A 52,198-nucleotide genomic window follows, 5' to 3' on the forward strand; every position below is an offset into this window, starting at 1 on the left:
TTGTCTTCCTGTTCCGCGACGACGGGAGCTTCCTCGTGGGCGAGACGGTCAAGGTTACCGACCCCTTCGAGCTGAAGAAGCTCGACGTGGAAAGACCGGTTCAGAGGCCAATCCTCTCGATTCCGCCGAGGCTGGCAAGGATAATGGTGAACCTCACCGAGGTAAGAAAGGGCCTCTTCCTCGACCCCTTCTGCGGCATCGGGACGGTCCTTCAGGAGTTCGTCCTCCAGGGGTTGCCCGCTTACGGGAGCGACCGCGACCCAGAGAGAGTGAGGGAAGCGAGGCGGAACATCGAGTGGCTCAGAAAAGAGTTCAGGCTCAGGAACTCGGCGAGGATAGAGGTATGCGACGCGAGGAAGCTGAAGCGCTGTTTCCGCGAGCGCTTTGACGCGATAGTTACCGAACCCTACCTCGGGAAGCCCTTAAAGAGGAACCCTGGCAGGGGCGAGGCTATAAAGCTTGCCAACGAGCTGGACAGGCTGTACTTTTCAGTCTTCGATAGCTTTAGCGATGTGCTCAAGAGGAACGGGAGGGTCGTCTTCGTCTTCCCTGCATACAGACTGAGGGACGGGAGCATCTACCGGAAGGAGCGGAAGTGGCTCGGAAAACTGGGCTTCGAGGTTCTATCGAGGCACCTCGACTACGAAGAAAGGCACCGCTTAGTTAGGGACATCCACGTAATAAGAAAAAGGAGTTAAGAGAGCTCCTCGACGGGGAGCCTCATCCTGCTCGAAGCCAGCAGGAGGAGTATTCCGAGCAGAGCCATGCCGAGGTAGATTATCATGCCCGTCGTGACGCTGTGCACGAGGACGAACATGACGTTCGGGGCTACCGCGTTGGCGGAGTTCGAGATGAGTCCCAGGGCGAAGCTGGCCTCGGGGTAGATTTCCTTCGGGTAGGCCGCTGGAGCCGTCGTCCAGAAGGCAGGACCCGTTCCCTGGACGATTCCGGTTATCGCTATTCCAAGGAGTGCCAGCGTGTAGTCGTTTGCGCTTATGGCTTTCCAGACGAGGAAGAGTCCCACGAAGGTTACCGCGTAGGAGAGCGTCATGACGCTGACGATGGCCTTGAACAGACCGCGGTTGCTGGTGTTCTTAACCGAGAGGCGGTAGCCGAGGTAGCCCATGATTATTGACCAGAGACCCATCGAGACCTCAAGGGTCATAACGAGGTTTGCCACCTGGGAGTCGCTGAACTCCACGTTGTGGAGCGTGAAGGAGCCGAGGGTGAAGATAATCCACAGGGCCGGGAAGAAGGTGAAACCGAAGACCCAGGTGAAGGGCATCTTCCAGACGTTGACCCCCGAGGAGTGCTTCTCCTTGGGAATCTCGAAGTCCTCGACGAAGAGCCACCAGATTGCGAGCATGACGTACATGAGTACGGCCGAGATTAGGAAGGCTTCCCTGACCGATGACCAGCTCGCGTCGCTTCCACCAGCCCACTTGGCGAGATTTATGCCGTAGATTCCACCCCAGAAGATTCCGGACAGGATTACACCCTTGGCGAAGGGCCTCTCGGCCACGAAGAGTCTTCCAATCTGGTTGCTGAAGACCGCTATGAGAGCGACGATAAAGCCCTGGAAGAAGCGGAGCGCTACCACACCCCACCAGCTGGGCATGAAGGGAATCAGGAACTGCGGAATCGCGGCGAAGCTGACGATTAAAGCCACACTCCTCTTGAAGGAGCCCTTGAAGAGGCTCGTTCCGCCGAGGAGGAACGCGACGAAGAGGCCGACGACGTAAGCGGTCTGCTGGTAGCCCATCATTGCCTCGGTGATGCCGTAGTGCGTCAAAACCGCGTTCTTGAACTTCTCGAGCATGTGCATCGTTCCAAAGCCCGAAGCAACGAGAAGTGTGTTAATCAATACCGTTGACCACCTCTTGTCCATGACAACCACCCCTAGAGCTTTCCAAGCAGCATCAGGACGCCGAAGACTATGAAGAGCACCCCGGCGCCTTTGTGTATCAGTTCCATCGGGAGGACGTCCCCGATGGCATCCCCCAGCAGGGCACCGATGAAATTAACGGCCGCGAGCCCGAGGATTGCACCGAGAAAAGCAGTTTTCCAGCCGTACTTGGATGCGAAGGCTATCGTCGTCAGCTGTGTCTTATCCCCGAGCTCGGCCAAAAAGATGGCAACGAAGACGGCGATGAGATTTTCCATCGAACCACCTCACAGCTTGGAGAGGGCCTCCTTCATTCTCTCCATAGCTTCGATGAGCTTGTCCTTCTCGGTCGCGTAGCTTATCCTGACCCATCCCTCGCCCTGCTTTCCGAACGCCGTTCCCGGAATGACCACGACGCGCGCGTTGTCGAGGAGCCAGTCCGCGAAGTCCTCGCTCGTCATATCGAGCTCGGGGTCAATCTTGACCCATATGTAGAACGCTCCCTTGGGCTTGAAGGGCTGCAGGTGGGGCATGTCGTTGAGGTACTTGAGGACGAGCTTCCTCCTCTCGTCGTAGACCTGCCTCATCCTCTCAACGGCTTCCCAGCTCCTCTTGTCGCGGAGTGCAGTTATGCCCGCAATCTGGACGAAGGACGTAACGTTACCGACGACGTAGGCGTGGAGCTTAATCATATCCCTGATGACCTGCTTAGGGGCTATGGCGAATCCGAGGCGCCAGCCGGTCATGGCGAAGGTCTTCGAGAAGGAGTTCGCGAGAATCGTGTTGTCCGGAGCGTACTTAATCATCGGGTAGTGCTTTGCCCCCTCGTAGAGAAAGTGCTCATAGGGCTCGTCGCTGAGGATGTAGATGTTGTAATCCTGGGCTATGTCGGCTATGGCCTTGACGACGGACTTCTTCATAACGGCTCCGGTCGGGTTGTTGGGGTAGTTGATGACAATCATCCTCGTCCTCTTCGTTATCGCCTCGACGAGTTCATCAGGGTTGAGGCGGAACTTGTGCTCCTCGCGGAGGGGAATCCTGATGATTCCGGCCTCGGCTATCTTGGCGTCCTCCACGTAGCAAACGAAGGCAGGGTCCGGGATGATAACGTCATCGCCCTGCTCAAGGATGCTCTGAAAGGCGAGGTAGGTAGCCTCGTAAGCGCCAGCGGTGACGAGGATGTTGTCAATATCAACATCAACCTTGTAGAAGTCCTTGTAGTACTCCGCTATGGCCTCCCTAAACTCGGGAATACCCGCGTTGGGCGTGTAGTGAGTGTAGCCCTCGTCGAGGGCCCTCTTCGCGGCGTCCTTAATCACCTCGGGCGTGTCGAAATCGGGCTCGCCGATTCCGAGGGAGATAACGTTTTCCATCTTCGAGGCCTTCTCGAAGAGCTCCCTAATCTTCGAGCGCTGGATTATGTTTATCCTTCCGGCGAGGAAGTATTTTCTCTTCTTGTAGCGCATTCCTCATCCCCCCGGGCACTGCGGGGGTGTGAAAGGGGCGGTATATAAATCTATCCTTAACTGAACGTTGAAAAAAGGCCGGTTTTACCTACAAAACTTCGACGAGAGCCGATTTTTCAAAAAAAGTTTTCGCGATTTCATCGGGACAGTCATCGAGGGGGAGCTCCTCCAGCCCCAGTTCCTCAAGAATCCTCCTCGCGTCATCCTCACTCCCAAAGACCACCAGGAAGTTCTCACCCGGCTTTGCACCTACCTGTTTGATTGCGTCCTTAATCTGGAGCGTTCCGGCGAGGCGGAGGAGCAGTTCTCCACCAAGGGTCTTCGCGTGGTTGGTTCCCCGCTCAAATGCCCTCAGAGCGAGTATCGATGCGAAGGCAACGGCCTTCCAACAGCCAGTATTGACCAGCTGAACGTTTCCCCCAAGGTAAGGGATGACCTCCTCAACGTTTCGAACCGAGACCCTCGCAATGAAGACCCCATCCGTTACGCGAATCACTTCTGAACCACCGTCTTTTCGTTTAGACCACTACCTTAAAAGGGTTTTTCAAAAAACTTTTGAAAAAGATAATATAAGAATATTAACACAGAAGCACAAAGTATTTAACTAATTAATCACTACCTATCCCAGCGGCTCAATGGACGTGGTGGTGCAGGAATGAGCAGGATGAGAATCATAAGTGTCCAACTTCCGCAGGGCCTCATAAACGCTATGGACCAGCTTGTTAAGAAGGGTGTCTATCCCAACAGAAGTGAAATCATCCGAGAGGCCATTCGCGAGCTTCTAAAAAAGGAACTGTACCGCCTTGAGACCGAAAACCGCTCAACGCCTGACTACATTATAAAATAAGCCGCTTGAATAAGGCCTAAAATAAGGAATAAAATCAGCTCACACTCAACGCTGGGGGTTGGGGCGATGGTGTTTAAACTGCTTGAGCAGGCGGGAATAAAGATAGACCTCGACGACGAGCCAAAGAAGCCAAGGATGGAAGAGAGCCTCATGGAGGATGACGACGACCTGATAAAGATTGTTATAGTTGGTGTTGGTGGCTCCGGCAACAACACCATAACGCGCCTGTACGAGCTCGGCGTCCAGGGGGCGGAGCTCATAGCGATGAACACCGACGCGCAGGCGCTGAAGCACGCGAAGGCCCATAAAAAACTCCTCCTCGGTAAGGAGATAACGCAGGGTAAGGGCTCCGGCGGAGACCCCGAGATAGGCTACCGCGCGGCCGAGGCGAGCGCCCACGAGATTGCCGAGACCATCGGCGACGCCGACCTCGTCTTCATAACCGCCGGAATGGGCAACGGAACCGGAACCGGTGCGGCACCTGTTGTGGCGAGGGTCATTAAGGAGCGCGCCAGGCACAACGGTAGGTTTAGGGAGCCCCTTGTCGTGAGCGTTGTAACGTTCCCGTTCAAGAACGAGGGCAAGCTGAGGATTGAGAAGGCCAAGGCGGGAATAAAGGCGCTCCTCTACTACTCGGACACCGTTGTAATAATCGAGAACGACAAGCTCCTCCAGCTCGTTCCGAAGCTCCCAATAAACGCGGCCTTCCGCTTCGCCGACGAGATAATAGCCAGGATGGTCAAGGGCATAACCGAGACGATTAAGCTCCCGTCGATGGTAAACATCGACTTCGCGGACGTTTACAGCGTCATGAAGAACGGTGGAGCGGCTTTGATTGGAATAGGCGAGAGCGATTCGAGCAACAGGGCCGTTGATGCCGTCAAGAACGCCCTCCAGAACAAGCTCCTCGACGTCGAGTACGGAAGCGGTGAGAAGGCACTCGTCCACTTCACTGTCGGCCCGGACGTCAGCCTTGGCGAGATTAACGAGGCAATGAACATCGTCTACGAGAAGCTCGGCGAGAAGAGCGAAATCAAGTGGGGAGCAAGGATTGACGAGGACATGGGCAAGATGGTCAGGGCCATGGTGATAATGACCGGCGTCAAGAGCCCACACATTCTTGGAGGCGAAACGGCACTCCAGCTCGCACCAAAGGAGTCCCTCCTGCCCGCAAAGCCCAAGAAGACCTTTGAGTCCTTTGAGGACAAGCTCTACAAGACCATAGCCAGGAGGGAGGAACCGAAGGGCGGGCTTCCACCCTACGTGAGCAGGGTCCTTGACGACTTCGAGGACCTTTCCTGACTCTTTTAACTCATTCGGGTGAAAACCATGGCAGTGGTAATCAGCGTTGCCAATCAGAAGGGGGGAGTCGGGAAGACAACCCTGACGATGAACCTCGGCTACGCACTGGCCGATATGGGAAAACGCGTCCTGCTCGTTGATGTTGACCCGCAGTTCAACCTGACCTTTGGTTTAATCGGAATGAGGGTTCTCGACTACGCCGAAAGGCACGTCGGAACGCTGATGACGAGGGAGAGCGAAATTGATGAGAGCCTGATAAGCGTCCGGGAGAACCTCGACCTCATTCCGAGCCACCTAAACCTCTCGGCCAAGGAAATCGAGATAATCAACGCCTACAACCGCGAGAGGAGGCTTGAGAAGGCCCTACTACCGGTTCTGCCGGACTACGACTACGTTCTAATAGACAACCCGCCGAGCATGGGAATCTTCCTCGTCAACTCGCTCACCGCTTCCGACTACGTGCTCATCCCGCTCGAGCTCAGCTACTTCGGTGTCATAGGAATGCAGCTCATGTTCAACCTCATGAGGATGATTCGCGAGGAGACCAACGAGAATCTCAAACTGCTCGGACTGGTTCCCAACAAGTTCACCAAGCAGACCAAGGTTCCGAAGCTCCGCCTCAAGGAGCTCAAGGAGACCTACCCGGACGCACCGATACTCACGACGATTCCAAAGGCAATAGCCCTTGAGAAGGCCCAGAGTGAAGGTAAGAGCATATTCGAGTTCGACGGCAAGAGTCGCGCCGCGAAGGCCTTCCTAAAGCTCGCGAAAGAGGTGGTTGAGATTGCCGAGGGATAAAATTCCAAAGCTCTTTGACGGCTCGATAGACGAGCTCACGAAGCCGACGAAGCCGAAGCCCAAGAAGGAGCGCAACCTGAAGAAGGAGAAGATGCAGAAGACCCTTTACGTCAGCAGGGACATGAACATGAAGCTCATCCAGCTCTACGCCGAGGAAGGGAGGAGGCAGAGCGCCATCGTTGAAGATGCTGTCAACCTCTACTACTACCTCCGCCTTGCCCTTGGGGAGAAGAAGTTCGAGGAGCTTTTAAGCGCCGTGAAGAGGGAGGACCCCGAGTTCCTTCGTGATTACATCTCAAAACTGAGACCCTGAACTCAGGGCCCCACCCCGGGTGAGGTTAAATCAGGGCAAATAAAATAAGCCCTCAAATCATTCGCAGAACTCCTCGACTATTCTCCTTATTATCTTGCTCGTCTTCGCCCGGTCGCTCTTGTAGAGGTAGGGAACTCGTATTACCTCAGCGTTTATGCCGTGCTTCCTCAGCTCCTCCTTGAGCTTCTCGCAGTTGAAGTTCTGGTCCGGGCCGATTGCTATAACGTCCGGGTCTATGCGCTTCACGAGCTCGAAGTCTATCCCGCCGGGCGAGCCGATGTAAACCTCGTCCACGTATTTTATCGCCCTCAGCAGTTCAGCCCTGTCCTCGGCCGGGTTTATCGGGTTCCTCCGCTTGTTTCTCCTGACGGTCTCGTCGTGGGCTACTATGACTATAAGCTCATCGCCCAGCTCTTTCGCCTGCTTCAAAAAGTGTATATGACCGACGTGGAGGATATCAAAGACTCCACCGGCTAAAACGCGGATTCTCCGGCCTTTAGATTCCCCCATCTCATCCCACCGTGACGTTCCAGATTTTATCCTTGGCGTGGTGGATGTTCTTCACTGCCTTCCCCTTGGGCTTCTCCTTCATCGCCTTACCGCTCATGAGGGCTATGCCTATCGCGAGTGGCCTTCCGTACTGCTCTTCAACCACGAAGACGAAGTCGCCTTCCCGGATGTTCTCATCGGCGTCAACTATGCCCGCGGCCATGACATCGGCGCCGTTGATGATGTATGGAACCGCCCCTTCGTCAACGACAACGCGCCTCGGCCACTTCCTCAAGTCCTCCTCGTTGGACAGCTCGTAGAGCGCTATGACAAGCGGGAAAATCAGGCCCTTTCTCCGTATGAAGAAGGGCTTTCCGTTGACGAGGAGGATTTCGGTGGTCTTGTCGAACTCGGCGACCTCAACGCGGTCCTTCTTGCTCAGCATCTTCTCGGCTATCTCCTCGCCGAAAATCTCGGCCATCTCGCGGATTATGGCCTTTACCTCCTTCTTGCTGAGGGGATGCTTGACCTTCAGCTCCACGCTCTCACCTCCTCGTAAATCTGTCTCGCGCTCTCCCTCGGGTTATCGCTCGCGTAAATCGAACGGCCCACGATGATGTAGTCGGCACCGGCCTTTAAAACCTCGCCCGCCTTTCCACCCTGCGCCCCGACTCCGGGGGTTAGGATTTTGATTCCCGGCTTGAGCTTTGAACGGATGTAGGCTACCCTCTCTGGCCTCGTGGCCGGAGCTATGACCCCAAAGGGCTCGAGCCGGTTGGCGAGCTCTATTAACCTATCCGTCACGGGCTGTATGAACTCCCTCGCCCCCGGATGGCTCATCTCGACGACGATTATCGTCTTCCCGAGCTCCATAACCGCCTCAACGCTGTCGCTCCCGACGAAGCCGTGCGCTATGATGTAATCCGCCCCCGCTTCGAAAACCTTCCCCGCTATCAGCCGGTTGGTGTTGGGAATGTCCGCGAGCTTGAGGTCGGCTATGACCGGAAGACCGGTCTCCTCCTTGAGTTCGGGGATTATGTCCAGCCCGGAACCGATGATGAGGGGCCAGTTCACCTTAATCGCCCAGAGGTAGTCCGCCGTTTCGCGGGCTATCTCAAGGGCCCTCTCGCGCTCGTAGACGTCAAGGGCAAGGATAAGCCTGCTCTCGGCCATCGACTCACCTCACGAGGGACTTTATCTCATCGGGAACGTCCTTGAGGAAAACCGCCACGTGATAGGCGCTCTTCATGGCGTCGGCCGGGTTCTCGGCCCAGGTAACGACGACCATGTCTCCATCATCAGGCCCAAGAACGGAGAGCTTCTCCGCCAGCTCAGGCATGGTCTCCCGCAGGGGCCTGCCGTCCTCCGGAAAAACTACCTCCCCGTTTTTAACGACGAGAATCATCGCACCCTTGGCGAAGAACCTTATTGCCTCATCGCGAAGCTCGATGCTCTTGAACTCAGGAGGTTTCCTGACGATTAGGGCGTAGGCCGGAAAGCCCTCAACCCTTCCAACCGCGTGAACCTCCGAAAAGGCCCAGGAAAGCCTCTCAACGAGCTCTCTGCCTTTCTCACTGAGGGCGTGGCCCCTCTGGGAGGACTCTATGAGCTCCATCCTTGAGAGCTTTCTCAAAAGCGTTCTAACGCTCCCCTCTCCGATGCCAAGGAGCTCTGAAATCGTCTTTCTTCCGACGGGATTCTTCATCAGGAACAGAACCGCAACCGCGTCTTCAATCGTGAACTCAGGATACGCTCCCCTCTTCCAGCTCATTCTCACCCACCGAGAAAAGTAGGAAAAGGGAGTTAAAAGCTTGCCGTCAGAGCCACTTGGGCTGGAGTCCGGCCCACATGCGCATCTTCTCGTGGGCAATGATGCGCGGGATGTTGTGCATCTCCTTCGGTCCCGGGTTCTTCATGTAGAAGGCGTTGACCTCGTAAACCGTTCCGAAGGCCTTCTTCTCGACGGCAATCTTTCCAAGCCTGACGAGGTCGACGAGCAGACCTGCCAGAGCCGGGCTGTCGTTTATCCTTCCAGTTATGACGAGCTCGTCGTGGGCGCCGTTGAAGCTGACGTACTCGATGTGCATGGCGATGAACTTCTTGTCGCCGAGGGGTTCGAGGAAGCCGGTCGGCTTGATGTAGTGCGGGGCGTCGTAGCCGAGGAGGTCTTTGACGATGGAGCTCTTGGTGAACTCCTTGCTCTTGTTGCGCTCCTTGTCGGTGAGAGCCAGGAAGTCCTGGTTTCCGCCGATGTTGAACTGAGCTATATCGAGGACGTAGCGGTTCCTCTGGGCGAGGTGCGCGAGGACGTCAGCCGTCAGCGGGGTGGCGCCGGTGGCTCCGTCGTCGCCGAAGATAACGAGGTTGCTCTCCTTCGCGAGCTCGACGAAGGCCGGGTCGTTGGCTATAAGCGTTGGAATCGCGTTGACGAAGGCCGCACCGCCGACCTCCTTGGCGTACTTGGCGGCCGCGTAGGCGTAGACCTGGGTAGCTGTGAGCCTGTCCTTCCTGTCCTCGGCGATGGCCTTCTCAAGCTCCTCCTTCTTCTCGAAGGGAACGAAGGCCTCGGTGGTGCAGACGTTGACGAAAACCTCTGCCTTGAGCTCCTTCCACTCGTTGACGAGGTGCTCGACAGCCTCGCTGAGGGTCATCTCGTCGTCGAGACCGGTAGCCTCGAGCGGGAGGTTCCTGAGGCTTCCGAGGTGTATTCCCTTTCTGACGGTGATGCCCTTGAGGCTCTCCGGGGCCTCCGGGTCGTAGGCCTTGACGACCTCGTGGAGGTCCTTGCCGACCTTGGCCTTGTCAACGTCGTAGGAACCGACGATTTCGATATCCTTAATCTTAATCGGGAGCTCGTCCGCCAGCGGGACGCCGTAGGGCTCGAGCTTTCCGGCCTTTACCTTCTCAAGACCGCTCGCGAATATGCTTGCAACGTAACCCTGGCCGAGTATAACAACCCTGACCATTTCACCCACCTCCTTTTCGTTGTTCTCAAATATTTTACAGTGGTTAAATAGTTTTTGGTCGCGAAACCTTTCTGGATATGAGCTGACCTCCTCCCCGCTCTGGAGGGTTAATCCCTCACTAATGACGGGGAGGTTTGAGGGGTTTCATTCAAACCCACTAAAAAGTGGGTCTTCGACCCCTCTGGCCGGGTCTTCGGCCAGTTACCCCTCCTCTGAGCGTACAAACCGCTCAGATTCGGGGTTATGGTCGTCACAACCTTCCTCAAAATGTTGAAAGCTCCAACTAAATCCGCGTTAAAGATAAGCCCCGTCACGGGACACTTAAACAATCCTCTAACAAAGCGAGCCCCCTCGTGGGGCTTCCCGCAAACGGGGCAAAGCTTAGAAGTGAAAGCCTCATTCACAACTTCAACAGAGATACCATACTCTTCAGCAACTTCTGTCAAGCGTTTAATGACGTAATTAAACCGCCAAACATGAGAAAGGATAAAATTCTGCCTTTTGCCCTTATCAGAATTCCGAGCTATTCCCTTTGGATAGCCGACGACAATTCTCTTAACTCCCGACTCGTAGAGCTTCTTAACCGTTTGTCTTACCGCCGTGTTAATGTAGTGCTTTGCTTGAAGTTTGGCCTTTTCGTGCATTCTCTTGAGTTTTCTACTCGTTTTGGCTCCACTCTTGTTGAGTTTCGACTGATACTCAGCAATCTTCTTCCGCCAGTAGAAGTCAATGCTCTTCAAAGGCCTTCCATTCACGAGGAAGCTTTCCCCGTTTTCCACATAAACGGCCATGAGATTGTTCACTCCCAAGTCAATTCCTGCAGAGAGGTTTCCTCTTGGAGTTCTTGGGAGTTTAATCCACTCCCCACTCTCAAGTTTTTCCTCGACTGCGAGGCTTACGTGAGCATACCATCTCCGCTTTACGGGGTCGTAGATGATTTCTAAGCGACCCTGCTTCCCCTTCAGGTGTATTCTACCCTTGAACTGGATTTCGAGACGTTTGAACTTTCCAAGACCCTTTAGAATGAGCTTATTCCCTTCAATCCTGTATTGGTCGTTTCTGAGAACGATTAATGGTTTCCTCCTCCCGTTTTCTTTGAGGTAGTTTGGTGGTTTGGGCTTAAGCCAGTTGGGAAGTTCTCCGTTCCGCTTCTTCCGGAGGAGTGAGAAGAAGCTTCTCCAAGCCTCGGCGTTTTTGCGGCATATTTGTTGAACGGTTGCAGAGCCGATTTCCCGCTTAAACTCATCATAAACGGTTTTCTCAGTCTTGTTAAAGTCCACGATTTGCTCTTTGAAGAATTGTTGTCGTCTAAGATAGTTTACTTGGTTCCAGACTTTAGCTTCAGTGTCCGCTAACTGGTGGAGGGTTTTCGCCTGCTCTTTTGAGGGCTGGAGTTTAAGCGTTACAGTTCTCTTCATTCTAAAGTGTAGTATGAATTTTAGGCTTTAAAAGAGTGTCGCTTTCTCGCTTAAAGACTGTTGGGTTGTTTACTGCATCCCCGCCCTAAAGGACGAGGCATTCAAAAGAATAAAGTAAACCGTCGCCCCGACGCGGAGGTTCGTCAGGACTGCGAGGAGCGCGAAGAGCGCCCTAACTGCGAGGCCCGAAGGAACGAGCAGGAACAGCATCGTCAGGAAGACCCTCTCGTCTCTCTTCCCGGGGAGCTTTCTGAGGGCGGGAACTTCCCGATATGCGTCCCTGCAGAAGGCCCCCTTAAAGCGCTCGGTCGAGTAGCTCACCATGACCGAACCGAGCAGAGCTAAGAGCGCGACCAGATACCAGAGGGGCTCTTTCAAAGCTGAGTAAGCAAGGAGCGCGAGGAAAGAGCCGTCAACGTAGCGGTCGAGGATTGAATCCACGTAGCCACCGAGCCTGCTCGTCCTCAGCTGGGCCCTTGCGAGCTCGCCGTCAACGCCGTCGAGGATTGAGCTCAGCTGGTAGAGGATTCCAGCTAAAGGCAGGCTGACGAGCGTTAGGAAGGCCGAGAGCACGCCGAGGGCGAAGGTGACGACCGTCATCTGGTTTGGAGTGACCTTCTCAACGAGGAGATAGCTGATTCTCGTCGAGATTTTCCTGTTGAGGTGTCGGCTGATGAACCCGTCGCCGGTCCCCTTGACGGCCGTGAAGATGAGCATCTTTCGGGCCCTCTTGAGCTCCTCCGGCGTGTCCACGTCGGTCCAGCCGAAGCCGTCAACGAAGGTAACCGGAAGCCCAGCGCGCTCGACAACCTCGCTGAGGGAGTAGTCGCCGTTCCTCTCGTTTTCAAGCTCCTCCGTTACTTTGAAAATCCCTTCATCGAGGACGAGGAAGCCCGTATCCACGGCATCCCATTCTTTAAGGCCCTTCCCGATTCGCTCGACCCTGCCGTCCTTCACCTTAACCTTCGTCGCCTCGTCAACGTCAATCCACCCCGGCCTTCGGTCCGCTATGAGACCGTTTCCCTTTATGGCCTCCGCAACGAAGGCCTCGCTGTAGACGTGGTCGCTCATGACGAGGACGAACCGCTCGGAGAGGTGGCCCTTGGCGAGGTGGAGTGAGTGACCGTTGCCCTTCTCGGGCTCGGGGTTTATCACGAGCTCGGCGTTGAAGCCGTTCCTCTCAACGAACTCGCGGTAAAGGGGCGCGTACCGCTCGTTGGTGACGATTAGGAAGCGCTCAACGCCGTTCCTCTGGAGGAGGTGCATCGTTCGGTACAGAATCTCCCTTCCGGCAACCCTAACGAGGCCCTTTGGCCTTCCGCCCATCCTCGTCCCAAGGCCTGCCGCGAGAATCACTGCCGTTTTTGGAGTCATCGGCATCACCTTTTTAAGGCCCTCAAAGAGGCCCCATCAAGAGAACCAAGATTAAATTAACCGCAGGTAATTTAAAGCTTTCGGTGATGGAAATGCGCGTGGCGGTCCTTTACTCGGGGGGCAAGGACTCGAACTACGCTCTCTACTGGGCGCTGGAGCAGGGGTTTGAAGTCAAGTACCTCGTCTCGATGGTGAGCGAGAGGGAAGACAGCTACATGTACCACGTGCCGAACATTCACCTCACGGAACTGCAGGCGAGAGCCATTGGGATTCCGCTCGTCAAGGGGTTCACCAGCGGGGAGAAAGAGAAAGAGGTAGAGGACATGAAGGCCGTCCTTGAGGGCCTGAAGATTGACGGCGTCGTTGCCGGGGCTTTGGCCAGCGAGTACCAGAAGCAGAGGGTTGACAGGGTCGCAAGGGAGCTCGGCCTTGAGAGCTTCGCGCCGGCCTGGCACAGGGACCCCGTTGACTACATGCGCGAGCTGATTGGAATCTTCGACATCGTAATGGTCGGAGTTTCGGCCTACGGGTTGGACGAGCGCTGGCTCGGGCGGAGGATTGACGAGAAAGCTTTGGAGGCGCTTGTGAAGCTCCACGAGAGGTACAAAATCCATGTGGCCGGAGAGGGCGGTGAGTTCGAAACCTTCGTCCGCGACGCGCCGTTCTTCAAGGCTCGCATAGTGTTTGATGAAGTCGAGAAGAAGTGGAACGAGTGCAACTATTCGGGAGTGCTTGAGGTTAAAAGGGCGCACCTTGAGAGAAAGGACAACCTTTAATTTTCCTTCCGCGAAGTTTTATCGGTGGGAGCATGGAGGTTATTGAAGCCGTCTACGACCACGGGGTTCTGAAACCCCTGAAGAAGGTGGACCTAAAGGAAGGCGAGAAAGTTCGCATAGTCCTCAAGAGGTCCCTCTACGAAGTTATCTCGGAACTTGAGAAGGAGTTCGAGGACGTAGATGAAGACCTCAGGGAAGTTCTCGTGAGGGAGAGAAAGTGATAGTTCTTGATGCATCTCTGATTATCGACTCCCTTCTTCCAAAACTTAGGGATAGGCATAAACTCGCTAAAGAGTTGCTTAAGGCAGTCTCAGAGGGCAACATTGTGGTTACAATGCCGAGAATAGCGAAGATTGAGATGCTGAGCGTGTTTAGCAGGAAAATAGGAATGAGGGCAGTTCAGGTTGTTGAGACCTTAGGAGAGGGCGTTGAGTTTGTTGGAGAAGAGGAGTTTTACCAAGTTGCGGAGGCTATTGCGCCCAAAATTCAGGGAAGGGCCGTGGATACATACTACATAGCACTCGCTTTCAAGAACTCAGCTATTCTGCTCTCCTGTGACAGACGACAGGTAGAAAACGCCAGAGTTGCGGGCGTTGAGGCATACTATGTCCCCGAAGAATTTGACAAGGCAATGAAAAGAATAAATGAACTCAGGGCTTCACCCTGACCCAGAACCACGCCTTCGAGCAACCGCCCGAAACGCCACAGCTCGGGAACTCGAGGCTCCACTCCTTGGTCGGAATCGCCGAATCCGGCTCCCAGTCGAAGTAGTCATCGTCAAAGAGGAGCGTTATAGAAACCTGCCCCATCGGGTCGTCGTCGTTGCCCCAGTTTCCGGCATCCTCTTCCCAGCCGTCGTATTCGAGGTAGAGGAACGGCACGTCCGCCCTCGTGTGGCCGATAATCAGAATCTGGGGTCTCGTGGTGAACCTGTTGCCCGAGAGCACTCCGGACTTTGGATAGCGGTTGACGGGCTGAACCGGCGCCATTCCAGTGGTTCTCTCGGCCGTTACGTCAGGAACGTCCACTTCCTCCGGCTTGAAGGAGATGAACCCGCTCGCGTAGAGGTAGTACTCGTCGTCGCCGAGTTCAGTATCCTTCGTGAACTGAACGGTGTCGAGGTAGGCCTGGAGGGTGTTGTAGCGGAGCGTCCTCGGGACTTCCACGGTTTGGACGAGGTAGGTAACCCTCATGTTGCCGTCCGTTGACCAGACCTCAACGAGAACTCCTTCGCTGTAATCGGCCCTCGCGTCTATCGTGTAGCCGGAGTAGCCAACCATGTCAGGTTCGGTTCCAAAAGCGGCCAGAATCCTTGAGCCGTAGAACTCGCTCGCGCTTTCACCTGTAACGAGCTGGTTGATGAACATGACTCCGTTGTAGCCGTACTTCATCGCGGTTCCGATTTCACCGGTGGCGAGGCCTAAAGCAGTATCAACGAGGAAGCCGACGCCCATCGTGACGTACTTTCCGGGACTGTCGATGTCCCAGCCAGCTGTGTGGACGTAGATTTTCCTGTATTCCCTAACCTCGTCAAGGGGCATCGCGAAAATCGGGTAGCCGTTGATGAAGGGGTAGCCCACACTTATAGCCCTCTCATCATGGTATAAAAGCCGGCTGTGGTCGTCCGCCTCGACCCAGCGCTTTGCTGGATAGCCGACGGCGTAAATCGGCCCGTACTTCCAGTTCAGGTCGTTCTCGTGCTCCCAGTAAACCGGAAAGGCCCACGAGACGAGCTGTATTTCGCCCTCCGCGCTGTCCTTGTTGCCCTTTATGTAGACGTCCTCGACGACGATGACGAGGTAGCGGTCGACGTCTTTCTCTATGCTGAGCCCGTTGGTGGCGTTCACCCACAGGTTGCTATGAGATGGGAAGCGGGGCTTCATCGAGGGAGCATAGACCTGGCCCGCGAACCAGAGGCGGAAGTAGCGCCAGGGGACGAGGGAGAAGAAGTTCTCGATGGTGAACTCGACAACGTGCCTGTCGTTTTCGATGTAGGTGCTCACATTCCCCTCGCGGTAGACGCTTCCGTGCGCGTCCCTCAACTTAAAGGAGTCCTCGTTTACGTAGGCAATCCAGTCGGCCTCGCCGTTGTCGATGCTGTCGAAGAAGACCTTCATAGGCATCATGTCGCGGTACTTGCGGTCGTCGAGATAGAGCCTTATCATCAGGTCGTAGCCCCTCGCCTCCATGTAGAGCTTTCCTTCCTCCGTAAAGAAGCTGGCCGGCGAGTAGTAGTCAATCCAGCCCTTCCCGGCCTCGATTACGAAGCTCCCGGTGTAGGGATAGACGAGGCTCGGGCTCTTGTCGGCCATCGTGCTCCCGTATATTCTGAGGTAAACCCGGTCGGGGAAAATTTCCGAGAAGTTCTCAACGGTGAAGCTAACGCGCCTCCCGTCGAGCCGGACGTTTCCAGCCCCCACTTCAACCGGCCCCTCGCCTGTCAGCTCGTAGAGCCTGAAGCCCGTTGAATAGAGGTGGAGCTCCCAGATTCTCCCGAACTCGTCGCCTTCATCAAAGCGGAGAACCGTCGGCTGGTAGGTGTACTTCCTGCCGGAGAGGTCGATGAAGACGGGAATGTGGACGTAGGCGTTGGCCAGGCTCTCGTTCTCAAAGGTTATCGTGAACTTAACGCTCTTTCCGGGGTCGGTCGAGGACGTTAGGAGCGAGACCCGCTCTATAACCTTCCCGTTCGGCTCGAAGGCGTCGCTCCAGATTGGCCCGGCGTATGTGAAGTTGGCGGTGAGCCTGTAAACCGGGATTACAACCGGTTCGAGCGTGACGTTGAGAAGCCCTATCGAAAAGCCCGGCCCGGTTCCGTTCCCGTTGGCCTCCCCGACCTCGCAACCGGAATCGGGGTCCGAGCTTTCATCGCAGAGAACTTTTCCATCCTCGTCGTACTGAAAGCTCGCGTTCGATGAGGGCGTCTCGGTTGGCGTTGGTGTCTCGGTTTGGGTTCCGGTTTGCGTTTCCGTCGCGGTTGAAGTCTGGGTTTCCGTTGTAGTGCCTGTCGGAGAATCGGTCTCAGAGTGCGCTCCGACATCTTCAGAAGATGAGCTTCCGGTATCGCTTCCACCTGTTCCGGTCGGAACACCGATGCCGTTCCCGCCGAGACAACCGCCAGCCAGCACTAACCCTGTCAGAAGAAGGAGGAGCAAAACCCGTGAGAATTTTCTCATATACACACCTCCAACCCAAACCTCGGCAAGAAAAGAAAGCCACACAGGTTTGGACTGTAGGTAGTAGGCACTCATTCTATTTAGGGCTTTTCATGAATGTCTCTTCACACAGAAAAGTTATTAAAGGAAGTGCAGAATTTACCCCGGGTGGTGGTGTGATAGAAGTCGAGAACCTCGTCAAGCGCTTCGGCGGGAAGGTTGCGCTCAAGGGAATCTCCTTCACCGTCCGCGACGGCGAAATCTACGGCCTCTTGGGCCCAAACGGGAGCGGTAAGAGCACCACGATGAGGATTCTGGCCGGGATTATTCCCTCGAGCGAAGGAAAAGTCCTGGTCGAGGGGATAAACGTCGCCGAGAACCCGATTGAAGTCAAGCGGATAGTCGGCTACATACCAGAGACGCCGGTTCTCTACGAGAGCCTGACCCCGATGGAGTTCTTCTCCTTCGTGGGAAGCATAAGGGGGATTCCAAAGGGGGAGCTTGAGGAGCGCGTTGAAAGGCTTGTCAAGGCCTTCGGAATCGAGGAATACCTCGGCGAGCTGATAGGGACGCTCAGCTTCGGAACCCAGCAGAAGGTTTCGATAATAGCCGGTTTGCTCCACGACCCAAAGGCCCTAATCCTCGACGAGGCCATCAACGGCCTCGACCCCAAGAGCGCGCGCATAATGAAGGAGCTCCTCAACGGCTTCAAGGAGGAGGGGAAGAGTATCGTCTTTTCGACACACATTCTCGCCGTTGCCGAGGCGTTGTGCGATAGGATAGGCATAATCTACAACGGCGAGCTGATAGCCGAGGGAACGCCAGAGGAGCTCAAGAGCTTCGCCCACGAGGAGAGCCTTGAAGACGTCTTCCTCAAGCTGACCGAGAGCCAAGAGGAGGTAAGCTCCCTCGTCAGGGCCCTAAGGGAGGCCTTCTGATGGAGTGGGAGATAGTAAACGTCCTCTACCGCGAGATGACCTATAAACGGCTGAAGGCAAATCCCCAGCTCTCGACGGACTGGAACAAGTTCATTAAGGCCTTCAAGCGGAGCGGAAGCCTTAAAAAGGCGTTGCTGAGCCAGTCAATCCTCTTCGGAATCTTCGGCCTCATGCTCTTCCCAGGTGTTTACTACGTCAAAGACCCCTCCGGCTCGGCGGTAATCTACGCGAGCTACTGCCTGCTCCCGCTGATAATGGCCCTCTACGGAACGGCCGTTACGGCCCAGTACGCGGTTTCGCTCGGCCTCTTTGAGCCTCTACTCTCGCTCCCGGTTCGCGTCGGCGGGAAGTACCTCAGCGTAATGCTTTTGATTACACAGCTCCCGTCGGTTCTCTTCCTCCTTCCCCCTGCGGTGGCCCTATCCCTCAAGCTCGGGCCCGTTGCTGGAGTCCTCGGCTTCGCTTGGGCGTTAATGGGCGCCATGCTCGGCCACACCCTCGGTCTGCTCATCTACGACCGCTTTGGAAAGGCCTCCGGCGGGAAGTTCTCCGGCCTCAAAACGGCCTTCAAGGCCTTTGGAATACTCCTCGTGATGTCCCTCTTCTATGGCCTGAACTACCTCCAGCGCTACGTTGCAAGCCACTACGAGGCGCTTAAGGGCGTTTTCGAGAGGTACTCTGTGGCATATCCCTTCTCGGTCTCGACGGTCGAGAAGCCCCTCCTCTCGCTCGGCCTCCTGGCCGTTTACGGCCTCGTGATTGGAGCGGTCTACGTTTCAACGGTTAGAAGGCTCTGGAGGAGGGTAAGCGAGGGAACGGCAACCGAGAGGAGAGGCGGTAAGGCAAGGCTCTCGCTCCACAGCCCGGCCCTGGCGCTGGCGCTCAAGGACTTCAAGATAGCGACGAGGAACACGTCCCTTCTAACGGGCCTGCTGATGCCCGTCGTGGTCATAATCCCGTCTCTCGCCGGTGCGTTGAAGTCCGGAAGCGAGAACGCGGTGCTCGGCTTCGTTTTGGCGATTGGTTGGACTTCAGCGATAGCGATAGATGCAGTTCTGAAGATAGACGGCAGGGCATTTGAAGTCCTTCACTCGCTCCCGCTGAGCCTCAGGACGTTTCTGAGGGGCAAGCTTGTGACGATGACTACTGTTCCGGTAACGGCGGGCCTGCTGGCGGTTCTGGGTCTCTCGCTCAGAAATCCAGGCTCCCTGAAGGTCCTTCCCCTCGCGCTCCTCCTGCCGGTCGCGACAGCCGGAACGACGCTGACGGTGTTCTACTGGGGAATCAGGGAGGTGGCACTACCCCAGACGACGTGGAAAAAGATGCTCTTGGCTCTGCTCGCGAACGGGCTGATAATTGGAGCTACAGCGGGGCTGTGGTACGTTGAGTGGTTCCTCTCGCTCCCCTTCGTGCTCCTCGTCGATGCGCTGTTGCTCTGGCACCTCAGCAGGTGACGTGGAAGATTCCAAGGACTCTTTTCTTTTCGTTGAGCTCGTTGAAGAGCTCCACCGCTTCCCCGGTGGGGAGCTCATAGACCTCTTTGTCCCTGACCAGCTCCCTGCTCTCGGGGAGTAGCGAGAGGTAGCCGTAGTAGCCGGTGCCGACGAGTAGAACCTCGAAGTCCTCAGTAAGGTACTCCCTGAGCTCGTCGGGGTCAAGTTTGTGGCTCGTTCCGTGTTTGTTTTTGCTCAGCCACTTCTTTCTCTTTTCAACCCTTCCGCTCGGGTAAACCACGATGTCGTGCTCGTAGGTTCTTCCGTCAACCACTATCCTCCCGAAGGAGGGGTATTCGAGCTTCATGGCACTCACCAGCAGTCCTTTGGGTGCAGTGCGTCCCTCAAAATCTTCGCGTGGTCAAAGGCCAGCGGAAGCTTCTCAACCTCGTCAATCGGAACAACCTCGACTTCCTTCGCATCGTCGCCGGCTTTAAGTTCCCCTTCGCCAATGCAGAGAAAGGCGACCGAAACGGTGTGTCCCCTCGGGTCTCTGCCAGGGTCGGAGTAAACGCCCACCAGTTTGAGGATTCTGACGTCCAGACCAGTCTCTTCCTTCATCTCCCTCTTCAGGGCTTCCTCAACGGTCTCGCCGTACTCGACGAAACCACCGGGAAGGGCAAAATGGTTCTTAAAGGGCTCGTTCTTTCGCTTTATGAGAACGACACCGCCCCGATAGAGTATGACGCCGTCAACGGTGAGTCCTATGCACCGATGGAGCTCGGCCTTGAAACCGTGTTTTTCTGCGAGGGCCTTAACCTCCTCGCGGAATTCGCTTACATCAGCCCCCTTCGGGGCTTTAACGAGCAGAACGTAACGGTCCATCTTTTTCACCTCAGGGAAGTCCCTTCTCATCAGCTTTCAGCGTGCTGACGTTTCATCATCGGTCGGTTGGAGTTATGTTTAATCACTTAAAGCCTCAACGGTTACACCCCTTGCGAGCTCGCTCACCTCGTCGAGGCTGAAATCCACGGAGCGATACCGGAGGAACAGCGCCGTGAAGGCGACGGCCCGCTTTAGGGACTGGATGAAGGGACACTCCATGTAAAAACCGGTGAAAGCTCCGAGAAAGACGTCTCCCGCGCCCGTTGATTCGCCGACGTCAACTTTCAGCGGAACGAAGCGGTAGGGCCTTCCGTGGAGGTAGGCCTTTCCAGGGTTAGGACCGTCCGAGAGGAGGAGAACCCCAACAGAGCCTGGGTCAAGGTTCACGTGGGGAAACTCCGCGACGTCGGCGTGCAGGATGCCGACTCCGCGAAGGAACGACCCGTCGCGCTCGATGAGCCTCACTGGGCCCTTCTCAGGGGAGCGTATGAACCCCTGAAGGTCGGCCGAGACGAGCCCTGCCCGGTTTAATGCTTCTCTCACGATGTCCTCTGGAATCTCGTTGGCAACGGGGTTGAGGATTATCGCGTCGTACTTCTGGGCCGGGAATTCAGTAATGGGGGAGGCGCGCGAAATCAGCCTTAGCTCCCGCCTGTTGGAGTCAAGGTAAGTCAGCTCGTAGGACGTTGTTTCATCGGAGGGCAGGACTGTCAGTTTGCCCAGGGAGCGGAGCTCGTCAATCCACTCCTCCGGGAGCTGAGAAAAGCTCGTGAGAATCTCAACATCGCAGAAGCGCGAAAGTGCCAGGGCGGAGTAGTAGGCTCCGCCGCCGAGTCTCTCTTCGATTTTCGAACCGCGCCTTATTACATCCCTGACGACGTGGCCGACGACGAGGCACTTCATTTTCACCAGTCCCAATCTTATACTCTTTGTGAGTGGACATTAAAAACCTTTCCTAAATTACCGAAAGGCTTTTAAGGGGAAAAAGCGAAAAGTTTAAAAGGAGATGTCGTTTTGGGGTGGGGCTATGAAGCGCTTAGGAAAGGTTTCTCACTACGCAAAGCAGGGCTTCCTCATAGTCAGAACGAACTGGGTTCCATCGCTCAACGAGCCCGTCGTTGACAAGGATTTGAGGCCGGTAGGCATTGTTAAGGATGTTTTTGGTCCCGTTGATTACCCCTATGTTGCCGTTAAACCCCGTGTTAAGGACCCCGAGAGATACGTCGGTGCTCTTCTGTACGTGGACAAGAGGAGGAAGGATAAAAAGCCGGGTAAGAAGGCTAAAGTCAGAGGCTCTAAGGGTTCTAAGAAGCCCAAGCGTTCTCGCCCCGCCCCCAGGAGAAGGGGGTGAGAGCGATTACTCCGAAAAGGGTTTGTCCCGTGTGCGGGTCAACCGAGTTTATATACGACCCCAGGAGGGGTGAGATAGTCTGTAAGGTCTGCGGCTACGTCATCGAGGAGAACGTTGTCGATGAGGGGCCGGAATGGAGGGCCTTCGACCCGGACCAGAGGGCCAAGCGCGCGAGAACCGGTGCGCCGATGACGCTGATGATACACGACAAGGGCCTCTCGACCGATATAGACTGGCGCGACAAGGACATACACGGCAACCAGATAACGGGAATGTACAGGAGCAAGATGAGAAGGCTCCGCATGTGGCAGCGCAGAATGCGCATAAACGACGCCGCGGAAAGAAACCTCGCCTTCGCGCTGAGCGAGCTCGACAGGATGGCGGCGCAGATGCGCCTCCCGAGGCGCGTTAAGGAGGTAGCGGCTTCTCTATACAGGAAAGCCGTCATGAAGAAGCTAATCCGGGGAAGGTCGATAGAGGGCATGGTTTCCGCCGCTCTGTACGCGGCCTGCAGAATGGAGGGCATTCCGAGGACCCTCGATGAGATTGCGGCGGTTTCCAAGGTTACAAAGAAGGAAATCGGGAGGAGCTACCGCTTCCTTGCGAGGGGTCTCAACCTGAACCTCCGCCCGACGAGCCCGATAGAGTACGTTGACCGCTTTGGAGACGCCCTCGGCGTCAGCTCAAGGACCAAGGAGAGGGCGAAGGAAATCCTCCGCGAGGCCATAAAGCGTGGCATAACCAGCGGAAAAGGCCCAACGGGATTGGCCGCGGCAGCGCTCTACGTCGCTTCACTCCTTGAGGGCGAGAAGAAGACCCAGCGCGAGGTCGCCGAGGTCGCTCACGTCACCGAGGTGACCGTCAGGAACAGGTACAAGGAGCTCGTAGAAAAGCTCGGTATAAACGTGCCGATGTGACGATGATAGCGGTTTTAAGCGATACCCACGTGGGGGACAAGGCAAAGGCCCTCCCAATTCCCCTTTTGGAGAAGCTTGAGGAGATTAATCCAGAGCTCATTCTCCACGCCGGCGATGTAACGTCATCGAAGGTTCTTGAGACCCTTGAGGAGATAGCGCCCGTGATAGCGGTCCGGGGAAACGTTGACCACCTCAGTCTTCCGGAAGAGGAAACCGTTGAAGTCGAAGGAATGAGAATCGGCGTGATTCACGGGCATCAGCTTCTAAGTCTAAACGCGCAGTTTTTAAGCCTGAAGGCCCTCGACATGGAGGTTGACCTGCTCGTCTTCGGCCACACCCACCGCTTCTACTTCGATTCTTTCAGCGTCTACGGAAGAAGGGTTTATCTCCTGAATCCGGGTTCGCCGACGTTTCCACGGTGGAATGAGGCCGGCTTCGCGGTTCTGAAGCCCGGAGAAGAGCCAACCGTTAGAAGGGTTAAGCTTTGGTAAACGGAAAAGAGAACGGGAAAAGGACATCAGCTCTTGATGGCAAGCTTGATGTCCTCGGCCTTGACGGTCTTCCTGCCGGCGTGCTGGGCGAGGGCGACGGCCTTCTTGGCAATCTCGAGGGCCTTCTCCTCAAGGTGCTCGGCGAGGACCTTGGCGGCCTCCTCGCTGACGCGGGCGGCACCGGCCTTCCTTATAAGCCTGTCAACCGGGGCAATTGGAAGCTCGGCCATTCACAACACCTCCTATCTTTTATTTGCAGGTTTCTGCGTTCTATTCTAGGAGTGAAGGCATATATAAACCTTTCGGAAAAGGAGCCCTCTGGGTGGGCCTATCGGCGCGATTTCAGTTAATCGTCGAGAATTCCGAGTCCGTCGGGCCCATCACTATTTTACACGAGAATGGCAACCCAGCCGGGAAGATTGAGAGAAGGTAGGAGATTGCCCCGCAAACCCGAAAGCCGCCCGAAAATCCTTCAAAAAAGTCTTCACTTATGTAAAAAGGCGTCCATCAGTCCTCAAAATTTGCCAGTAGGGTTTTTATAGTCAGGAATGCAATAGAGTGTTTACCGAGGAGGTGTTGCAGATGGTTGAGAAGTTCGACAAGATATACGACTACTACGTGGACAAGGACTACGAGCCGAACAAGAAGAGGGACATCATAGCCGTGTTCCGCGTTACCCCCGCCGAGGGGTACACCATTGAGGCGGCCGCAGGTGCAGTCGCCGCCGAGAGCTCGACCGGAACCTGGACGACCCTTTACCCCTGGTACGAGCAGGAGCGCTGGGCCGACCTTTCAGCTAAAGCCTACGACTTCATAGACATGGGAGACGGAAGCTGGATTGTTAGGATTGCCTACCCGTTCCACGCCTTCGAGGAGTGGAATTTACCTGGCCTTCTCGCGAGCATAGCGGGCAACGTCTTCGGAATGAAGCGCGTTAAGGGCCTTCGCCTTGAGGACCTCTACATTCCGGAGATAGTCCTCAGGAACTTCAACGGACCGGCCTTTGGTATCGAGGGCGTCAGGAAGATGCTCGAGATATACGACAGACCGCTCTACGGCGTCGTCCCCAAGCCCAAGGTAGGCTACTCGCCGGAAGAGTTTGAAAAGCTCGCCTACGAGCTCCTCTCCAACGGTGCAGACTACATGAAGGACGACGAGAACCTCACAAGCCCCTGGTACAACCGCTTCGACGAGAGGGCCGAGATAATGGCGAGGATTATTGACAAAGTCGAGAACGAGACCGGCGAGAAGAAGACCTGGTTCGCCAACATTACCGCCGACATCCGCGAGATGGAGAGGCGCCTTGAGATTCTGGCCGACCTCGGGCTCAAGCACGCGATGGTCGACGTCGTCATAACCGGCTGGGGCGCGCTTGAGTACATCCGCGACTTGGCGGCCGACTACGGATTGGCCATTCACGGCCACAGGGCGATGCACGCGGCCTTCACGAGGGACAAGTACCACGGCATCTCGATGTTCGTCCTGGCCAAGCTCTACAGGCTCATAGGAATTGACCAGCTCCACGTTGGAACCGCCGGCGCCGGAAAGCTCGAGGGCGGAAAATGGGACGTCATCCAGAACGCGAGGATTCTCAGGGAGGAAACCTACACCCCCGACGAGAACGACGTCTTCCACCTCGAGCAGAAGTTCTACGGCATGAAGGCAGCCTTCCCGACCAGCTCAGGCGGTCTCCACCCGGGCAACATCGAGCCGGTCATAGAGGCCCTCGGAAAGGACATAGTCTTACAGCTCGGCGGTGGAACTCTCGGCCACCCGGACGGACCGGGAGCCGGAGCGAGGGCGGTGAGACAGGCCATCGACGCCATAATGCAGGGAATCCCGCTCGACGAGTACGCCAAGACCCACAAGGAGCTCGCTCGCGCCCTCGAGAAGTGGGGCCACGTCACGCCGGTCTGATGACCTGTCCGGCTTCAGCTTTTCTTTTCGTCTTCCGTTCAAACTTTTCTCCAAAGGTGATTTAACGCACTTCCCCTTAGTTGCCCCGGTGGTTCCATGCATCCGGAGGGATTCCTTGAGGTCATAACCGGCCCGATGTTCGCCGGAAAGACGAGCGAGCTGATAAAGAGAATCGAAAGGCAGGCCTACGCCAAGCGGAAGGTCGCCCTCTTCAAGCCGAGCATAGACGACCGCTATTCGCGAAGCGACGTGGTTGCCCACAACGGTCTCAGGTACAGGGCCTACGTCGTCCCCACGAGCGAGGAAGGGGTTGAGAGAATAGTCGAGCTGACGAGAAAGGAGGGCTTTGATGTAATCGGGATTGACGAGGTTCAGTTCTTCCCGATGGGTATAGTCGATGCGCTCAACGAACTCGCTGACGAGGGCGTTTACGTCATAGCGAGCGGTCTGAATCTCGACTTCAAGGCGGAACCGTTTCCAGTCATGAAAGAACTCCTCGTCAGGGCAGACAACATAGTTTACCTTACCGCCGTTTGCACGGTCTGCGGAAGGCCGGCGACGAGAAGTCAGAGGCTGATAGACGGAAAGCCGGCCCCACGGGACTCACCGGTAATAATGGTGGGAGGAAAGGAAAGCTACGAGGCGAGGTGCAGGCTACACCACGAAGTCCCCTGAGAGGACTTTCTCCCACGTCTTCACGTCCTTGAGGCCGTGTCCGGTCGCAACTACAACCACGGTCTCGTCTTTGTCTATTACTCCCTCCTCGCGCATTTTCTTGGCGAGTGCGAGGGCCGTTGCAGAGGACGGCTCTACGAATATCCCCTCCCTTCCGAGGAGCATGCCCGCCTCCGCCGTCTCCCTGTTGGTAACCGTGTCAAGGTGGCCGTCGCTTTCCCTCACGGCCCTTATCACGTTCTCGCCGTCGACCGGCTTCTTGACCGCTATGGCACTCGCTATCGTCGGAACCTTCTTCTGGACCTTCTCAATCGGCTTGCCCGTCTTCCATGCCCTCACTATCGCGTCGTAGCCCTCTATCTGGGCCCCGGCAATCCTCGGCAGGTCCTCAACGAGGCCGACTTTGTAGAACTCCTTAACTCCCTTCCAGATTGCCCTTAAGTGGGTTCCTGCTCCAATGGGAACGATAATCCAGTCAGGGACGTTGTAGCGGAGCTGGTCAAGGATTTCGAAGCCCGTCGTCTTCTGTCCCTCGACGCGGTAGTGGTAGTTGCCCGTCAGGTAGTAATCCTCCTCCATCGCCTTCCTCTCGGCCTCCGCCAAAGCTTCGTCGTAGGTCTTTCCGAAGACCTCGACCTTTGCCCCGTACATTCTCGCTTGAGTGAGCTTCTCCCCAGGAGTTCCCTCCGGGACGACGATGGTAACCTCAAGCCCGGCTTTGGCGCCGTAGGCTGAAACGCTCGCCGCCATGTTGCCGGTTGAGGCCACTATAACCTTCCTCGCGTGGAATTCCAGGGCCTTGGTTATCTCGACGCTCGAACCCCTGTCCTTGAAGGCTCCCGTTGGGTTCTCGCCCTCGTATTTGACGTAGAGCTTTCCAAAACCTAGCTTCTCCTCAAGGCGTTTGAGCCTGTAAAGCCTCGTTCCGCCCTCGTTGAGCGTGACGATTCTCTTGAGGTTCGAAACCGGAAGGAACATCCAGTACTTCCACACGTGCGGACTTTCTCTGAACCAGGGGTCGTCGTCCTCGATTAGGTTCGCTATGTCGTCGTAGTGGTAGGTAACGTCCAGCGGGGCGCCGCACTTTGGGCATTTGTAGAGCCCGGAAGCGAGCGGGTATTCGGCACCGCAGTGGGTACAAACTAGCTTGGCCTCGAACATCTCAACCACCTGGGTTTACATAGGTGAAGGTGGGTTTTTAAATTCAGCTTTTAAACCGAAAAAGGTTTAAAGGCCATTTTCTAACTTCAGGTTAGGGAAAGGGGGTGAGAACATGGAATCGGGCGAGATGGGAAAACTGCTCGACATACTCGGAAACGAAACCCGGAGGAGGATTCTCATCCTTCTCACCAAGAGACCGTACTTCGTCAGCGAGCTGAGTCAGGAACTCGGAGTCGGACAGAAGGCCGTCCTTGAGCACCTGAGAATCCTCGAAAAGGCCGGGCTCATCGAGGGCCGAACGGAGAAGATACCCAGGGGAAGGCCGAGGAAGTACTACACCATAAAGCGCGGTTTCAGGCTTGAGGTACTGCTTACTCCCTACACGTTCGGCACCGAGATGTACGAGCCAAAGAAGCCGAGGCAGACGGCAGAATACGCCCAGGCGAGACAGCTCATAAAATCAACCGAGCCGGTTGAGACGAAGATAAACGAACTCCTCCAGTTCCTCGGCGAGATAGAGAGGCGCGTTGACGAGGTTATGAGAACCAAGCAGGAGCTCGAAGAGGTCAGACTGCTCATAGAGACCTACATAGAGAACCTTCTCAGGAGGATAGCCCAGGAGAACGAGAGGGAATTCGAGAGGCTCATGCGCGAGTTCGGTCCGAGGCTTCCGAGGAAGATAGTGGAAGACCTGAACGACTTTTAGGAAGCGGATAGAGAATAAAGAGGGCCGTTAAAGTATCTTGCCCTCTTCCTTCATCCTGACGAGCCTGGTTATGTAACCGGCAATCCTGTTTCTGATGGTCTTGCTCGTGACGTTGGTGAGCTCCTGAACCATCTTCTTGTTGTGCTCGAAGTCCCTGGTGAACTTGTCCGGATACCTGTCAAAGAGCTCGCGAGCGGTCCTCTTGATGAAGGTCTGCTTTATGTTCCCCATTTCCATCACCTCTAACCTGACCCTGTGGCCGTATCTCAAATCAAGGGCATCTTTTAAAAGTTTTCCCACACCGCCGGAAACCCAAGGGTTTTATAGTGCCACGAAAAGCTCAACCCATGCTGAGGGAGGTAATCCACTGCAGGGGACACGAGAACGTAAAAGCAACTCACCGCTCGACGCTCGAGATAACGACCGAGGACTTTCTAACGCCCCGGGGAGACTGCATAATCTGCGTTTCTGCCGACAAGGCCTTGAGCGACCTGAGCGAGGAGTTCAAGAGTGCCCTTAGGAGGGGCGCAAGGCTCCGCGTGGTCATACGCGCCGGAAACCTTTCCGATGAGCTCACCGCATACGGGAGTCCGGAGCTGAAGCTCGAAAGCCCGGTTTCGATGGTGATAAGGAAGAGTGACTACATAGACGCCAGAACCCTCGCGATAAAAGCTACTAAGTCCGCGAAGGACATAAAGCGGGAGCTCGTCGAGCTCCTCAGGAACCCCGAAACCATTGTCACGGTCGAGCTCGTAATCGAGGAAAAAGCTTAAAAGCTCCAACTCTTTTATTTACTTGAGGTGAAGAAAATGCTCGAGGGCTACTACATAGTCGAGAACACCGGAGTCGTTCCGGCCGAGAGGAGGTTCAAGTTCAAGGACCTGAAGGCGTGGGGCTACGACCTGCACCTTGGAACGATAGATGGAAAGGAGGCCTACTTCGTCTCAAGAACGGGAACCCACGAGGAGGGCGAGACCTACACGCAGGACGGCAGGGAGTACCACATCAGCGAAACTCAGAGGGAGATACCGAAGAACGCGAGGTTGCTTGCGAGAATCGTCATAGAGCGCGGTCAGCCCTACCTTGAGTTCTGGCTCGATACGGAGGAAGCCAACTACCCGCTCGCCAAGGAGGACCCGAGGCTAATCCTGCACCGCTTCTGGACGGCCAAGAAGTTCAACCAGCTCGAGAAGCACGTCGGGAGCGTCGGCCTGACCACGGACTTCTTCAAGGACAACGTCTTCGTGAAGAGCCTTCCGCTGCCCTTCGAGGAGTACCCGCCGAAGGTGAGGAGGGTTCTGAGGGAGGTCAGAGACGTTCACAGGGATTTGACCGGCTTCGGAAGGTTCGTCTTCCAGTACTACGGCGAGGAAGAAGAGACCCACAACTACCGCCTCTGGTGGCTCCTGCCGACGATACACCTCTTCGACGTCGAGGTCTCGAACGAGGTTGACAAGATTCTGGCGATGCTGGATTGAGGCGTGATTAGGCCTCTCCATTTTTCCACAGCTCAAGGAGGTAGTCCTTCTCCTCCATGAAGACCTTTGCGCGCTCCCTTACGAGCTTCTCGGCTTCTTCCGTGCTCGCGTCCAGCGTCCTCCTCACGAAGTCCGCAGTCTTGGCGAAGTAAAGCGGTATCAGCGGCTCGGCTTCGCCCATAATCCCCTTCCTGTAGGCAGCGGCGCCCTCGTAGAGGACGTGGCTCCAGAGCCTGTCGTCGAAGTCGAAGTCCCTCAGAGCCCCTCTCACGGCCTCAAATGTTCCCGGCCTCAGGACCCTTTTGAGAACCCTCTCGTATTGTGAGAAGAGCTCTCTCGCCTTTCTCTCAAGGAGCTCAAGGGTGACGTTGACAGGCTCAGGCTCGCCACCTCTGAAGTCGCCAAAAACCGGAACGGGCTCGATTTTCCTGACGTTCATCCAAACGTCCTCGTACCTCCCCATCAGCATGAAGAGAGTCCCGACGACCTGGTTGAACATCGGGCCGAGCGACTGTGCGGGGTCCTTGGGGTCGTGAACCTTGACTCCGAGGGGGGCCTGAACGATTCTCAGCCCGTTCGCTATCGCCGTAGTTGTCAGGAATATGTCTATCCCAAAGCGCGCAACGTGGGTGTTCCAGACGTCTTCGGAGAGGCAGAGCTCCATCAGCTTCCTCCCGAGCCCGAAGTCGCCGCCGATGGGCTGCCTGACGTCCCTGCCGTAGAGGGAAACGGTCATCGGGTAGGCTATGCCGTTGGTTATAGTCCCGTCCCACTTGTGCCTCAGGTAGAGCGGCGCGACGAAGTCGTAGCCCCTCCCAATGGGTTCAGCCAGGAGGCGAATCCACTCCGGCGTTATGCTCCTCAGGTCGCTGTCAACAAGGACCAAAACGTCAGCGTCCCTTCCCAGGGCAAACTCCATCAGCTCCTTCACAGCGCTCCCCTTGCCCGGAATCGGCCAGCGGTAGGTGAAGCTGTGAACCTCCACCCCCTCCGGAACCTCCGTGCCCATGACCACCTCCCAGGTCCCGTCGGTGCTCCCGCCGTCCGCGTTTACGATGATGCCCCCGCCGAAGTACCTCGCAAGGCCCTCCGCGGCCTGCCTCACCACAAAACCTATCGTCCCGGCGTTGTTGTAGCTCGGGATTCCGACGACGACCCTCATCGCGACCCCCTTGAAAATTATTCGGGCAAGGGTTAAATAGCTTTCGCGCCGAGTTAATAAAGGTGATGACCTTGCTGAAGGTCGGCGTGGTGGGGTGCGGCAACATATTCAACCTCGCCCACAGGGACGCGCTGAAGGTTCTCCAACGCGAGGGGCTCATTGACGTCGTCGGCTGTTTCGACCTCGTGAGGGAGAGGGCTGAGGAAGGAGCGAGGGCCCTCAACGCCAGAGCCTTTGAAGGCCTCGACGAGCTGATAGGCGAGGTAGATGTCGTCGAGATTCTCACGCCGACCCACACGCACGCCGAACTGGCAGTTAAGGCCCTGAAGGCCGGCAGGCACGTGATTGTCGAGAAGCCGATAGCGCTCACGGTTGAGGAAGGCGAGCGAATGATTGGGGAAGCCATGAAAAGGGGCCTTCACCTGCTCGTGGGCCACGTCAGACGCTTTGACAAGCGCTGGATGAGCATGAAGGATGTCATAAGGAAGCGCAACATCCTGCCGACCCACGTCAGGAAGGTGGAGGTTCAGAACCTCCCGTTTCCAGCGGACTACTGGTACTGGGACGAGCGGAAGAGCGGCGGGGTCGCGCTCGACCTCGGCGTCCACGTGACGGACTTCCTGCGCTGGTTCCTTGATGCGGAACCGGTGAGGGTTTACGCGGTCGGGAAGGCGATAAAGGAGGAGGCGAGGAGGAACGGCACCTTTGACCACTTCGTCATGATGATTGAATTTGAGGGAGGGAAGACGGGCATAGGCGAGGTCAGCTGGGCCTACCCGTATCCCTCGCGCTACGGCGTCTTCTACCACCACGTGGACGTGATTGGAAGGAACGGGAGGATAAGGTACACACCCCTCGACACCCCCGTCGTCGGGGTCGCGAAGGCCAGCTTCGAGATGCCCCGCTTCTCCCCGCTCCTCTCGACGTTTCCCGACGCGTTCGAGCGCGAGCTGGAGCACTTCTTCAGGGTGATAGCCGGTGAGGAAGAGGCAGTTGTAACGGCAGAAGACGCCCTGATTGCCCTCAGGATTGCAGAGAAAGCAAGGGAGAGCGCGAGAACCGGGGAGGTGGTGGAGGTATGAGACTGAAGTTTGGGGTGATAAGCTACGCCCATCCCCATGCCCTCCGCTACGCCCCGGCCATAGCGGGCGGGAGGTTCACGGAGCTCGTTGCCGTCTCCGGGGACGGCCCGAACTCGGACGTCGCCCAGGCCGAGGCGAAAAAGTACGGGGCGCGCTTTTACAGGAGCTACGAGGAGCTGCTGAGGGACGATGAGGTCGAGGCCGTCTACATAGCCTCAGAATCCTTCAGGCACGCGGGGATGGCGATAAGGGCCATGGAAGAGGGGAAGCACGTCCTCCTCGAAAAGCCGATAGCCCTGAGCCTCAGAGAGGCAGACGAGGTAATCAGGACCGCGAGAAGGGCGGGGGTAAAGCTCATGCTGCCCTTCAACCCGCGCTTCACTGAGCCCCTTCGGAAGGCCAAGGAGCTCCTTGATGCTGGAGAAATCGGACCCCTCGAGTACGTTCACGCGATTTCCGAGAACGTAAAGCCCCCGATATTCATCCAGGGGCTGGACATGAGCTGGTTCCTCGACAAGAGCAGGGCCGGCGGCGGTGGCTTCATGGACACGGCCCCCCACGGCGTTGATTCCCTCATCTGGCTGACCGGCAGGGCTCCGAAGAGGGTCTACGCGGACATAGGGAGCAAGGTCTACGGCTTCCCAGTCGACGACATAGGGACGGCAATACTTGAATTCGATGACGTCTTGGCCGTCCTCACCGCTGGCTGGGGCAATCCAAAGGGCTACTCCTACGGAATCGAGATGAAGTACTACCTCGTCGGCAGGGAGGGCTTCCTCGACGTGAGAACCGCCTACCCGGACTTCACCGTCTACCAGGACAGGGCCGAGAAAATCTACTGGGACAGGCCGGACGTGAGGGGAATCGTCGAGTCCTTCGCGAGGGCTGTCCTCAACGATGAACCCGTCCCGATAGACGGCGAAACCGGAAAGCTCAACCTCGCGGTAATACTCGCGGCATACGAGTCCTCCGAGAGGAAGAGACCCGTGACGGTGAAGCTCCGATGATTGAGGAACTAATTCAGGAAGCCATAAGGGCCGGTGACCCTTACGGAGCCCTCAAAGGGGCGCTACACTACGGAGAGGGAAGACTCGCAGTTTTGGGCAGGGAATTCAGGGTGGGGGGCAGGGTTTACGTCCTCGCCATCGGAAAGGCCTCCTGCCGGATGGCGAGGGCGGTCTTTGAGACCCTACCTCGTGAGCTGGTTGGAGACGCGCTGATAGTTACGAAGCACGGCTACGCTATGGACTGCGATGGAATTGAAGCGAGGATAATCGAGGCGGGTCACCCGATTCCGGACGAGAACTCCCTCCTCGCCGGAAAGCTGGGCCTTGAGCTCGCGGAGAAGGTTGGCAGAGACGACATCCTTCTCACCCTCATCTCAGGAGGCGGGAGCGCGCTCTTCGTTTATCCCGCTGAGGGGATAAGCCTCGAAGACCTCATCAGGACGAACGAGCTCCTACTTAGGAGCGGGGCGACGATAAGGGAAATCAACACCGTCAGAAAGCATCTGTCAAGGGTCAAGGGCGGAAGGCTTGCGAAGGCCGTGAAGGGAACTGTGGTAAGCCTAATCGTCTCGGACGTCGTTGGCGACGACCTCAGCTCAATAGCATCCGGAATAACCTCCCCAGACCCGACAACTTACCGCGACGCCTACGAAGTCCTCGTGAGGCGCGGAATCTGGGACAGAGTCCCGGAGAGCGTGAGAAGAGTCATTGAGCGGGGCATGCGCGGGGAAATCGAGGAGACGCCGAAGGAACTCGGCAACGTCCACAACTTCATAATCGCGGGCAACTCAAAGGCGTGCGAGGCCGTGGCGAGGAAAGCTGAAGAGCTCGGCTTCAACTCGGCGGTGATGACGACGACGCTTGAGGGCGAAGCTAAGGAGGTCGCTTTGGCGGTCGGCTCGATAATAGAGGAAGTAGCAAAGCGGGACAGGCCCGTTAAAAAGCCCGCCGTCCTCGTCTTCGGGGGCGAGTGGACGGTGACCGTTGGAGACGCGAAGGGCCTCGGCGGGCCCAACCAGGAGTTCGCGCTGAGCATCGCCCGGAAAATAGCGGGGCTCAACGTTACCGTTGCGGCCTTCGACACCGACGGGACGGACGGGCCAACAGACGCGGCGGGAGGAATCGTGGACGGGGAAACGCTGAGGAGGCTCGAGGAAGCTGGTGTTGACGTGGAGGAGGCCCTCAGGAATCACGACAGTTATCACGCCCTCGAAAGGGCCGGCGCGCTTCTCAAGACCGGCCCAACCGGGACGAATGTGAACTCGATGGTCATAGCGGTTGTTGGAGACCGCGGCGACGCCCTTTGAGACGGAGGTATTCCTCCACAAGGGCCCCTATGAGCAGAACGCTCATAAACACTGCCTTTCCTGGGTTTTCCTGACCCTTGTATGCTCTGTAGAGGGTCAGCCCAACACCGACCACGAGGAACCACATCCCTATGAGAATCTCCCTCATTAGGAATGCGCGCCGTCCTCTTGAGAGAACCCTTACCTCAGAACTTTCCCTCAGGACAATCCGCTCGTCACCGGGCACGAACTCCAGCAGGGTTATCGGAACAACCGCCAGCAAAAGGTAGGGAAGAAACCACAAGAGAAGGAGGTACAAAAAGACCAGGTAAAGCACCCGCGCAAGGTTTATGTCACTGCTCCGCTGAAGTGAAAGGAACTTCCTCAACGGGTCGAGGAGGTGAAGTCCGACCCTTCTCGCCACGGCCTTTCTCTTTCCTTCAAACCTGGCGACGAGGTTGCCGAGAAAGGGAAGCTTCAGAGGGACTGTGGAGGCGAGAAGGAAGCTCTCCCCCTCGAAGTCCACCAGATAAAAGTGCCCCTCGTAGCGCTCCCGGATAAAGTCCGGCGCAAGGCCCCATATCTCCCTGTTAGTACCTTTAACCCAGTACACGAATGTGTTCTCCCCAAGAAACTTTTCGAGCTTTTCGGGACTTCCTTCAACGACTACTACGCGCTCAAACGTTACTCGCATGTGTGTCGGTTTGATTATTCCTTTTTATAGTTAACGCTCGGCGGGAAAAACCGATAAATACTCCAATCCCGATGATTTTAGGGTGCAATCAATGGGCTTGAGCAGAAGGGAGCTGATAAGAAAGCTCTGGCACGTTTCGCCCGGAATCCTTGGGGCACCGATAATACTCTTCACGCCAAGATGGGCACTTTACCACCCCACGAGCCTTAAAACACCAAAACCTTTTTAAGTCTTGCAAGCGTAATAGAATCTCGGAGAGGCCACCGTAAAACAACCCAAGCTGGATGAGGTGTTTCAAGTTACCCTCCAGCATTGGAGGGTTGACGCCGTAAGGCGTCCTTATCAAGAACTGCCCGTTGTGGCAGTTAAAAGCTCTAATGGTGGCCTCCAAGCCATAACCCCAATCCGGCTTCGCCGGTAGGGGTAACGGGCCGAAGACCCGGCCCGCGGGCTGAACCGAAAGGGGCAACCCGAGTAAGTAATGGGCCCGCAAACCGAACCGCCCGTTAGCGAGGGGTTAACTCGTTGGAACCCTCGCCCTTCAGGGCGGGGAGGAGGTCAGTCGTCGTCTGGTCGCTGGCTTTCCTCTACACACTTCAGCATCTCAAGCTCCTCCGCGGCTGGAAGTTCACCGTTCCAGTAGCGGACCTCAGTTACCGAACGATGGCACGGGAAGACGAGCGCGACAACTTCCTCGGAAGCTTTCTCTTCTGGGTGACGATGGGGATTATCTGCACGGTCTTTCCAAAGCTCATGGCGCTCTCGGCCCTGTGGGTCTCGACCTTCGGCGACTGCTTCAACGCCATTGCCGGACAGGCCCTCGGCGGACCGAGGATTCCCTGGAACCCTCGAAAGACCCTAATCGGAAGCGCAACGATGTTCATTGTTTCAGTTCTGGCCCTCTGGGGTGCACACAGGGTCCTCTCGCTCGACCCGAGCTGGGGCATTATCGCAGGCGTCGCCCTTCTCGCCACTCTACTCGAAAGCCTTCCCCTCCGCTCGGCCTACGACGAGTTCACGGTTCCCTTCGCAACAGCTCTCCTCCTGTGGCTCGTCTACGGTGGGTCTCTGCTGTCGCCGGTGTGGTGATTAAACCCGCACAAACCCCCAGCTCCTGAAGTGCGTCTCTATGCCCTCCGTTTTTATCCCCAGCGAGCGAACCTCGTCGCGGAGCTCCGAGAGAAAAGCCCTGAAAAGCTCCTCTCTGGTTAGGACGCTGTAGCTTTCGGGAAACTCGGAGCGGAGCGTTTCCCGAAATTCGTTTCCGGCCTTTCGGAGGTTTAGAACCTCGAAGAAGTAGTAATCGACAAAACCTTTCGTTTCCTCAACAATCCGTGAAACGTCGGTGACGCCCGGTATTATCGGGCTGACGAAGGCGTACGTTCTTATTCCTTCCTCGTGAAGCCTCTGGAGGGCGTTAATGCGGGCTTTCATAACCGGTGTTCGGGGCTCGAGAATAGATTTGTCACGGCCCTCAAAGGAGTTGAGAGTTAAGCCAACCTCAATCGAGCGGAAGAGCTTGAGAAGGTCGATATCCCTCGTCACGAGGGGCGATTTGGCGAGTATCGCGAGCTCATTCCTCTTGTCCATGAAGCGGAGCGTCGAGCGGGTGAGCTTTAGCCCGGCCTCGACCGGCTGGTAGGGGTCGCTCACCGTGGACATCACGACCTTTCCCTTCACGTGCTTCCTCGCAAGTTCGGGCGCGTTGATTTTGGCTATCACCCAGCTCCCCCATTCCTTCCCTCTGAACTCCCGAACGACGCTCTTGGCGTAGCAGTATGGGCAGGCGAAGGAACAGCCAACGTACTGGTTGACGCTCCATGAAACGCCGGGAATCCGCGAGCGCGTGTAGAGGGATTTGGCCCTTCGCCTTACGACCTCAATCTTCATAAGCACGGGTAGGGACTACTCCTTAAAAGGTGGTCGCATGGAAGTCGAGGTTCGGCACCGGCCCGTCCGCTATGCGAGGCTCGAAATCAAGCCCGACGGGAGAATCGTCGTGACGGCGCCGGAGGGCTTTGACGTGAACGCTTTCCTCAAAAAGCATGAGAGGTGGCTGAGCAACCGGCTGAGGGAGCTCGAAGAAGTCAGGAGGGAATCGGCGAGAGGTTTCCCGTTCTTCGGCGAGTTCTACCGGCTCGAGCTGGGGAACGTTCGAGAAATTGAGCGCGGTGAGGATAAGCTAATCCTTCCCGCCGAGCGTGAGCGGGCGCGAAAGGCCCTGAAGGAGCTCCTGCGGGCCAGGGTAACGGCGCTCGTCGCCCTCTACTCCGTCCTGATGGGCCTTTCCCCCGGCAAAATCTACATCAGGAACCAGAAGACAAAGTGGGCGAGCTGTTCGAGCAGGGGAAACCTGAGCTTCAACCTCCGCCTCGTGGCTTTACCCGAGAGGCTGATTGAGTACGTCGTAATCCACGAGATGGCGCATCTGCGCTACCTCGACCACTCCAAGGCTTTCTGGAGGCTCGTGGGGAGATTTTATCCGGGCTACGGAACCGCGAGACGAGAGCTGAAGCGCTGGTGGGGGATAATCGAGGTCAACGAGGGGTGGAGATGGCTGGAGGGAAGGGAGTGATTGGGAGAATCCTTAAGCTCATCGCACTGATGGCGGACGAGATAATCGTTGCCATAGTTCTGCTCGCGGTTCTGCCAGCCCTGGGAATAGAAGTGCCAGCCCTCGTCACGGGGCTGATTCTGGGAATCCTCCTCGTCAAGGACGTTCTGATAGCTCCGTACGTGCTCGGAGGCGGGCTCGAAAAACGGCCCCAGACCGGGCCCGAATCGCTCGTCGGCAGAACCGCTATGGTTGTTGAGGACCTCTCGCCCGAGGGCCTCGTGAAGCTCGACGGTGAACTCTGGCGCGCGAAATGCCTTCACGGAACGGCGAGGAGGGGAGAGAAGGTCAGGGTCGTGGGGGTTGAGGGGACTAAACTTATTGTCGAGCCCTGAACTGTTGCTGTACTTCGGCATGACTCTGTTCGTCCTCTACGGAAAGCTCAGGTCACTAACAGAATGACAAATCATGAATCCAAACTTTAACAAAGGGTTAACAGCGACAACGGCAAGGTATATTTATTCCGCAGAAAACGGCGTTTGTACTGCGAGGGAAGGCTCATGGTTCACCTTTACATCATCCTCGACGAAGCGGGCGACATGGGCTTCTCAAAAGGCAGTAGCAGGTACTTCGTTATGGGTGCCATCGTAGCTAAAGCGGAAGACGTTAAGAAAATCCGCCGGATTCCCAAGAAGGCCAGAGGGAAACTCGGCAAGAAGAAAAAGGACATACCTGAACTCAAGGCCTCAAAGAGCAATGATAAAATAAGGAAATTTGTTCTCGATGAGCTTTACAAGTGCAAGAGCGCTCACGTCTCGGCGGTTTACATAAACAAGGCGAACACTTACGGCTACATCAGGGAAAACAGTTTCCAGAAGGCAGTTCACTACAACTATCTTGCGAGGGTTCTGATAGTCGAGTCGCTAAAGAGCTACCTCGAGAGCATCGGTTACACCTCTGACAAGGCCCTAACCGTTGAGATATTCCTTGACAGGTACCACACAACAAAATTCCGGAAGAAGAATCTGGAGGAGTATATCAGAAAGATGATAAGAGACGCATTCCCCTACGAAGTTAACGTGCTCGTGCATCAGAAGGACTCCCAGGGAGAACCGCTGATTCAGGTTGCGGACTTCGTTGTCAACGCGTTTTACAGAAAGCTCAACGGAAAGGGAAACCTCCTCACAAAGTTCGAGAGCTCAGGAAGAGTTCTTAAATTCAAGCAAATTTACTGAAACCAAACGAGAAGCAGGAATCGGACCCCGGGCCGCCATTTGCGCGTACCTCAAGGTACGCGGCGGACACCGGGACTTACCCTCATCTCCATACGTACGTTACGTGCGCTCTCTTTTAAAAGTTTAGGTGCAAGTTTGTGTAGCTAAGCTCCTCGTTGAACCCCCAACGAGCGAAGAACCTCGGTGATTTCCTCCGGGCGGTTGGTCGAGAACGAAACGTCCCAGCCCTTCCGCCTCTTGAGGTAGACGCAGGCCTTTCCGGGCAAGGTGAAGTGGAGCGGTGCGTTGCAGGAAACCCAGCTGTTCCTCACGGCGAACCACTCGATTTCGTCAATCCTGATGGTTTTTCTGATGAAAAGGCCGAGGAAACCGCTGAGAAAGATTCTGTCCTCGTAAACCCTCACACGGAAGGCCATTGCCTCAAGGATTACCGCTATCGTGAGGGCCGTTGCAACGGTCATTATGAGGACGCCCTGACCGGTGGCGAAGCTCTCGTAGAGGCCGATTGACATACCTATTATCGGAGGGACGAGCAGGGCGATTATCCACTTGGAATAGAGCGTTTCCTCATAGAGCATGGCCCATCGGTAGAGGTTCCCGCCAACGCTTTAAACCCCTTCCCAAACCTATGGTGGTGATACGATGGTTAGGGTAATGCCGGTTGACAAGCTGACCGACGATGACGTGAGGGAGATTCTGACGAAGTACCGGAAGATAGCCCTCGTTGGAGCCTCTCCGAAGCCCGAACGCGACGCGAACGACGTCATGCGCTACCTCCTTGAGAAGGGTTACGAGGTCTATCCCGTCAACCCCCGCTACTCTGAAGTCCTCGGGCGGAAGTGCTACCCGAGCGTTCTCGACATTCCTGACGAGGTCGAGATAGTTGACCTCTTCGTAAGGCCAGAGTTCACGAAGGACTACGTTGAGCAGGCGATAAAGAAGGGCGCGAAAGTTGTCTGGTTCCAGTTCGGGACCTATGACCGGGAAGCCTTCAGAAGGGCAAAGGAGGCGGGCCTTACGGCTGTCGCCCACCGCTGTATCAAGCAGGAGCACGCGAGGCTTGTGGGAGAATGAAGAAACCGGAAAAGCCGGTGAAAGAGGACATTAACTCCAAAAGAAAGAATAACGGGGTCATTTTCTAAGGTAGTGCCACCAGGGATATATCATCTTCCTCAGCCTACCCATGAACCCGCCGAATTTCACCGCGATAATTGACACAATCACGAACAGGACGATGAAGAACGTGGCCTCGGATTGTGTGTAGAACGCCCCCGATTTGAGTTCGTACCAGATGGCCAGAGGAATGGCGATTATCAGCCCAATCCCCAGATACCAGAGGGCCCTGTACACGTATCGCTCGACGAAGAGCGCGAAATCCATAGCACCACCAGTATAGGGGCAACTTCTCTGATAAATAAACTTTTCGATGAATGAACTTAAGATAACACCATGAACGGGAATAATCATGCATCCTGATTATCGTATCGCAAAACCAGCATTTCAAAGGATATAGGGGTCTGAAAGATGTATTCCATGAGGGGCATCTAAAGTTGAGTAAAGTTGATAGAAACCCCCTTCAAAACTTGCACTTCCAAAAAAGCACTTACTGTTCCGCCAGCGCTTGCGAAGCTAACGCTAAAGGGGGTGTGGGGGTGTTAGCCCCCTCAGCAAGCTTTGCTTGCGCAAAGCTTGACCAAAATGGTTTAACTGTCCAGAAGGGCAGAGGGAAAGTTGCATGCGTTATCAAAAAGTCGATGGATTCAGGTTTACTCTTATGATAGCGTGTGGAGGGAAGTTTTTAGTTTTAAACAGCGCCCGGAGGGCGCTAACGGGAGGAAAACACGTTCAAAACTGGCAGGTTTGGAAGTAAACCCCCTAAGAACAAACTATTCAAAAGGCATGCCAACCTTGATGAAACTTTGCTGGGCAAAGTTTCTTAACGTGGGGGCGAAGCCCCACTCCGGGCGTTTAAGAGTACAGAGCAAGCTTTAACAAAGCTTGACCAAAAGTTAGTAGCTCCTTGACAGAAAACCCACCACAAGGATTTTCCCAACACTCACAAAATCTGCCTTCCCATAGGAGAACACTCTCAAACGGCTTTAAAAAGGGGTTTACTTCTCTTGACGCCCTTCGGGCGTCGATTTAAAAGCAAACCCACGACAAGGGGCAATTTAAACCGTTCTCATGTCAAAACAAGCCATTCAAAGAGAAAATCATACTTAAGATTCAATTTTCCAGAAGGAGCTACGGACTTTGATGAAACTTTTGCTTGGCAAAAGTTTCTGGTGCGGGGGCGGGGATTTGAACCCCGGAACCCCTGCGGGACGGGACCCTAAATCCCGCGCCTTTGGCCAGGCTCGGCTACCCCCGCGCGGAAGTGAGTTTTCGCTCCACCTTTAAAAGCTTTGAGGGGAAAGCCTTATAAGGATGTAAAGGAAGCTTTACGTAAAGGAAACTTTACATGGTGGGAGCATGGAACCCGGTTCATTGCTCGGTCTCCTGGTGGGCCTCGCGGTGGGATTATACCTTCCAACCATTTACAGAAGAAACGTAGGGTTTCAGCGTGATGAGAGGGCGGAGCGAATTGAAGAGAAAGCCTCCCTTTGGGCCCTCAACTTTGTTCAGATTACGAGTGGAGCGGGAGTAGCGTACTCGGCTTTCATAGCCGGAGATACCAGCACAGCGGCGTTCTCGTTCCTATTGGTTGCGTTCCTCACCGCCACAGTTGGGAGGCTTCTTTTAAAGGTGTACTACTCGAGGGTGATGTAAATGAACTGGGCGGTGATTGTTCTCCTTATCGCGGCCCTCCTGATTTACTGCACCACATTCTATCGCTTCATGAAGGAGACCGAAGGAATGAAAGACGAACGTGGGAGGCGTATAAACCAGGCGGCCTCTGAGGTGACCTTAATCATCGTCCAGACCCTACTCCTAGCTTCTCTAGTGACAGTGGAGCTTTTTGAAAGCATAAACCCCAGCCTATTGCTGGCCCTTATATTCACCGTGGCCGTTCTTGGACACAGCATACTGAGGTATCACTACGCAAAGGTGATGTGAATGGGATTCAAGACAATCCACTTCCTGTTTCTCTTCGCGACTATGTTGCTGATGAGCTACTATTCCGGGATAAACACCTACCTGAGCTGGCTCTTCTTCACAATCACATGGCTCGGGGTGTTGCTCCTCCTGAGGGTGTATAACAAGAGGGAACCAATAACCGACGAGAGGACAGAGCTGATAACCATGAAGAGCCTCTACAACGGAATGGGGATTGGTCTCGTGGTCTTCGGCTACGAGCTGATATGGCTTATTGGCCACGACAGCGAAACGGCAGTTCTGCTTTCCAAGTGGCTCATGTTACCCCTGCTTGCAGGCGTTTTGGCCGCGGCAATTCTGAAAGCCTACTACGAGAGGGTGATGTGATGCGCAACAGGTTGCGCGACCTTAGGGAGGCGAAAGGGCTAACTCAAGAAGAGCTCGCAAGGGCCTTAGGAGTTACGAGGCAGACGATTATTGCGATTGAGAAAGGGAAATACGACCCCTCCTTAAGGCTGGCCTTCAAGATAGCGCGGTTCTTCGGCGTTAAAATCGAGGACATCTTCATCTACGAGGGTGATGAAAATGCTCGTTGAGGTTGAGAACCTTGAGAAGGATTACGGAAAGGTCAAGGCCCTGAAGGGGGTAAGCTTCTCCATCCGGGAGGGCGAGATATTCGGCCTCATCGGGCCGAACGGAGCGGGAAAGAGCACGACCCTCAAAATCCTCGCAACGCTCCTGAAGCCAACCGGCGGGACGGCGAAAATAGCGGGCTATGACGTCGTCAAGGAAGCCGACAGGGTCAGGGCACTGATAAGTTATCTGCCAGAGGAGGCCGGAGCGTACAAGAACCTCACCGGGAGGGAGTACCTGGAGTTCATGGCGAGGCTTTACGCCAAAGACGAGCGGAAAGCCCGGGAAATGCTCCAGCTCGGCGCTGAGCTCGCCGGCCTCGGGGAGAGGCTCGACGACAAGGTCTCAACGTACTCCAAGGGAATGACGCGCAAGCTGTTGATAGCGAGGGCCCTCATGATGAGGCCGAAGCTGGCAATCCTCGACGAACCGGCGAGCGGGCTCGACATAGTGAACGCTTACGAGATTAGGAAGACGATAAGGCGCTTCGCGAGGAGCGAAGGAACGACGTTCCTGATTTCAAGCCACAACATGCTTGAGGTCGAGTTCCTCTGCGACCGCGTTGCCATGATTGCCGGCGGAAGAATCGTGGAAATTGGAACGCCGGAGGAGCTGAAAACCAAATACGGCGCCGAGAACCTCGAGGAGGTCTTCATGAGGGCCATCGGCGTGAGCATCCCAGAGCCGGTCGGGGGTGAGGGCTCATGAGCGATTTTCTCGTCCTGGCCAAGAAGGAGATAAAGAACCTGATGCGGGACAGAAAGCTGATTTTCGGCCTCATAATCGTGCCCCTTATCGTCTATCCCGCCCTTGGAAAGATGATGCAGTTCGGGTTTGAAAGCGCGACGAAGGAAACGCACGTGGCAATAGTCAACTTCGACGATGGAAAGTACGGTGAGTTGCTGATAAGGGCCCTAAACGTCACCCCCAACGTCACTGTAACCGTCATAAGCGCGGGTTCGGTTGACGACGCCCTGAGAAAGGCACTCCAGGAAAATCAAAACGTCCTGGTCGTGATTCCCCATAACTTCAGCGAGAGCATTGAGTCCGATGAAGCCGCGACGGTCCAGATATACGGGGTCTTCAAGGAGATTGGCTCGGGGATGAGGGAGAGCGTGAGCGAGGGCAGGATTAACGCCGTGATAAACGTCCTCTCGGAGGAGATAGCGAAGCTCAAGGTTCAGGAACTCGGCGCGAAGAACCCGGACGCGGTTCTGCACCCGATAAGGGCGGAGAGCAAGTCATACCTCCTTGGCAGAATCGTTGACGTTCCCCCAACGGTTGTCTCGCAGGTCCTGGCTTCCCAATCCTACGGACTGCCCCTCATAGTCTTCCTGATGGTCATGATAACGTCCCAGATGTCGGCGGGAGCTGTGGCAAGCGAAAAGGAGAACAAAACCCTTGAGACGCTCCTGACGCTCCCTGTGAGAAGGACGACGATTGTGGCATCGAAGATAACTGGAACGGCAGTGATGGGCGTTATAGCGGCCTTAGCTTACATGATTGGCCTCAAGCAGTACATGGCGGGGTTCGGGACCCAGACGGGCGTCTCGCTGAGTGAACTCGGCCTCTCGATAACACCAACCGGCATGGCACTCTTCGGCGTCGTCGTCTTCCTGACGATAGCATTTTCGCTGAGCCTCGCGATGCTATTGGCTGTCTTCGCCGAGGACGTTCAGAGCGCCAACACGGTGGTCAGCTCGGTCATACTGCCCCTCGCCTTCCCGTCGTTCGTCCTGATGTTCGTTGATATCAGCCAGCTCCCGGCCCTCTGGAAGTACCTGCTCTTCGCCAGCCCCTTCACTCACCCTGTCGTGGACTACCGCTACCTCATAGCGAAGGACTACACGGCTCTCGGCGCGAGCATAGCTTACCTCGCCATCGTCGCCGGTGCAACGCTCTACGTAACCGCGAGGGTCTTCGCCAGCGAGAAAATCCTGACCGCAAGGCTCGGGTGGGGAAGGCGGAAGGGGAGAGAGTGAGCGGGTTTTCTTTTCCTTTTTCCGTGGAACGTTCCCGGCGTTTGCAACGAGAATTTGGCGTGTTGGAGTTGAGCTAAGAAACCTTTAAAAGTACGAGTGCATAACATGAAGTTGAGCCCGCTAGAATATCGGGCGATGAGCCGCATGAGCATGAAGTCCCGTTGAGGGACGGAGTTGGCGGGCCCTTCGAGTGGTGGCCCTGGCAGACCCTTATGAAGCCGGGGACGCACCGTGAGAGGGGCTTCATAGTATTCCTCTTTTCCGCAGTTCTTTCTTGAGAGCGTTTGGATTAGGATTCTTCTCGTAAATCTCGCGGCCGATGTATGCGAGGTTATCTGTGAGAAGAACAACGTGCCGGAACTCGTATCTTCTCTTAGCCAAACTTTCCTTGAAAACGTTCTTTTGGCCTGAATACTCGCTGAACTTTTTAAGCACGGCATCGTCGAGAATTAGAATGCGAGTATTCTCCGATTTGTTAGCCACCTCATCCTTAATCTCGCTCAAAAAGGGAGTTATGATGATTTTCTCCAGATAGGGTTTTAGTTTTTCGAATCTGCCTGGGAATTTTGCAATGTAGTTCCTTCGCTCCTGCTTCGGAAGCTCCGCCAAGTGCTTAAGCCAGCTGCCTTTCTCTCGTATATGTCTGAGATTGTTGTAATCTACCTCAACTAACGCGTAGATGGTTCTTTTCTGCCTGCTTCTGTCTACAGAGATTACAAGCGCCTTCATTCCGCCACCAGCCAGCTCGGCCTCTTCTCCTCGGGAATCAGCTCGACGAGCTCTCTGAGTTCTTCTGGAGTCAAGATGTAAACCTCATCGGGAAGCTCGGCCTTTGAGGGAACGTAAATAAGCCTCTGCTCGACGTTATAGACCTTGCCCCTCTTCCTCTGCCTCTTGATTTGCTTGCGAACCTGCACCTTGAGCATCGGTCCCACCAGCATCCAGTAAAGAGACCCCTTTATAAATTCTTCTACCGTAGAATGTAACGGACAATAGGTGGGGAAAAATCAAGAAGTTAGATTTTCAATTCTCCTCGAGTCTTATTGCAACGTCCGACCACCTTCATTTTTTCCACCTCCGTTCCCTGCGTTTCAATTCTCCTCGAGTCTTATTGCAACACGACCTTAACGTCCCCCGGCTGTGGGGCGAAGCCATGTTTCAATTCTCCTCGAGTCTTATTGCAACCTTCTCGTCCACCAGCAGGAAGATGGCCAGCACCAGGTTTCAATTCTCCTCGAGTCTTATTGCAACTTCGCTCATCATAGACATTTCAAAAGCTCCAACGTGTTTCAATTCTCCTCGAGTCTTATTGCAACATAGTAAACATTCACCGTCGCGTCCGATTTTACCGCGTTTCAATTCTCCTCGAGTCTTATTGCAACTCGGGCACGTAGTCCGTTGCCCTTTGCTTCACGTAGGTTTCAATTCTCCTCGAGTCTTATTGCAACCTTCTTCTTCCACGCCTCGTAGTCGAAGTCGGCAGGGGTTTCAATTCTCCTCGAGTCTTATTGCAACTCTATGACCTGAGTGGCAACATGGTCAGAGTGCCGGCGAAGTTTCAATTCTCCTCGAGTCTTATTGCAACATGAGAACGGCCGAGAGGTCCTCATCGTCATCTTCGAGGTTTCAATTCTCCTCGAGTCTTATTGCAACCTTCAGGCCTTAGTCTTGGGGCTATCGTTTACATCAACGCGTTTCAATTCTCCTCGAGTCTTATTGCAACAAGCGGTTAAGGTGGGGTTGAGATGGGCGACATAACGGTTTCAATTCTCCTCGAGTCTTATTGCAACGTAGCGGACAAGACAACAAAAGCGGTAGTCTATTCTTGTTTCAATTCTCCTCGAGTCTTATTGCAACCCTTCGGCAGTTTCTTTATCTGCTTGAGAAAATGCATGGTTTCAATTCTCCTCGAGTCTTATTGCAACCATTTTGTATGACGTGGCTTGATGACTGAGAAACAGGTTTCAATTCTCCTCGAGTCTTATTGCAACCGTTTTACACTTTTTCCTTAATCGTGACGACTTCATGAGTTTCAATTCTCCTCGAGTCTTATTGCAACAGGTCGGCAGGGTGGCATAAGCTAGAGTTTGTAAACAGTTTCAATTCTCCTCGAGTCTTATTGCAACATACCGGCAAGCGATAACTATAACAAACGAGAACAGCAGTTTCAATTCTCCTCGAGTCTTATTGCAACTATCAAGATTGGCAACCTTGGCCAAAGGAGAAAGGAAGTTTCAATTCTCCTCGAGTCTTATTGCAACAGGGCGCGAAACTCGCCCTTTCGCCCAACAGAAAAAGACGGACCGTCCAATATTTAAGCCTTTCTGGAAATCGAACTTTAACCCTGGCCTTTTGTTGGTTGTACAAACGCCCGAGGAGCACCCCCCACAAGTGCGAACAACCCGGATTAGCGCTTCCCCCAGCCGAGGGAATAGCTTACCGCGATTTCCCGAGGTGTTACTGACCTCTGTTGGGTCGTCCAACGGCTATCCTGCGTTTCTCCTGGAAACAATCCAATTTAAGCAGGTTTTACGGTCGCTCAGGCGCCAGGAAGACATCATTCGGAATGTTCGAAAATATTTCGTTACACAGACCAACAAAACCGTTCCGATAGGTTACGTCTATATGACCACAAAAATCGATTTCCGGAGCGGGCCTGTAAGAGCATTCTCAAAGGGAAGGCCAACGCGAGCCGAAAAATTGTGGAGAACAGCACTCGTCGAGGTGTCACTCAATCGGCACGCCGTCCTTCGTCCTTGGAGCGAGCCACTTCATGAGCTTCCTCGGGTTCTTTGTGCGGATTATTATCGTTATCGGGCCGAGCGGGCTCTCCTCGTTGAAGTTCACAACTCCCGCGTAAGCGGCCTGCTTGTTCACCTTGACTATTATCTCCTCGCCGAAGTAACCCTCCTCGAGGAAGGAGCGCGCGGTGTCGAGTATCGCCTGCCCTCTGAAAAGCTCATAGAGCCTGCTGAGGGCTTTCCTGCTCCTCGTCTTCCCCGTGAGGATTACGTAATCGCCCCTGTCAAAGACCTCGAACTCCAAATCGGGCACAAGGTTCAGCATGGCTCTCTTTACCTTCTCGATGTCCTCGGTCGGGTAAACGTACGCCTCAAGCTCGACTTCCTCAAACAGCTCCTCCATGCTCTCACCGGGCTAAGGTCGAAAGAAGGCTTATAAACCCAACCGCCCAGATAATTAGGGTGGCCGAAAGATGTTAGAAGGTTTCATCGAGGGGCTCGCGAGGTACCTCCTCGAAATCAGCGGGGGAAGCCTAATCTGGGTGTCCTTCTACGCGGGCCTCTTCGTGGCTTTGATGACATCGCTCGGAGCTATGGTGGCCCTCTTCGCCAAAAAGCTTCCGGCTGAAGGCGTTGACTTCTCGCTCAGCTTCGCGGCCGGGGTTATGATTGTCGCCTCGTTTACCTCGCTCATTCTGCCGGGAATAGCGAGCGCCGGGTTTCCGCCCGTGGCCCTTGGAATAGCCCTCGGCGTCCTGCTGATTTACGCCGTTGACAGGCTTCTGCCCCACGAGCACCTCGTTAGGGGCTATGAGGGGCCGAAGGGGATGAAGGAACGCCTCAGGAAGGTCTGGCTCCTCGTTTTCGCGCTCATAATCCACAACCTGCCCGAGGGGTTAGCGGTTGGAACGTCCCTCGTTTACAACCTCGAGGTCGGCCTCATCACGGCCATAGCGATAGGTATACAGGACTTCCCCGAGGGAACCGTTGTCTCGCTCCCGCTCGCGGTCATACAGAAGAAGAGCCTCGGCCCTGTTCTCATCGGCGTCCTGAGCGGTTTGGCCGAGATGGTCATGGTAATCCTCGGCGCGGTCTTCTTCACTGCCTTCGCTTGGACGCTACCTTACGGCCTCGGCCTCGCAGGAGGGGCAATGCTCTACGTCACAGTGAAGGAAATGATTCCGGAGATATACAGGGGAGAGAAGAGCGAGACCCTCGTCACGCTGGGCTTCTTCGCGGGCTTCTACGTCATGCTCCTCCTCGATTCAGCCCTCGGATGATTTCCCCGACGAGGGTAGCTACTTTCTCCTCGTATTCCTCTTTGCTCCCGTCGTTTATTAGCATGTGGTCGGCCATCGCTATAACGCCACCGATTCCAAAGCGGAGCTCCTTCCAGTCCCTCTCCTCAAAGTCCTCCCAGTTCTGGGGGTCATCGTGCCTTCCCCTGGCCTTCAGCCTCTCGAAGCGGAGCTTCGGCGGTGTGTGGACAGCAACGATGATGATTTCTTCCTCAGGAAAGGCCCCCCTGAAGGTTCCCACCTCGTCGAGGGAGCGAACGCCGTCTATGACCACTAACGGGCTCTCCTCTAAGAGGGCCCTCACCTTCTCGACCGCGAGCTTGGCAACGGCGTTCTGACCGAGCTCCTGTCTCAGGCGAATGCTGACCTTGGCAACGTTTTCCTTGGTGAGCTCGAGGCCACGCTTTAGGGTCTCCTCACGCACGATGTCTCCGAGAGAAACGCTGGGAAAGCCCCTCTTCTCGAACTCCTTTACAATCCTGCTCTTTCCAGAACCGGGCATTCCAGTGACTATTACTATCATTGAGCCCACCCCGAGTAGCTCGGAGGGGATTTAAAAAGATAACCCTCACCGAAGAAAGTCCTCCAGCGTTCCCTTTCTCTTCGGCTTTTCTTCAGCCACTCTCTTCTCGATTCCGAGGTAGCGGTAGATTCCGTCGAGGATTTTGGCACCTATTCCCTCGACTTCGAGGAGTTCAGCAGGCTTCGCGTTCGCTATCGCCTCAACGCTCTTAAAGCCGGCGTTGTAGAGAGCTCTCGCCCTCTTCCTTCCGATGTTCGGCAACCTGACGAGTTCGAGGAGCTCTTCCCTAACGCCGTGTCTCAGGCGAAGGTGCAGGTCGCGGAGGTAGTTAAGGATTTCCTCCTTCGGCTCGAAGAGCTTGTAGAGCTCAATGAGCGAGTACATGAGCCAATCAGCCAACTCAAGGAGCCGGTAGAGGTCGCCGGGGTCTATGAGGTATGTCTCGTAAATCCTCGCCTCGGGAACCTCGTTAATCCAGTCGAGGAGAACCTTCGCAGTCTTCACCTGTCCGAGGAAGCCCTGGAAGCGCGAGTCCTCGTAGTAGGGTATGCTCGCGTAGAGCTTGTCCTCAAGCTCGTAAGCCAGGTCAAGGTAGTCCTCCATCTCGCGCCTCCTCGCTGTTAAAGTCGCCATATCGGGGGTTGAGGCTATGAGCTGGAAGATTCCGAAGGGGTTCGGATTCCGCTCGATTGCCGGAAAGGCGTCCTTGAACTTCTTGGCCGTGAGCGGGTCTATGTAGAGCTGAGAAGTTCTCTTGCCGAAGGGCAGCGGCATAAAACTGTCGTCAAGGTCAAGGTCGATGAACTCGTTCTCTATGAGGAAGTAGACCACCTCTTTCGCCTTGTACTCGAGCGAGCTCAAGTCCTTCCTCTGGTGGGCGTAGAAGGTTTTCTCAAGGAAGCGGACGAGCTCAGAAAAGCTCTTAATGCCAAAGTTCGTGATTAAAGCCAAAACCTGACTCCTGAAGGCCTGCTCGTTGGCGAGCATCGAGAAGAGCTTCTCGGGCTTCCCGCGGATGTAGCGCTCCATAAGCTTGCCCGGCTCGTCGGTTCTCGCTACTATTATCGCCTCGCCGTACTTGTCGTACCTCGGCCTTCCGGCCCTTCCCATCATCTGCTGGATTTCCAGAACGGGAATATCTGTCCAGCCGAAGCCGGCGTAGCGCTTGGTGTCGCGGATTATTACTCTGAATGATGGTAAATTCACACCAGCCGAGAGGGTCGGCGTCGCGGTGATTACCTTAATTAAACCTTCCCGGAAGGCGTCCTCGATGAGGGTTCTCTCGACCCTGCTCAGTCCGGCGTGGTGGAAGGCGACGCCGCCCTTAATGGCTCTCTTCAGTTTCTCGCTCGTGGGGTTGTCCTCGAGCTGATTGGCAAGGCTTTCCAACGCCCGCTTCTCGGGCTTGGTAAGGTGAGACGATACGAGCTTCGAGATTGCTAAAGCTTCCTTCTCGGCCGAGCGCCTCGTGTTGACGAAGACGAGCGCGCCCTTGCCCCGCTTTACGGCATCGGTGACGAGGGAGTACCAGTTCTCGGGGTAGCTCTCAACTTTCCCGTCCTCCCAGACCAGCGTTCCGAGGTGGAAAACTCCCCGCCTCAGCTGAACCGGTCTCCAGTCGCTGACGACGAGCGATGCATCGAGCCACTCAGCCAACTCCTCCGCGTTGCCGACGGTGGCGCTCAAGGCCAATATCTGCGCCCTGCCGAGCATGTGGGTTAGAATCATCTCGAGCGTAGCGCCCCTGTCGTAGGAGCCGATTAGGTGAACCTCGTCGGCAACGACGAGCTTAACGTCGTCAATCCACCTCGCGCCGTGCCTGAGAAGGGAGTCGAACTTCTCAGCTGTGGCGACTATTATGTCGTACCGCCCAAGCCAGTCGTCGGTTGAGTCGTAGTCTCCTGTGGTTGCCGCGACCTTCAGGCCCAGCTTCTCCCACTCCTTGAACTCGCGGTACTTCTCCTCGGCGAGGGCCTTGAGGGGGACGAGGTAGACGGCTTTACCCCCCTCGCGGAGAAGCTTGTCCACCATGACTATCTCGCTCACGAGGGTTTTTCCGCTCGCCGTTGGGATTGCCAGAACGAGGTTTCTGCCCTCTAAGGCACCGCTCTTCAAAGCTTCAGCCTGCGGTGGGTAGAGCTCCCCTATGCCCCTCTCCTTGAGGACTGCCTTAAGCCTCTCGTCAACGGGAAGTTCATCAACCCTCATTTCGACCGCAACCCCTATTGACGGAGCGGTTAAATAGGTTTGGGCTACGAAAAGCTTAAATGAGCGGGGCTCCAACTAAAGAGCGAAGAAAATTTCGGCGGTGATGCCAATGGTTAGGTCGTATGTTTTGTTGACTGTGGAAATTGGGAAAGTTGAGAGCGTTATCGAGGCCCTCAAGCAGATACCGGGCGTTACCAAGGCCGACGCCGTCACCGGTCCCTACGATGCCATCGTCCACATCGAGGCCAAGGACCTCGGTGAGCTGACGAGGAGAATCCTCCACGACATCCACAACATCGACGGCGTTATAGACACCACTACCGCCATCGTCGTCGAGATGGAGGAGGAGTGATTACCTTCTCTTCCTCTTAGCCTTGCCCTTCTTGGACTTTGCCCTCGAACGGAGTTCTCTAATCTTCTCCGCAATCATTTTGAGGCTCTTCCCCTTCCCGTAGGGGCTCTCAACCCTCAGAAAACCGTAGGTTCTGAGCTCCTCGTCGAGACCCGAGAGACGGGGGTTGAGCTTGCTGTGGTCCTTTTCAATGACCTTCATCCCGAGGATTAGAACGGCGTCCTCTATCTCGGAGAGCTTTGGAGCATCAACCGCGACGTTCTTGGGAACCGTTCTCCCGTACTTCCTGCTGAGTCTCGCGTCGAGCTCGCTCGGCCACACCGCGAACTTCATCTTCCCACCCGGCAAGATTTAAAAGACCGGCCGTTAAAAACCCTTTTGGTGAAGGTCATGGCCATCAAAAACCTTGAGAAAGACGTGCTCAGCTTCATGACCCCCGGAGACGTTGTTTTAATCGAGTACCAGTCGCGAGAACCCATAGAGAACCTTGCGTGGGGTGAGCTGTTACCCGCCATAAACGCAGGCGGAGTGGTTGTGGTTGACTTCTTTGGAATGGGCGAGATTCTTCTCAGGAAGTTCATGAGGAGGGGAGATGTTGATTACTCCGGCGTTCTGGAGCTCCTCAAAGACCTAAGGGTCGTGAGGGTCGGGCCGGGAACGGTAACCTACGGCGAAATCCTTGAGGACGTCGTGCCAAGCTATGACCCGCACACGTTCCTGAGGAGCTACCACTCCATCATGAGCAAGATATCACGGCTTCCCCAGAAGCCAAAGTACATGGTGACCTTCGGACTCGGCCACTACATCCACTTCAACCCCGAGAACGCCATCAAGTCGATACTCACGGCGGTGAGCACGATTCCAGCGGAGGACCTCGTCATAATCAACTTCGTGAACGCCGACGTCATAAAGCGCGCCCACCTTGCGATACTCGAGGAACTCAGCACGGCAATAGTGGAGGTCTCAGGAGGGGAGTTCAAAGTCTACAAGGACGGTGGGATTGGTGATTGAGGAGGGAAGCAGGGTTCTTCTCGTCGATAAGCGGGGAAAGCGCTACCTCGTGAAGGTTGAGGACAGGGAGTTCCACACCGACCTCGGAATCCTCAGGCTGGGCGAGCTAATCGGAAAGCCCTACGGGAGCAGAATAGAGAGCCACAAGGGTGAAACCTTCGTGGCGCTCAAGCCGGACATCAACGACATAATAGCGAAGATGAAACGGGGGCCACAGATAGTCCACCCCAAAGACGCGGGCATAATAATAGCCTACGCAGGCATTTCACCCGGCGACACCGTCATAGAGGCCGGAGCCGGGAGCGGGGCCTTGACAATCTTCCTCGCCAACGCCGTAGGGCCGGAGGGCAGGGTTATAAGCTACGAGGTCAGGAAGGACTTCTACGAGATAGCGAAGAGGAACATCGAGCTCGCTGGCTTCTCGGACAGAGTTGTTCTGAAGAACAGGAGCATCTACGACGGAATAGAGGAGGAGACCGCCGACCATATCGTCTTAGATTTACCTCAACCGGAGAACGTCCTCCCGCACGCGGTTGACGTTTTAAAGCCCGGGGGATACTTCGTGGCCTACACGCCCTGCATGAACCAGGTCCACCGCTTCTTCAGGGCGCTGGAGGAGTACAGGGAGCACTTCATGAGGCCGAGGGTCGTCG

At 55.5% G+C, this 52,198-nt stretch carries 66 protein-coding genes, 1 tRNA gene and 1 CRISPR repeat array (2 of these 68 running past the window's edge); of the genes, 37 read left to right on the top strand and 30 right to left on the bottom strand.

Annotated elements, in window-relative coordinates; translation table 11 throughout:
* On the top strand, positions 1–698 hold the 3' portion of the coding sequence (locus tag BD01_RS07760) for a TRM11 family SAM-dependent methyltransferase (protein WP_042691665.1). Its footprint begins 403 nt before the window's first position; 698 of the gene's 1,101 nt are visible here — the last part of the coding sequence; its start codon lies off the left edge, out of view; the stop codon is at positions 696–698.
* Here the strand turns inward: BD01_RS07760 and BD01_RS07765 are convergent.
* From BD01_RS07765 to cgi121, 4 genes are all read right to left on the bottom strand, one after another.
* Positions 695–1,888, bottom strand: coding sequence for an MFS transporter (locus tag BD01_RS07765; protein WP_042691667.1), 1,194 nt, complete (start codon positions 1,886–1,888; stop codon positions 695–697). The genes BD01_RS07760 and BD01_RS07765 overlap by 4 nt on opposite strands.
* Positions 1,889–1,899: 11 nt before the next feature.
* Entirely contained in the window at positions 1,900–2,163 is a 264-nt protein-coding gene (locus tag BD01_RS07770) for a TMEM165/GDT1 family protein (protein WP_042691669.1), read from the bottom strand.
* 9 nt (positions 2,164–2,172) lie between these two features.
* Complete coding sequence (locus BD01_RS07775; protein ID WP_042691671.1) at positions 2,173–3,351, bottom strand: pyridoxal phosphate-dependent aminotransferase; 1,179 nt, start codon at positions 3,349–3,351, stop codon at positions 2,173–2,175.
* Between the two features lie 88 nt (positions 3,352–3,439).
* Positions 3,440–3,847 carry a KEOPS complex subunit Cgi121 gene (gene cgi121, locus BD01_RS07780; protein ID WP_051482186.1) on the bottom strand — a complete coding sequence of 136 codons (408 nt, stop codon included), beginning with the start codon at positions 3,845–3,847 and terminating at the stop codon, positions 3,440–3,442.
* A gap of 159 nt (positions 3,848–4,006) precedes the next feature.
* On the opposite strand from cgi121, the gene BD01_RS07785 reads away from it, so the two are divergent.
* The 4 genes from BD01_RS07785 to BD01_RS07800 all read left to right on the top strand — a co-directional run bounded on the left by BD01_RS07785 (position 4,007) and on the right by BD01_RS07800 (position 6,611).
* A complete protein-coding gene (locus tag BD01_RS07785; protein WP_042691673.1) occupies positions 4,007–4,198 on the top strand; it encodes a ribbon-helix-helix domain-containing protein in 192 nt (63 codons plus the stop codon).
* Between the two features lie 66 nt (positions 4,199–4,264).
* Positions 4,265–5,500, top strand: a complete 1,236-nt coding sequence (ftsZ, locus tag BD01_RS07790; RefSeq protein ID WP_042691675.1) for a cell division protein FtsZ — start codon at positions 4,265–4,267, stop codon at positions 5,498–5,500.
* Between the two features lie 27 nt (positions 5,501–5,527).
* Positions 5,528–6,298 carry a ParA family protein gene (locus BD01_RS07795; RefSeq protein ID WP_042691678.1) on the top strand — a complete coding sequence of 257 codons (771 nt, stop codon included), beginning with the start codon at positions 5,528–5,530 and terminating at the stop codon, positions 6,296–6,298.
* Complete coding sequence (locus BD01_RS07800) at positions 6,285–6,611, top strand: hypothetical protein (RefSeq protein ID WP_042691681.1); 327 nt, start codon at positions 6,285–6,287, stop codon at positions 6,609–6,611. The genes BD01_RS07795 and BD01_RS07800 overlap by 14 nt, the downstream gene beginning before the upstream one ends.
* 57 nt (positions 6,612–6,668) lie before the next feature.
* On the opposite strand, the gene BD01_RS07805 is transcribed toward BD01_RS07800, so the two are convergent.
* The 7 genes from BD01_RS07805 to BD01_RS07835 all read right to left on the bottom strand — a co-directional run bounded on the left by BD01_RS07805 (position 6,669) and on the right by BD01_RS07835 (position 12,858).
* Positions 6,669–7,121, bottom strand: coding sequence for an adenylyltransferase/cytidyltransferase family protein (locus BD01_RS07805; protein ID WP_042691683.1), 453 nt, complete (start codon positions 7,119–7,121; stop codon positions 6,669–6,671).
* 1 nt (position 7,122) lies between these two features.
* The gene (locus BD01_RS07810) at positions 7,123–7,641 is read right to left on the bottom strand and encodes an RNA-binding protein (protein ID WP_042691685.1); all 519 of its coding nucleotides are present in this window, start codon (positions 7,639–7,641) and stop codon (positions 7,123–7,125) included.
* The gene (gene pyrF / locus BD01_RS07815; RefSeq protein ID WP_042691687.1) at positions 7,632–8,273 is read right to left on the bottom strand and encodes an orotidine-5'-phosphate decarboxylase; all 642 of its coding nucleotides are present in this window, start codon (positions 8,271–8,273) and stop codon (positions 7,632–7,634) included. Before pyrF ends, BD01_RS07810 begins: the two co-directional genes overlap by 10 nt.
* 4 nt (positions 8,274–8,277) lie before the next feature.
* Complete coding sequence (locus BD01_RS07820; protein ID WP_042691690.1) at positions 8,278–8,871, bottom strand: DUF4443 domain-containing protein; 594 nt, start codon at positions 8,869–8,871, stop codon at positions 8,278–8,280.
* A gap of 46 nt (positions 8,872–8,917) precedes the next feature.
* Positions 8,918–10,066: an inositol-3-phosphate synthase gene (locus BD01_RS07825; protein ID WP_042691692.1), complete on the bottom strand. Its 1,149-nt coding sequence runs from the start codon at positions 10,064–10,066 to the stop codon at positions 8,918–8,920.
* A 107-nt stretch (positions 10,067–10,173) separates the two neighbouring features.
* Positions 10,174–11,484 (bottom strand): RNA-guided endonuclease InsQ/TnpB family protein, encoded by a 1,311-nt coding sequence (locus tag BD01_RS07830; RefSeq protein WP_042691695.1) that lies wholly within the window; start codon positions 11,482–11,484, stop codon positions 10,174–10,176.
* A 69-nt stretch (positions 11,485–11,553) separates the two neighbouring features.
* On the bottom strand, positions 11,554–12,858 hold the full coding sequence (locus BD01_RS07835; RefSeq protein ID WP_042691697.1) for a bifunctional L-myo-inositol-1-phosphate cytidylyltransferase/CDP-L-myo-inositol myo-inositolphosphotransferase: 1,305 nt from the start codon (positions 12,856–12,858) through the stop codon (positions 11,554–11,556).
* Between the two features lie 92 nt (positions 12,859–12,950).
* Here BD01_RS07835 and BD01_RS07840 point away from each other — a divergent pair, with 92 nt between their 5' ends.
* From BD01_RS07840 to BD01_RS07850, 3 genes are read left to right on the top strand one after another with little or no spacing between them, the layout of a single operon-like run.
* On the top strand, positions 12,951–13,634 hold the full coding sequence (locus tag BD01_RS07840) for a diphthine--ammonia ligase (protein ID WP_042691699.1): 684 nt from the start codon (positions 12,951–12,953) through the stop codon (positions 13,632–13,634).
* 32 nt (positions 13,635–13,666) lie between these two features.
* On the top strand, positions 13,667–13,855 hold the full coding sequence (locus BD01_RS07845; protein WP_042691701.1) for an antitoxin family protein: 189 nt from the start codon (positions 13,667–13,669) through the stop codon (positions 13,853–13,855).
* Positions 13,852–14,301, top strand: coding sequence for a type II toxin-antitoxin system VapC family toxin (locus BD01_RS07850; RefSeq protein WP_042691704.1), 450 nt, complete (start codon positions 13,852–13,854; stop codon positions 14,299–14,301). Before BD01_RS07845 ends, BD01_RS07850 begins: the two co-directional genes overlap by 4 nt.
* Here the strand turns inward: BD01_RS07850 and BD01_RS07855 are convergent.
* Positions 14,285–16,810 carry a hypothetical protein gene (locus BD01_RS07855; protein WP_042691707.1) on the bottom strand — a complete coding sequence of 842 codons (2,526 nt, stop codon included), beginning with the start codon at positions 16,808–16,810 and terminating at the stop codon, positions 14,285–14,287. The two genes, BD01_RS07850 and BD01_RS07855, sit on opposite strands and share 17 nt — an antisense overlap.
* A 155-nt stretch (positions 16,811–16,965) precedes the next feature.
* Here BD01_RS07855 and BD01_RS07860 point away from each other — a divergent pair, with 155 nt between their 5' ends.
* Both BD01_RS07860 and BD01_RS07865 read left to right on the top strand, forming a co-directional pair.
* Positions 16,966–17,727: an ABC transporter ATP-binding protein gene (locus BD01_RS07860; RefSeq protein WP_042691709.1), complete on the top strand. Its 762-nt coding sequence runs from the start codon at positions 16,966–16,968 to the stop codon at positions 17,725–17,727.
* Positions 17,727–19,181 carry a hypothetical protein gene (locus BD01_RS07865; protein WP_042691712.1) on the top strand — a complete coding sequence of 485 codons (1,455 nt, stop codon included), beginning with the start codon at positions 17,727–17,729 and terminating at the stop codon, positions 19,179–19,181. Before BD01_RS07860 ends, BD01_RS07865 begins: the two co-directional genes overlap by 1 nt.
* Here the strand turns inward: BD01_RS07865 and BD01_RS07870 are convergent.
* The 3 genes from BD01_RS07870 to BD01_RS07880 all read right to left on the bottom strand — a co-directional run bounded on the left by BD01_RS07870 (position 19,171) and on the right by BD01_RS07880 (position 20,948).
* Positions 19,171–19,527, bottom strand: coding sequence for an Mth938-like domain-containing protein (locus tag BD01_RS07870; protein ID WP_042691715.1), 357 nt, complete (start codon positions 19,525–19,527; stop codon positions 19,171–19,173). The two genes, BD01_RS07865 and BD01_RS07870, sit on opposite strands and share 11 nt — an antisense overlap.
* Before the next feature lie 5 nt (positions 19,528–19,532).
* The gene (locus BD01_RS07875; protein ID WP_042691717.1) at positions 19,533–20,045 is read right to left on the bottom strand and encodes an NUDIX domain-containing protein; all 513 of its coding nucleotides are present in this window, start codon (positions 20,043–20,045) and stop codon (positions 19,533–19,535) included.
* Between the two features lie 78 nt (positions 20,046–20,123).
* A complete protein-coding gene (locus BD01_RS07880) occupies positions 20,124–20,948 on the bottom strand; it encodes a carbohydrate kinase family protein (RefSeq protein WP_042691720.1) in 825 nt (274 codons plus the stop codon).
* A 124-nt stretch (positions 20,949–21,072) separates the two neighbouring features.
* Between BD01_RS07880 and BD01_RS07885 the strand changes: the two genes are divergently transcribed.
* The 3 genes from BD01_RS07885 to BD01_RS07895 are packed head-to-tail and all read left to right on the top strand — an operon-like array spanning position 21,073 to position 22,804.
* The gene (locus BD01_RS07885; RefSeq protein WP_042691722.1) at positions 21,073–21,396 is read left to right on the top strand and encodes a Gar1/Naf1 family protein; all 324 of its coding nucleotides are present in this window, start codon (positions 21,073–21,075) and stop codon (positions 21,394–21,396) included.
* Positions 21,397–21,401: 5 nt separating this feature from the next.
* A complete protein-coding gene (locus tag BD01_RS07890; protein WP_042693272.1) occupies positions 21,402–22,313 on the top strand; it encodes a transcription initiation factor IIB in 912 nt (303 codons plus the stop codon).
* A 2-nt stretch (positions 22,314–22,315) separates the two neighbouring features.
* Positions 22,316–22,804: a metallophosphoesterase gene (locus BD01_RS07895; RefSeq protein WP_042691724.1), complete on the top strand. Its 489-nt coding sequence runs from the start codon at positions 22,316–22,318 to the stop codon at positions 22,802–22,804.
* A 26-nt stretch (positions 22,805–22,830) separates the two neighbouring features.
* On the opposite strand, the gene hpkB is transcribed toward BD01_RS07895, so the two are convergent.
* Entirely contained in the window at positions 22,831–23,034 is a 204-nt protein-coding gene (gene hpkB, locus BD01_RS07900) for an archaeal histone HpkB (RefSeq protein ID WP_011251239.1), read from the bottom strand.
* Positions 23,035–23,386: 352 nt separating this feature from the next.
* Between hpkB and rbcL the strand changes: the two genes are divergently transcribed.
* Together rbcL and BD01_RS07910 are read left to right on the top strand one after the other, a co-directional pair.
* Complete coding sequence (gene rbcL, locus BD01_RS07905) at positions 23,387–24,721, top strand: type III ribulose-bisphosphate carboxylase (RefSeq protein WP_042691728.1); 1,335 nt, start codon at positions 23,387–23,389, stop codon at positions 24,719–24,721.
* A 96-nt stretch (positions 24,722–24,817) separates the two neighbouring features.
* Positions 24,818–25,396 carry a thymidine kinase gene (locus tag BD01_RS07910; protein ID WP_042691730.1) on the top strand — a complete coding sequence of 193 codons (579 nt, stop codon included), beginning with the start codon at positions 24,818–24,820 and terminating at the stop codon, positions 25,394–25,396.
* Here BD01_RS07910 and thrC read toward each other — a convergent pair.
* The gene (thrC, locus tag BD01_RS07915; protein WP_042691732.1) at positions 25,376–26,557 is read right to left on the bottom strand and encodes a threonine synthase; all 1,182 of its coding nucleotides are present in this window, start codon (positions 26,555–26,557) and stop codon (positions 25,376–25,378) included. The two genes, BD01_RS07910 and thrC, sit on opposite strands and share 21 nt — an antisense overlap.
* A gap of 112 nt (positions 26,558–26,669) precedes the next feature.
* On the opposite strand from thrC, the gene BD01_RS07920 reads away from it, so the two are divergent.
* Complete coding sequence (locus tag BD01_RS07920) at positions 26,670–27,263, top strand: ArsR/SmtB family transcription factor (RefSeq protein ID WP_042691734.1); 594 nt, start codon at positions 26,670–26,672, stop codon at positions 27,261–27,263.
* A gap of 27 nt (positions 27,264–27,290) precedes the next feature.
* On the opposite strand, the gene BD01_RS07925 is transcribed toward BD01_RS07920, so the two are convergent.
* Positions 27,291–27,494, bottom strand: coding sequence for a 30S ribosomal protein S17e (locus BD01_RS07925; RefSeq protein ID WP_042691737.1), 204 nt, complete (start codon positions 27,492–27,494; stop codon positions 27,291–27,293).
* 116 nt (positions 27,495–27,610) lie between these two features.
* Between BD01_RS07925 and BD01_RS07930 the strand changes: the two genes are divergently transcribed.
* Both BD01_RS07930 and BD01_RS07935 read left to right on the top strand, forming a co-directional pair.
* Positions 27,611–28,036: a DUF371 domain-containing protein gene (locus BD01_RS07930; RefSeq protein ID WP_042691739.1), complete on the top strand. Its 426-nt coding sequence runs from the start codon at positions 27,611–27,613 to the stop codon at positions 28,034–28,036.
* 36 nt (positions 28,037–28,072) lie between these two features.
* Complete coding sequence (locus BD01_RS07935) at positions 28,073–28,741, top strand: TIGR00703 family protein (protein WP_042691741.1); 669 nt, start codon at positions 28,073–28,075, stop codon at positions 28,739–28,741.
* 7 nt (positions 28,742–28,748) lie between these two features.
* On the opposite strand, the gene BD01_RS07940 is transcribed toward BD01_RS07935, so the two are convergent.
* Complete coding sequence (locus BD01_RS07940) at positions 28,749–29,903, bottom strand: glycosyltransferase (RefSeq protein ID WP_042691744.1); 1,155 nt, start codon at positions 29,901–29,903, stop codon at positions 28,749–28,751.
* Between the two features lie 65 nt (positions 29,904–29,968).
* Between BD01_RS07940 and BD01_RS07945 the strand changes: the two genes are divergently transcribed.
* From BD01_RS07945 to BD01_RS07955, 3 genes are read left to right on the top strand one after another with little or no spacing between them, the layout of a single operon-like run.
* Positions 29,969–30,985, top strand: coding sequence for a Gfo/Idh/MocA family protein (locus tag BD01_RS07945; protein WP_042691746.1), 1,017 nt, complete (start codon positions 29,969–29,971; stop codon positions 30,983–30,985).
* Positions 30,982–31,992, top strand: coding sequence for a Gfo/Idh/MocA family protein (locus BD01_RS07950; protein ID WP_042691748.1), 1,011 nt, complete (start codon positions 30,982–30,984; stop codon positions 31,990–31,992). The genes BD01_RS07945 and BD01_RS07950 overlap by 4 nt, the downstream gene beginning before the upstream one ends.
* Positions 31,989–33,299, top strand: a complete 1,311-nt coding sequence (locus tag BD01_RS07955; protein WP_042691750.1) for a glycerate kinase type-2 family protein — start codon at positions 31,989–31,991, stop codon at positions 33,297–33,299. Before BD01_RS07950 ends, BD01_RS07955 begins: the two co-directional genes overlap by 4 nt.
* Here BD01_RS07955 and BD01_RS07960 read toward each other — a convergent pair.
* A complete protein-coding gene (locus BD01_RS07960) occupies positions 33,262–33,972 on the bottom strand; it encodes a hypothetical protein (RefSeq protein WP_156927400.1) in 711 nt (236 codons plus the stop codon). The two genes, BD01_RS07955 and BD01_RS07960, sit on opposite strands and share 38 nt — an antisense overlap.
* A 91-nt stretch (positions 33,973–34,063) precedes the next feature.
* Here BD01_RS07960 and BD01_RS11260 point away from each other — a divergent pair, with 91 nt between their 5' ends.
* Positions 34,064–34,201 (top strand): hypothetical protein, encoded by a 138-nt coding sequence (locus BD01_RS11260; protein ID WP_245599213.1) that lies wholly within the window; start codon positions 34,064–34,066, stop codon positions 34,199–34,201.
* A 296-nt stretch (positions 34,202–34,497) separates the two neighbouring features.
* Entirely contained in the window at positions 34,498–35,061 is a 564-nt protein-coding gene (locus BD01_RS07965) for a diacylglycerol/polyprenol kinase family protein (RefSeq protein ID WP_051482187.1), read from the top strand.
* Here BD01_RS07965 and BD01_RS07970 read toward each other — a convergent pair whose 3' ends face one another.
* Positions 35,062–35,862: an SPL family radical SAM protein gene (locus tag BD01_RS07970; protein ID WP_211233892.1), complete on the bottom strand. Its 801-nt coding sequence runs from the start codon at positions 35,860–35,862 to the stop codon at positions 35,062–35,064.
* A gap of 37 nt (positions 35,863–35,899) precedes the next feature.
* On the opposite strand from BD01_RS07970, the gene BD01_RS07975 reads away from it, so the two are divergent.
* From BD01_RS07975 to BD01_RS07985, 3 genes are all read left to right on the top strand, one after another.
* Positions 35,900–36,547, top strand: coding sequence for a M48 family metallopeptidase (locus tag BD01_RS07975; RefSeq protein WP_042691758.1), 648 nt, complete (start codon positions 35,900–35,902; stop codon positions 36,545–36,547).
* Positions 36,526–36,921, top strand: a complete 396-nt coding sequence (locus BD01_RS07980) for an NfeD family protein (protein ID WP_051482188.1) — start codon at positions 36,526–36,528, stop codon at positions 36,919–36,921. Before BD01_RS07975 ends, BD01_RS07980 begins: the two co-directional genes overlap by 22 nt.
* Positions 36,922–37,086: 165 nt before the next feature.
* Positions 37,087–37,761, top strand: coding sequence for a DUF3800 domain-containing protein (locus BD01_RS07985; RefSeq protein WP_245599215.1), 675 nt, complete (start codon positions 37,087–37,089; stop codon positions 37,759–37,761).
* 143 nt (positions 37,762–37,904) lie between these two features.
* On the opposite strand, the gene BD01_RS07990 is transcribed toward BD01_RS07985, so the two are convergent.
* On the bottom strand, positions 37,905–38,339 hold the full coding sequence (locus BD01_RS07990) for a hypothetical protein (RefSeq protein WP_042691763.1): 435 nt from the start codon (positions 38,337–38,339) through the stop codon (positions 37,905–37,907).
* 64 nt (positions 38,340–38,403) lie between these two features.
* Here BD01_RS07990 and BD01_RS07995 point away from each other — a divergent pair, with 64 nt between their 5' ends.
* The gene (locus BD01_RS07995; RefSeq protein ID WP_042691765.1) at positions 38,404–38,835 is read left to right on the top strand and encodes a CoA-binding protein; all 432 of its coding nucleotides are present in this window, start codon (positions 38,404–38,406) and stop codon (positions 38,833–38,835) included.
* Between the two features lie 57 nt (positions 38,836–38,892).
* On the opposite strand, the gene BD01_RS08000 is transcribed toward BD01_RS07995, so the two are convergent.
* The gene (locus BD01_RS08000; protein ID WP_042691767.1) at positions 38,893–39,141 is read right to left on the bottom strand and encodes a hypothetical protein; all 249 of its coding nucleotides are present in this window, start codon (positions 39,139–39,141) and stop codon (positions 38,893–38,895) included.
* A 903-nt stretch (positions 39,142–40,044) separates the two neighbouring features.
* Positions 40,045–40,132, bottom strand: a tRNA-Leu gene (locus tag BD01_RS08005).
* A gap of 101 nt (positions 40,133–40,233) precedes the next feature.
* Here BD01_RS08005 and BD01_RS08010 point away from each other — a divergent pair.
* Genes BD01_RS08010 through BD01_RS08035 form a run of 6 tightly spaced genes read left to right on the top strand, consistent with a single transcriptional unit; the run spans position 40,234 to position 43,412 of the window.
* Positions 40,234–40,530 (top strand): DUF2178 domain-containing protein, encoded by a 297-nt coding sequence (locus BD01_RS08010; protein ID WP_042691770.1) that lies wholly within the window; start codon positions 40,234–40,236, stop codon positions 40,528–40,530.
* The gene (locus BD01_RS08015) at positions 40,531–40,818 is read left to right on the top strand and encodes a DUF2178 domain-containing protein (RefSeq protein ID WP_042691772.1); all 288 of its coding nucleotides are present in this window, start codon (positions 40,531–40,533) and stop codon (positions 40,816–40,818) included. It abuts the gene before it with no gap.
* Positions 40,819–41,184, top strand: coding sequence for a hypothetical protein (locus BD01_RS08020; protein ID WP_042691773.1), 366 nt, complete (start codon positions 40,819–40,821; stop codon positions 41,182–41,184). It begins immediately after the preceding gene.
* Positions 41,184–41,393, top strand: a complete 210-nt coding sequence (locus BD01_RS08025; RefSeq protein ID WP_042691776.1) for a helix-turn-helix transcriptional regulator — start codon at positions 41,184–41,186, stop codon at positions 41,391–41,393. The genes BD01_RS08020 and BD01_RS08025 overlap by 1 nt, the downstream gene beginning before the upstream one ends.
* Positions 41,383–42,138 carry an ABC transporter ATP-binding protein gene (locus tag BD01_RS08030; RefSeq protein ID WP_042691778.1) on the top strand — a complete coding sequence of 252 codons (756 nt, stop codon included), beginning with the start codon at positions 41,383–41,385 and terminating at the stop codon, positions 42,136–42,138. Before BD01_RS08025 ends, BD01_RS08030 begins: the two co-directional genes overlap by 11 nt.
* Entirely contained in the window at positions 42,135–43,412 is a 1,278-nt protein-coding gene (locus BD01_RS08035; RefSeq protein WP_042691780.1) for an ABC transporter permease, read from the top strand. The genes BD01_RS08030 and BD01_RS08035 overlap by 4 nt, the downstream gene beginning before the upstream one ends.
* A gap of 243 nt (positions 43,413–43,655) precedes the next feature.
* Here BD01_RS08035 and BD01_RS08040 read toward each other — a convergent pair whose 3' ends face one another.
* The 3 genes from BD01_RS08040 to BD01_RS08050 form a co-directional block, all read right to left on the bottom strand.
* On the bottom strand, positions 43,656–44,141 hold the full coding sequence (locus BD01_RS08040) for a hypothetical protein (protein ID WP_042691783.1): 486 nt from the start codon (positions 44,139–44,141) through the stop codon (positions 43,656–43,658).
* The gene (locus BD01_RS08045) at positions 44,138–44,338 is read right to left on the bottom strand and encodes a hypothetical protein (RefSeq protein WP_042691786.1); all 201 of its coding nucleotides are present in this window, start codon (positions 44,336–44,338) and stop codon (positions 44,138–44,140) included. The genes BD01_RS08040 and BD01_RS08045 overlap by 4 nt, the downstream gene beginning before the upstream one ends.
* Before the next feature lie 94 nt (positions 44,339–44,432).
* Positions 44,433–45,673: direct repeats of the CRISPR family, unit length 30 nt; unit sequence GTTTCAATTCTCCTCGAGTCTTATTGCAAC.
* Positions 45,674–46,139: 466 nt separating this feature from the next.
* Positions 46,140–46,556 carry an RNA-binding domain-containing protein gene (locus BD01_RS08050; protein ID WP_042691788.1) on the bottom strand — a complete coding sequence of 139 codons (417 nt, stop codon included), beginning with the start codon at positions 46,554–46,556 and terminating at the stop codon, positions 46,140–46,142.
* A 70-nt stretch (positions 46,557–46,626) separates the two neighbouring features.
* Here BD01_RS08050 and BD01_RS08055 point away from each other — a divergent pair, with 70 nt between their 5' ends.
* A complete protein-coding gene (locus tag BD01_RS08055; RefSeq protein WP_042691790.1) occupies positions 46,627–47,433 on the top strand; it encodes a ZIP family metal transporter in 807 nt (268 codons plus the stop codon).
* Here BD01_RS08055 and BD01_RS08060 read toward each other — a convergent pair.
* Both BD01_RS08060 and BD01_RS08065 read right to left on the bottom strand, forming a co-directional pair.
* Positions 47,402–47,974 carry a dephospho-CoA kinase gene (locus tag BD01_RS08060; protein ID WP_042691793.1) on the bottom strand — a complete coding sequence of 191 codons (573 nt, stop codon included), beginning with the start codon at positions 47,972–47,974 and terminating at the stop codon, positions 47,402–47,404. The two genes, BD01_RS08055 and BD01_RS08060, sit on opposite strands and share 32 nt — an antisense overlap.
* A gap of 45 nt (positions 47,975–48,019) precedes the next feature.
* Complete coding sequence (locus tag BD01_RS08065) at positions 48,020–50,182, bottom strand: ATP-dependent DNA helicase (RefSeq protein WP_042691795.1); 2,163 nt, start codon at positions 50,180–50,182, stop codon at positions 48,020–48,022.
* A gap of 109 nt (positions 50,183–50,291) precedes the next feature.
* Between BD01_RS08065 and BD01_RS08070 the strand changes: the two genes are divergently transcribed.
* Positions 50,292–50,534: an Lrp/AsnC family transcriptional regulator gene (locus BD01_RS08070; RefSeq protein ID WP_042691796.1), complete on the top strand. Its 243-nt coding sequence runs from the start codon at positions 50,292–50,294 to the stop codon at positions 50,532–50,534.
* On the opposite strand, the gene BD01_RS08075 is transcribed toward BD01_RS08070, so the two are convergent.
* Positions 50,535–50,867: a signal recognition particle protein Srp19 gene (locus BD01_RS08075; protein ID WP_042691799.1), complete on the bottom strand. Its 333-nt coding sequence runs from the start codon at positions 50,865–50,867 to the stop codon at positions 50,535–50,537.
* 57 nt (positions 50,868–50,924) lie between these two features.
* Here BD01_RS08075 and BD01_RS08080 point away from each other — a divergent pair, with 57 nt between their 5' ends.
* Positions 50,925–51,545, top strand: coding sequence for a DUF257 family protein (locus BD01_RS08080; protein WP_042691802.1), 621 nt, complete (start codon positions 50,925–50,927; stop codon positions 51,543–51,545).
* Positions 51,538–52,198, top strand: partial view of a tRNA (adenine-N1)-methyltransferase gene (locus BD01_RS08085; protein WP_042691805.1) — the 5' portion only. 101 nt of this gene lie beyond the right edge of the window; the window shows 661 of its 762 coding nt (coding positions 1–661); its start codon is at positions 51,538–51,540; its stop codon lies beyond the right edge, outside the window. The genes BD01_RS08080 and BD01_RS08085 overlap by 8 nt, the downstream gene beginning before the upstream one ends.

Source organism: Thermococcus nautili (assembly GCF_000585495.1).
GTDB classification, from domain to species: Archaea; Methanobacteriota_B; Thermococci; order Thermococcales; family Thermococcaceae; genus Thermococcus; species Thermococcus nautili.

Bases quoted from the DNA above. Each gene is read 5' to 3' on its own strand.
- BD01_RS07765 (WP_042691667.1), bottom strand. From the start codon at position 1,888: ATGGACAAGAGGTGGTCAACGGTATTGATTAACACACTTCTCGTTGCT.
- BD01_RS07770 (WP_042691669.1), bottom strand. From the start codon at position 2,163: ATGGAAAATCTCATCGCCGTCTTCGTTGCCATCTTTTTGGCCGAGCTC.
- BD01_RS07775 (WP_042691671.1), bottom strand. From the start codon at position 3,351: ATGCGCTACAAGAAGAGAAAATACTTCCTCGCCGGAAGGATAAACATA.
- BD01_RS07785 (WP_042691673.1), top strand. From the start codon at position 4,007: ATGAGCAGGATGAGAATCATAAGTGTCCAACTTCCGCAGGGCCTCATA.
- ftsZ (WP_042691675.1), top strand. From the start codon at position 4,265: ATGGTGTTTAAACTGCTTGAGCAGGCGGGAATAAAGATAGACCTCGAC.
- BD01_RS07795 (WP_042691678.1), top strand. From the start codon at position 5,528: ATGGCAGTGGTAATCAGCGTTGCCAATCAGAAGGGGGGAGTCGGGAAG.
- BD01_RS07805 (WP_042691683.1), bottom strand. From the start codon at position 7,121: ATGGGGGAATCTAAAGGCCGGAGAATCCGCGTTTTAGCCGGTGGAGTC.
- pyrF (WP_042691687.1), bottom strand. From the start codon at position 8,273: ATGGCCGAGAGCAGGCTTATCCTTGCCCTTGACGTCTACGAGCGCGAG.
- BD01_RS07820 (WP_042691690.1), bottom strand. From the start codon at position 8,871: ATGAGCTGGAAGAGGGGAGCGTATCCTGAGTTCACGATTGAAGACGCG.
- BD01_RS07825 (WP_042691692.1), bottom strand. From the start codon at position 10,066: ATGGTCAGGGTTGTTATACTCGGCCAGGGTTACGTTGCAAGCATATTC.
- BD01_RS07830 (WP_042691695.1), bottom strand. From the start codon at position 11,484: ATGAAGAGAACTGTAACGCTTAAACTCCAGCCCTCAAAAGAGCAGGCG.
- BD01_RS07835 (WP_042691697.1), bottom strand. From the start codon at position 12,858: ATGACTCCAAAAACGGCAGTGATTCTCGCGGCAGGCCTTGGGACGAGG.
- BD01_RS07840 (WP_042691699.1), top strand. From the start codon at position 12,951: ATGCGCGTGGCGGTCCTTTACTCGGGGGGCAAGGACTCGAACTACGCT.
- BD01_RS07845 (WP_042691701.1), top strand. From the start codon at position 13,667: ATGGAGGTTATTGAAGCCGTCTACGACCACGGGGTTCTGAAACCCCTG.
- BD01_RS07855 (WP_042691707.1), bottom strand. From the start codon at position 16,810: ATGAGAAAATTCTCACGGGTTTTGCTCCTCCTTCTTCTGACAGGGTTA.
- BD01_RS07865 (WP_042691712.1), top strand. From the start codon at position 17,727: ATGGAGTGGGAGATAGTAAACGTCCTCTACCGCGAGATGACCTATAAA.
- BD01_RS07870 (WP_042691715.1), bottom strand. From the start codon at position 19,527: ATGAAGCTCGAATACCCCTCCTTCGGGAGGATAGTGGTTGACGGAAGA.
- BD01_RS07875 (WP_042691717.1), bottom strand. From the start codon at position 20,045: ATGGACCGTTACGTTCTGCTCGTTAAAGCCCCGAAGGGGGCTGATGTA.
- BD01_RS07880 (WP_042691720.1), bottom strand. From the start codon at position 20,948: ATGAAGTGCCTCGTCGTCGGCCACGTCGTCAGGGATGTAATAAGGCGC.
- BD01_RS07885 (WP_042691722.1), top strand. From the start codon at position 21,073: ATGAAGCGCTTAGGAAAGGTTTCTCACTACGCAAAGCAGGGCTTCCTC.
- BD01_RS07895 (WP_042691724.1), top strand. From the start codon at position 22,316: ATGATAGCGGTTTTAAGCGATACCCACGTGGGGGACAAGGCAAAGGCC.
- hpkB (WP_011251239.1), bottom strand. From the start codon at position 23,034: ATGGCCGAGCTTCCAATTGCCCCGGTTGACAGGCTTATAAGGAAGGCC.
- rbcL (WP_042691728.1), top strand. From the start codon at position 23,387: ATGGTTGAGAAGTTCGACAAGATATACGACTACTACGTGGACAAGGAC.
- BD01_RS07910 (WP_042691730.1), top strand. From the start codon at position 24,818: ATGCATCCGGAGGGATTCCTTGAGGTCATAACCGGCCCGATGTTCGCC.
- thrC (WP_042691732.1), bottom strand. From the start codon at position 26,557: ATGTTCGAGGCCAAGCTAGTTTGTACCCACTGCGGTGCCGAATACCCG.
- BD01_RS07920 (WP_042691734.1), top strand. From the start codon at position 26,670: ATGGAATCGGGCGAGATGGGAAAACTGCTCGACATACTCGGAAACGAA.
- BD01_RS07925 (WP_042691737.1), bottom strand. From the start codon at position 27,494: ATGGGGAACATAAAGCAGACCTTCATCAAGAGGACCGCTCGCGAGCTC.
- BD01_RS07930 (WP_042691739.1), top strand. From the start codon at position 27,611: ATGCTGAGGGAGGTAATCCACTGCAGGGGACACGAGAACGTAAAAGCA.
- BD01_RS07935 (WP_042691741.1), top strand. From the start codon at position 28,073: ATGCTCGAGGGCTACTACATAGTCGAGAACACCGGAGTCGTTCCGGCC.
- BD01_RS07940 (WP_042691744.1), bottom strand. From the start codon at position 29,903: ATGAGGGTCGTCGTCGGAATCCCGAGCTACAACAACGCCGGGACGATA.
- BD01_RS07945 (WP_042691746.1), top strand. From the start codon at position 29,969: ATGACCTTGCTGAAGGTCGGCGTGGTGGGGTGCGGCAACATATTCAAC.
- BD01_RS07950 (WP_042691748.1), top strand. From the start codon at position 30,982: ATGAGACTGAAGTTTGGGGTGATAAGCTACGCCCATCCCCATGCCCTC.
- BD01_RS07955 (WP_042691750.1), top strand. From the start codon at position 31,989: ATGATTGAGGAACTAATTCAGGAAGCCATAAGGGCCGGTGACCCTTAC.
- BD01_RS07960 (WP_156927400.1), bottom strand. From the start codon at position 33,972: ATGCGAGTAACGTTTGAGCGCGTAGTAGTCGTTGAAGGAAGTCCCGAA.
- BD01_RS11260 (WP_245599213.1), top strand. From the start codon at position 34,064: ATGGGCTTGAGCAGAAGGGAGCTGATAAGAAAGCTCTGGCACGTTTCG.
- BD01_RS07970 (WP_211233892.1), bottom strand. From the start codon at position 35,862: ATGAAGATTGAGGTCGTAAGGCGAAGGGCCAAATCCCTCTACACGCGC.
- BD01_RS07975 (WP_042691758.1), top strand. From the start codon at position 35,900: ATGGAAGTCGAGGTTCGGCACCGGCCCGTCCGCTATGCGAGGCTCGAA.
- BD01_RS07980 (WP_051482188.1), top strand. From the start codon at position 36,526: ATGGCTGGAGGGAAGGGAGTGATTGGGAGAATCCTTAAGCTCATCGCA.
- BD01_RS07985 (WP_245599215.1), top strand. From the start codon at position 37,087: ATGGTTCACCTTTACATCATCCTCGACGAAGCGGGCGACATGGGCTTC.
- BD01_RS07990 (WP_042691763.1), bottom strand. From the start codon at position 38,339: ATGCTCTATGAGGAAACGCTCTATTCCAAGTGGATAATCGCCCTGCTC.
- BD01_RS07995 (WP_042691765.1), top strand. From the start codon at position 38,404: ATGGTTAGGGTAATGCCGGTTGACAAGCTGACCGACGATGACGTGAGG.
- BD01_RS08000 (WP_042691767.1), bottom strand. From the start codon at position 39,141: ATGGATTTCGCGCTCTTCGTCGAGCGATACGTGTACAGGGCCCTCTGG.
- BD01_RS08010 (WP_042691770.1), top strand. From the start codon at position 40,234: ATGGAACCCGGTTCATTGCTCGGTCTCCTGGTGGGCCTCGCGGTGGGA.
- BD01_RS08015 (WP_042691772.1), top strand. From the start codon at position 40,531: ATGAACTGGGCGGTGATTGTTCTCCTTATCGCGGCCCTCCTGATTTAC.
- BD01_RS08020 (WP_042691773.1), top strand. From the start codon at position 40,819: ATGGGATTCAAGACAATCCACTTCCTGTTTCTCTTCGCGACTATGTTG.
- BD01_RS08025 (WP_042691776.1), top strand. From the start codon at position 41,184: ATGCGCAACAGGTTGCGCGACCTTAGGGAGGCGAAAGGGCTAACTCAA.
- BD01_RS08030 (WP_042691778.1), top strand. From the start codon at position 41,383: ATGCTCGTTGAGGTTGAGAACCTTGAGAAGGATTACGGAAAGGTCAAG.
- BD01_RS08035 (WP_042691780.1), top strand. From the start codon at position 42,135: ATGAGCGATTTTCTCGTCCTGGCCAAGAAGGAGATAAAGAACCTGATG.
- BD01_RS08040 (WP_042691783.1), bottom strand. From the start codon at position 44,141: ATGAAGGCGCTTGTAATCTCTGTAGACAGAAGCAGGCAGAAAAGAACC.
- BD01_RS08045 (WP_042691786.1), bottom strand. From the start codon at position 44,338: ATGCTCAAGGTGCAGGTTCGCAAGCAAATCAAGAGGCAGAGGAAGAGG.
- BD01_RS08050 (WP_042691788.1), bottom strand. From the start codon at position 46,556: ATGGAGGAGCTGTTTGAGGAAGTCGAGCTTGAGGCGTACGTTTACCCG.
- BD01_RS08055 (WP_042691790.1), top strand. From the start codon at position 46,627: ATGTTAGAAGGTTTCATCGAGGGGCTCGCGAGGTACCTCCTCGAAATC.
- BD01_RS08060 (WP_042691793.1), bottom strand. From the start codon at position 47,974: ATGATAGTAATAGTCACTGGAATGCCCGGTTCTGGAAAGAGCAGGATT.
- BD01_RS08065 (WP_042691795.1), bottom strand. From the start codon at position 50,182: ATGAGGGTTGATGAACTTCCCGTTGACGAGAGGCTTAAGGCAGTCCTC.
- BD01_RS08070 (WP_042691796.1), top strand. From the start codon at position 50,292: ATGGTTAGGTCGTATGTTTTGTTGACTGTGGAAATTGGGAAAGTTGAG.
- BD01_RS08075 (WP_042691799.1), bottom strand. From the start codon at position 50,867: ATGAAGTTCGCGGTGTGGCCGAGCGAGCTCGACGCGAGACTCAGCAGG.
- BD01_RS08080 (WP_042691802.1), top strand. From the start codon at position 50,925: ATGGCCATCAAAAACCTTGAGAAAGACGTGCTCAGCTTCATGACCCCC.